This window comes from Nocardioides zeae, from assembly GCF_010686755.1.
GTDB classification, from domain to species: domain Bacteria; phylum Actinomycetota; class Actinomycetes; order Propionibacteriales; family Nocardioidaceae; genus Nocardioides; species Nocardioides zeae.
This window is the reverse complement of the sequence record NZ_JAAGXA010000003.1, coordinates 56,890-112,799: the sequence shown is the minus strand read 5'-3', so window position 1 is coordinate 112,799 and position 55,910 is coordinate 56,890. Positions and strand designations below refer to the sequence as shown.

Below are 55,910 nucleotides of genomic sequence, written 5' to 3'. Positions count from 1 at the left end.
TTCACGTCGGGCGGGCAGGGCGCGGCGGCGTGGATGACGGCCTGGAGCGAGGAGAGGTCGGCGGCCGCGCGCACCTCGTCGGGGAGCTGCAGCATCCGCACGAACATCGTCGGCACCATCTGGGTGTGGGTCACGCGGCGCGCCTCGATGAGGCGCAGGGCCTCGGCCGCGTCGAACTTCGGCATGACGACCACGGAGCCGCCGAAGCGCTGCACCGTCATCGAGGTGCGCAGCGGGGCCGCGTGATAGAGCGGGGCGGGGGAGAGGTAGACCGTGTCGGCGTCGAAGCCCCACGTGGCCTGGAGGAACGGAGCCGTCCCGGGCGCGGTGCCCAGCGGCGCGTCCGGCAGGTTCGCGGCGACGCCCTTGGGGCGGCCGGTGGTGCCGGAGGAGTAGAGCAGGTCGACGCCCTCGCGCTCGGGGCCGGTCGGCTCCGCGGGCTGGGCGGGCAGGAGCGGGCGGAGGTCCTCGAAGACGTCCTCGAGCCCGGCGGCGGGCCCGTCGACGGTGAAGCCCGCGACGGGGCGGCCCACCTCCGCGAGCGCCTTGGCGGCCACGGCGGCGTGGCTCGTGGCGGTGAACAGGGCGCGGGCACCGGAGTCGGCCAGGATGTAGGCGATCTCGCTCGCGGTCAGGCGTTCGGCGATCGCGGTGTAGCGCAGACCCGAGCGCTGGGCCGCCCAGGCGACCTCGAGCAGCCCGACGACGTTGGGCAGCAGGAGGGCCACGACGTCGCCGTCGGCGATCCCCCGCTCGCGCAGCAGGTTGGCGATGCGGATCGAGTCGTCGACCAGCTCGGCGTAGGTCACCTGCGTGTCGCCCAGCTCGTAGGCCACCTTGTCCGGCGTGCGCTCCGCATGTGCGTCGGGGAAGTCCACTGCCACTCCTTCTAAACGAACGCTCGCTCAGTTACCCGGGTAATGTAAGCCGGGCCACAGGAGGCGTCAACACGCGTCCCTGCGGAGGTGGGCGTCAGCGCGCCATCGCCAGGGCGAGGTCGGCGTACGTCGCCGCCATCTCCTCCGGCGAGACCGGGCCGTCGGGCCGGTACCAGGTGACGATCGACCGGCTCATGTTGATGATGGCGCGCGCGGCCTCGCGCGGGTGCGGCGTGCCGAAGGTGCCGTCGGCGACACCACGGTCGACGACCGCCCGGAACAGCGTCTCCTGCTGGTCGCGCAGCCCGATGATCGCGGTGAGCCCCTCCTCGTCGAGGCTGCGGATCTCCGAGGCGCCGATCAGGGCCTCCCGCTGGCGGCGGATGTGGAAGAGCACCCAGGTGCGGACGAGGGCGCGCAGCTGGTCGTCGGCGTCCCCGCCGGCGGCGAGCACGGCCGACCGGGTCTCCTCGATGACCTCGCTGAGGATCTCGACCATGATCGCCTGGAGGATCTGCTGCTTCGACTTGAAGTGGTAGTAGATCGACGCGACCGTCACGTCTGCGGCGGCGGCGATGTCCCGGGTCGAGGCCCCGTGGTAGCCGACCTTGCCGAAGAGCTCGACCGCGCCCTCGATGATGACCGCGCGCCCGCCCCGGCGTCCCGACGTCGCCATGTGTGCTCCTGCCTCGTGCCGGCCGCGGTGGCCGATGTGGTCGCTGATCCTGCCTGATGTCCGCCCCGGAGTGGGTGTCGAGGAGGGCGCGGCGAGCGGCAACCTAACGATCGCTCGGTGAGCGTATCTGCACAACTGCTAGCAACGGCGGGCTTTGCGCTACCTATTTATAGCGAGCGTTCGGTATTGCAATCGGCGTCGCCGAACCGTACGGTGACGCCGGTCACGCTCGACGGGAGCGGCCGACTCCAGGAGAAGAACCATGAAGAAGTTCGCAGTCGCAGCGCTCGCCGTGGCCTCGGTGGCCAGCCTCGCCGCGTGTGGCAACGACAGCTCGTCCGAGCGCGAGGACGGTGTGGTGCGCATCGGCCTCGTCGGTCCCGAGACGGGCGCGGCGCCGCAGTTCTACACCGACCTCGTGCGCCCGGTGGAGCTCGCCGTGGCCGACCTCGCCGACGAGTACGGCCTCGAGGTCGAGATCGTCACGGTCGACGACAAGGGCACCCCCGACGGCGCCTCCGCGGCCGTCCAGCAGCTGCTCAACACCGAGGACGTGGACGCGATCTTCGGTCCGCCGCAGTCGGGCAACGCCCTCCAGGTGGCCGACGTGATCCAGCGCAGCGGCCGCCCGTGGCTGAGCGCCGCGCTGGCCCCGGAGATCATGGACGAGTCGCTCGACCCCAACTGGCTGTTCCGCACCAACTACAACGCCAGCGACCTCTCCTCCGTCGTGGCGCAGTACCTCTTCTCGGGTGACAGCACCGTGGGCATCGTGCACTCGGCCGACGCCTACGGGCAGAGCGGCGCCGAGTCCATCGAGGCCGAGGCCGAGGAGCTGGGCGCCGAGATCGCGGCCGTCGAGGCGATCCAGCCCGGCACGACCGACTTCAGCGCCGGCATCTCCCGCCTCGCGGCCGCCGGTGTCGACACCGTCTTCCTCGCCATCACGGCCGGCGCCGACACGGCGACCGTCACCAAGGCGATCGCCCAGGAGGGCCTCGCCGCCGACCGGGTCGTCACCAACGCGACGATCCTCGCGGACTTCGCGACGCTGGCCGACCCCGAGCAGTGGGAGAACCTGGTCTTCATCGACCCGCGCGACCTGACCGGCGACACCGTGGCGGGCATCGCGGCGGACTACGAGGCGGAGTACGGCGAGGCGCCGATCATCCCGACCAACGTCTACAGCTGGATGGCGGCCGTCGACACCTACCTCCAGGCCGTGGCCGAGGTGGGCGACGCCCGCGACTTCGACGGCGTCCGCGAGGCGATGGAGGGCCTCGAGCAGGTCTCCGTGCGCGACGACGTCTACGAGAAGCCGTTCGGTGCGGGTGACCACGAGATCTACGAGCCCGAGGACCCCTCGCAGTGGATCGTCTTCGGCTTCGACGGCGAGGGCGCGCTGGAGGCCCGGGGCGACCTGGCCTCCTGCATCGCCGACGGCTGCTGAGCGCCGTACCCGAGAACCCGAGAGCAGGGAGAGAGGTCGCCGATGGACGCCGTGGTGTCCGGGATCGTGCTGGCGGGGCTGTACGCCCTGGTCGGCCAGGGGCTGGTGCTGACGTTCGTCACCACCCGCACCCTCAACTTCGCCTCCGGTGAGCTCCTCGCCGTCGGCGGCTTCCTCGCCCTGGGGGTGGGCAGCTGGTCGTGGCTGCCCACCCCGGGGAAGCTCGCCGTCGTCGTGCTCGTCGGCGGCGCGCTGGGCGCGGTGGTGCACCGCTGGCTGGTGCTGCCCTTCGCGCGCGGCGAGCACGACTCGCGCTGGCTGCTCAGCACCGTGGGCATCTCCTACGTGCTGCTCAACCTCTTCACCAACGGTGAGGGCGCGAACCCGCAGCGGGTCGAGCTGACCCGCAACCCCGGCACCGTCGAGGTGCTGGGCGTGGGGGTCAACAAGCAGTCGCTGGTGATCGCGGTCATCGCGGTCGTCGTGACGCTCGCGCTCGTCGCGGCCTCCCGCTGGACCTCGGGCGGCGTCATCATGCGCGCCGTCGCGGAGGACCCGCGCACGGTCGCGCTCATGGGCATCTCGCCGCGGCTCGTGGGCGCGGTGGCGTACGCCGCGGCCACCGCCCTCGCCGCGCTCGCGGGCGTGCTGTGGGCCTCCGAGGTCGGCGCCACGCCGGGCCTCGGCGTGCACGTGCTCGTCTCCGCCTTCGCCGTGGCGGTCATCGGTGGCCTCACCTCCTTCTGGGGACCGCTCGTCGGCGCCGTCGTCTTCGGGGTCGTCGTGCAGGTCAGCGCCTACGAGCTGGGCGCGCTCTGGGGCCAGGTCGCCGGTCTGGCGCTGGTGATCGTGGTGCTGGTCCTCCGCCCGGAGGGCCTGGTCGGTCGACGCATGGAGGCGAAGCTGTGAGCCCGAACCCCGCCCCCTCGCTCCTCGACCGCCTCCGCCGCGGCGAGGCCGCGCGCGACCTGGGCTTCCTCGTGGTGCTGCTGGCGGCCGCGGCCTGGATCGCGGTGCCCGCCCTCAGCGGCGACGGGACGACCCTCGCGGGCACGCAGACGGCCGCCGTCGTGGTGGCGGTCGCCGTCGCCGCGGCCGGCCTGAACCTCCTGTCGGGCCACGCCCGGCTCATCTCGCTGGGGCAGGGCGCCTTCTTCGCGATCGGCGCCTACGTGAGCGCCTACCTCTCGGTCGACTCCGCCCTCCACCCGCTGGTCGCGATCGTGGTGGCGCTCGTCGTCACGGCGGCGTTCGGCGGCCTGCTGGCGCTCTGCACGATGCGGCTCCGTGGCCCGGCGTTCGCCATGGTCACGCTGGTCGTCGCGATCCTCACCGAGCGCGTGCTCGCCGAGTGGGCGCCGCTCGGCCGCCTGTCGGGCTACCCCAACACCCTCGACCACGGCAGCGGCCTCATGCCGCCGATCGAGATCTTCGGCACCAGCCTCGAGCCGCCCCTCTTCGCCGGCACCGAGGCGACCGTCGTCGTCGCGATCCTCGTCGTCGCCGTCGTGGCCCTCGTCGGCTACCGCAACGTCGCCCGCTCGCCCTGGGGGCGCTCGCTCCACGCGATCGGCACGAGCGAGCACCTGGCGGCGCACCTCGGCGTCAACGTCTTCGGGCGCAAGGTCGCGGTGATGGCGCTGGCCTCGACGTACGGGGCCCTCGGCGGGGTGTTCTACGCCCAGGTCTTCGCGCACCTGCAGCCGGAGAGCTTCACCATGCTGCTCTCCATCACGATGATCCTCGCGGTCATCCTCGGTGGTGCGGGCACGGTCGCGGGGCCGCTCGTCGGCGCCGTCATCATCGTGCTGCTGCAGCGCACCGACGTGCTGACGCCGCTGGTGGACCTGCAGCGCCAGGTGAGCGACACCTGGTACCTCTCCACCCCCGGCCTCATCGGCGTGCTCCTCGTGCTCACCCTCGCGTTCCTGCCCCAGGGCATCGTGGGCGGGCTCGGCGAGCTGGCGCACCGGCTCCCGGGGCGCGCCGCCCCCGCGGCCGCCCCCGCGGCCGCCCCGCAGGCGGCCGCCGCGTCGGCCACCGCGTCGTCCCCCGCGCCCGACGGCGACGACGTGCTCCTGGCGGTGCGCGGCGTGTCGAAGAGCTTCGGCGGCATCAAGGCGGTGCAGGCGGCCGAGCTCGTCGTGCGGCGCGGCACCATCCACGCGGTCATCGGCCCCAACGGCGCGGGCAAGACCACGGTGGCCAACCTGGTCACGGGCGTCTACGGGATCGACAGCGGCGAGATCACGTTCGACGGTCGCCGCATCGACGGGCGGCGCACCCACGCGATCGTGCGTGCCGGGGTCGCGCGGACGTTCCAGACGCCGCTCCTCTTCACCCACGCGAGCGCGACCGAGAACGTGCTGGCCGGGTTCCCCGACACGGGGCGCCTGCCGCTGGTGCGGGCGTGGCTCAAGGACCCGGGCCAGTACCGCCGCACCCGCGAGTTGCAGGACCGCGCGGCCGCGCTGCTCGAGCTCGTCGGTCTCGGCGGGGACGGCCACGTCGAGGCCGGCAGCCTGCCCTACGGCAAGCAGCGGGCGCTCGAGATCGCCCGGGCGCTCGCCAGCGACCCGCGGCTGCTCATCCTCGACGAGCCAGCCGCGGGCCTCAACACGGCGGAGACCGCGGAGCTGGGCCGACTGATGCTCACGCTGCGCGCCCAGGGCCTGGCGATGGTCGTGGTCGAGCACCACATGGACCTCGTGACCCAGGTGTCCGACGAGGTGACCTGCATGGAGAGCGGCGCCGTGCTGGCGCACGGCACGGCGGCCGAGGTGCTCGCCGAGCCGGCGGTCGTCGAGGCCTACCTCGGCGTGGAGATGGAGGAGACGGCATGAGCCTCGTGCTGGAGAAGGTCGCGTCGGGCTACGGCCGGCTGGCCGTGCTGCACGGCGTCGACCTCGAGGTGCCCCGCGGGGAGATCGTGTCCGTCGTGGGCGCCAACGGCGCCGGCAAGTCGACGCTGGCGCAGACCATCAGCGGACTGCTGACGACGACGGCGGGCACGATCACGCTCGACGGCACGCCGGTGCACCGGCTGCGCCCGGAGCGGCGGGCCCGGCTCGGGCTCGTCCACGTGCCCGAGGGGCGTCGCCTCTTCGGCGGGCTCACCGTCGCGGAGAACGTGGGGATGGGACGGCACGCGGCCCGCGGTCGCCGTGGCGACCCGGACGTCGTCGAGCACCTGCTCGACGCCTTCCCGCGGCTGCGGGAGCGCTGGGGGCAGCGGGCGGGCCTCCTGTCGGGCGGCGAGCAGCAGATGGTCGCCCTGGCGCGCGCCGCCGCGTCGCGCCCGCGCTACCTGCTGCTCGACGAGCCGTCCCTCGGCCTCAGCCCCCGGCTGAGCTCGGAGGTGTTCCGCCTCGTCGCGATGATCGCGGAGGAGACCGGGGCCGGCGTGGTGCTCGTGGAGCAGCGGGTCGACGCCGCGCTCCGGCTCGCCACCACCGGTCACGTCATCGAGCACGGGCGGATCGTCGTGTCGGGCGACGCCGAGGAGCTGCGCACCTCGGAGATGATCCGCAAGGCGTACCTCGGCGTCTGAGCCGGGAGGGGTGCGGCCCTGGTTGACCACCGGGGTCGCACCCGTCATGCTATCTAAGCGAGCGTTCGGTAAGTTTCGGGACAAGGGAGCACCCATGACCACCACCAGCAGCCCCGCCACGGGCGTGGCCGAGCTCGACCTCGCGTCGCTCGACCGCTATCTCGGCGCCCACGTCGAGGGTGGCCTGCGGGGGCCGCTCACGGCGCGCCTCGTCGCCGGGGGGCGCTCCAACCCGACGTACGAGGTGGGGGACGGGGAGCGGCGCTGGATCCTGCGGCGACCGCCGTACGGCGAGGTCGTGGCCACCGCCGCGCACGACATGGGCCGCGAGGCGCGGGTGCTGCGGGCGCTCGCCGGCTCCTCCGTGCCGGTGCCGCGGGTGGTCGCACGGTGCGAGGACCCCGGCGTCATCGGGGCCGACTTCTACGTGATGGACAAGGTCGAGGGCCGCACCCTCCGGACCCCCGCGGACACCGCGACGCTGACCCCGGCGCAGCGCGCCGGGCTGACGGACGCGCTCGTCGCCCTGCTTGTCGAGCTGCACGCGGTGGACCCGGCGGCGGTGGGTCTCGCCGACTTCGGGCGACCGGACGGCTACCTGGCCCGCCAGCTCACGCGGTGGCAGCGGCAGTGGGAGAAGGTCCGCACCCGCGACCTGCCCGGATTCGCCGAGCTCGCCGCGCGGCTCGAGGCCTCGATGCCGACCGTCGGTCGGCCGGGGATCGTGCACGGCGACTACAAGATCGACAACCTCATGCTCGACGTCGACGACCCGACCCGGATCGTGGCGCTGCTCGACTGGGAGATGGCCACCGTGGGCGACACGCTGGCCGACGTCGGGATGCTGCTGAGCTTCTGGGACGAGGCGGGGGCGGTCCCCAACCCGATCACGGCGGGGGCGACCGCGCTGCCCGGGTTCCCCGACCGGGCGACCGTGCTGGGGATGTACGCCGAGCGCTGCGGCATCGAGGTCGCCGACATCGAGTGGTACGTCGTCTTCTCCGACTTCAAGCTCCTCGTGATCCTCGAGCAGATCCACGCCCGGCACCTGCAGGGCACCACGGTGGGCTCCGGCGTCGACGACCTCGGCCCGATGGTGCCGCTGCTCCTCGAGCGCGCCCGCGCCGGGGCGGCCGCCGCCAGCGACCCGCGGCTGCGGGCCTGACCGGCCCCGCGCCGTACCCCCGTTCCTTGATCCCGTTCCGCGCCACCGGAGGCACCATGACGTTCCAGCCCACCGACGACCCGTTCGACGTCGCCGGCCTCGACCTGACCCCGTCGCCGCGGGCCCGCGAGCTGCGGGCCTCGCTCGTGGAGTTCATGAACGAGCACGTGTTCCCGGCGGAGGCGGACTACCACGCCTACCGGGCGGCCCGCGGGCCCGCGGACCACACGCTGCCGCCCGTCGTCGAGGACCTCAAGGCCGAGGCGCGCCGGCGGGGACTGTGGAACCTGTTCCTGCCGTCCTTCGGGGGCATCAGCCAGCTCGACTACGCGGGCCTCGCCGAGATCACCGGCTGGAGCCTCGAGCTGGCCCCGGAGGCGATCAACGGGCAGGCGCCCGACACCGGCAACATGGAGCTGCTCCACCTCTTCGCGACCGAGGAGCAGCGCACCCGCTGGCTCGAGCCGCTGCTCGAGGGCACGGTGCGCTCCGCGTTCGCGATGACGGAGATCGCGGTGGCCTCGAGCGACGCGACCAACATCGAGACGCGCATCGAGCGCGACGGCGACGAGTACGTGGTCAACGGGCGCAAGTGGTGGACCTCGGGCGCGGCCGACCCGCGGTGCGAGCTGCTCGTCGTCATGGGCAAGACCGACCCGGAGGCCGCGAAGCACCGCCAGCAGTCGATGGTGCTCGTCCCGACCGACACCCCGGGCGTCGAGATCGTGCGCGACGTGCCGGTGTTCGGCCGCCACGACCAGCACGGTCACTGCGAGGTGTCGTTCACCGACGTGCGCGTCCCCGTCTCGGCGATCCTCGGGGAGGAGGGCGCGGGCTTCGCGCTGGCCCAGGCGCGCCTCGGCCCCGGTCGGATCCACCACTGCATGCGCGCCCTGGGTGCCGCCGAGCGCGCCCTCGACCTGCTGGTACGCCGCGCCACGAGCCGCGTCGCGTTCGGCAAGCCGCTCGCGGAGCAGGGCATGGTGCAGCGCGACATCGCCGAGTCGCGGATCGCCATCGACCAGGCCCGCCTGCTGTGCCAGCACGCCGCCGCGGTCATCGACGCCCACGGCAACAAGGCCGCGGCGTCGCTGGTCTCCATGGCCAAGGTCGCGGTGCCCCGCGTGGCGCTCGACGTCATCGACCGCGCCATCCAGGTGCACGGCGGCGCCGGCGTGAGCGACGACGTGCCGCTCACCGCCATGTACGGCTGGCACCGCGCCATGCGCATCTTCGACGGCCCCGACGAGGTGCACCTGCGCGGCATCGCCCGGGCCGAGCCGGGACGGACCCGCGTCCTGGACCCCACGGGCCACCGCGACCGGTGACCGTCCCCGGTGGACCGTCCCCGGTGACAGTAAGGTGCTCGGCATGACCAAGTGGGAGTACCAGGTGGCGCCGATTCCGCTCCACAACGAGGCGCTGATGCTGAACAACTTCGGCCAGGACGGGTGGGAGCTCGTCACCATCCAGACCAACGCGCAGGGCGGGCTCATCGCCTTCCTCAAGCGCCCCCAGGGCTGACCGCGATGACGCACCCCGAGGAGCGGCTCGCCGCCCTGGGTCTCGCGGTCCCCGAGGTCGCGAAGCCCGTGGCGGCCTACGTCCCGGCGGTCCGCAGCGGTGACCACGTCTTCACGTCCGGGCAGCTGCCCATGCGCGGCGGCGAGCTCATGGTCACCGGCAAGGTCGGCGGGGAGGTCGACCCCGAGGAGGCCCGGGCGTGCGCCCAGCAGTGCGCGCTCAACGCGCTGGCCGCGGTGAAGGCGGAGATCGGTGACCTCTCCCTGGTGAAGCGCATCGTCAAGGTCGTCGTCTTCGTGGCCTCGACCCCCGACTTCACGGGGCAGCCGCAGGTCGCCAACGGCGCCTCCGAGCTGTTCGGCCAGGTCTTCGGCGACGCCGGCGTCCACGCGCGGTCCGCCGTCGGGGTGCCGGTGCTGCCCCTCGACTCGCCCGTCGAGGTCGAGCTCGTCGTCGAGGTCTGAGGAGGGCTCGTGCGCATCCCGCTTCCCCCCGTCCCGCTGGACCCCGAGGTCGTGGCCCGCGCCCAGGAGTACGCCGCGGGCGAGCGCACCCCGGCCGAGCCGCGTGACGCGGCGACGGTCGTGCTCATGCGGGAGGGGAGGGGCGACGTACCGGGGCCGGAGGTCTACCTCCTGCGGCGGCAGACCTCGATGGCGTTCGCCGCGGGGATGGCCGTCTTCCCGGGCGGGGGCGTCGACCCGCGCGACTTCGACGCCGACCTGTCCCGTGACGCGTGGGCGGGTCCGTCGCCGGCCGACTGGGCCGCGCGGCTCGGGGTCGACGAGCACCTCGCGCTGGCCCTCGTGTGCGCGGCGGTGCGGGAGACGTTCGAGGAGTCCGGCGTGCTCCTGGCCGGCCCGTCCGCCGACGAGGTCGTCGCCGACACCACGGGTGACGACTGGGAGGCCGACCGCGTGGCGCTCGAGTCGCGGGAGCTGGCGTTCACGGCGTTCCTGGCCCGGCGCGGGCTCGTCGTGCGCACCGATCTGCTGGGCCTCTGGGACGCCTGGACGACGCCGGTCTTCGAGCCGCGCCGGTTCCGCACGTGGTTCTTCGTCGCCGCCCTGCCCGAGGGCCAGCGCACCCGCGACGTCTCGAGCGAGTCGTCCTCCGTGGTCTGGCTGCCCGCGGCCACGGCCGTCGCGCAGGCCGAGGCCGACGAGCTCGCGATGATGCCGCCGACCTACCTGACCTGCCTCGACGTGGCGGCGCAGGACGACCCTGCCGCGGCGCTCGCCGAGGCGGCGACCCGCGAGGCCGCCATGTTCACCCCCACCATCGAGCGGCTGGACGACGCCGGCGACCGGTGGACGATGTCGATGCCCGACCGCATGCGTCCCCTCGTCGCCGCGCGCCGCGGGTCGTCGTCGTGATGAGCGACTGGACGGGTGGGTCCTTCGGCGCTCGCGCCCGGTGCGTGCTCGCCCCCAACGCGGGTCCGATGACGCTCGACGGCACCAACACGTGGGTGCTGCGGGAGCCCGGGGGCAGCCGGTCGGTCGTCATCGACCCCGGTCCGACCGACCCCGGCCACCTCGACGCCATCGTCGAGGCCGCCGACGGGCGGATCGGCGCCATCCTGCTCACCCACCACCACCACGACCACTCCGAGGCGGCGAAGGCCTTCGCCGAGCGGGTCGGCTGCGGCGTGCGGGCGCTCGACCCGGCGTACCGGCTCGGTGCGGAGGGTCTCGGCGACGGGGACGTCGTCGAGGTCGACGGCCTGGAGCTGCACGTCGTCGGCACGCCCGGGCACACCGCCGACTCGCTGTCGTTCGTGCTGCCCGCGGAGCGGGCCGTGCTGACGGGCGACACGGTGCTCGGGCGCGGCACGACGGTGGTCGCGCACCCCGACGGCTCCCTGGGGGCCTACCTCGACTCGCTCGACCGGCTGCACGCGCTGGCGGAGCGCGAGGAGGCGCAGGTCGTGTGGCCGGGCCACGGGCCGGTCATCGACGACGCGCTGGCGGCGCTCGACCACTACATCGCCCACCGGCGCGACCGGCTGGCGCAGGTCGAGGCCGCGGTCACGGCGCTCGAGGCGGACCCGGCCGACACGCTGCCGCGACGCGTGGTCGAGACGGTCTACGCCGACGTCGACCCCGTGCTGTGGGGAGCCGCCGAGCTCAGCGTGCGGGCCCAGCTGGCGTACCTCGGCCGCTTGGGCTGAGGCCCCGGACGCGGGTCAGCGCGCGCGGCGGGAGAGCCGCTCGATGTCCATGATCACGACGGAGCGGGGCTCGAGGCGGAGCCAGCCGCGCGAGGTGAAGTCGGCGAGCGCCTTGTTCACGGTCTCGCGGGAGGCGCCGACGAGCTGGGCCAGCTCCTCCTGCGTGAGGTCGTGGTGGACGTGGACGCCGTCGTCGGCCGTGCGGCCGAAGCGGTCCGCCAGGTCGATGAGTGCCTTGGCCACGCGGCCCGGCACGTCGGAGAACACGAGGTCGGCGACGACGTCGTTGGCCTTGCGGAGGCGGGCGGCCAGCTGCGAGAGCAGGCCGCGGGCGACGACGGGCCGGCCCTCGATCCAGAGCTGCAGGTCCTCGTGGGAGAGCGACGCGAAGGTCGACTCGGTCACCGCGGTGACCGTGGCGGAGCGGGGGCCCGGGTCGAAGAGCGACAGCTCGCCGAACATCTGGCCGGGACCGAGGATCGCCAGGAGGTTCTCGCGGCCGTCGGCCGACGTGCGACCCAGCTTCACCTTGCCCTCGAGCACGACGTAGAGCTTGTCGCCGGAGTCGCCCTCGTGGAAGAGCACCTCGCCGCGGCGCAGCCGGGTCTCGGCCAGCGACGGCACCAGCGACTCGATCGAGTCGTCGTCGAGCGCGCTGAACAGCGGCGCCTGACGCAGAACGTCGATGTCCACAACAGCCTCCAGGTGGAACGTGTCTCGTCGCCACGGACGAGGGACCGTCGTGGCCTCCGTGCATCCTAGTCCGCTGTGACCTCCGCGTCGCGCACCGACCGGCTCGCCGGGCGGGTGTCGGTGGCGACCCGTACCCTGTGCGGGTGCCCGACGTCGCCCTGGTCCGTCGCGCCCGGAAGGTCAACCGGGTGCTCGCGGAGACCTACCCCGACGCGCGTTGCGAGCTCGACTTCGACGACGCGTTCCAGCTGCTCGTGGTCACCGTGCTGTCCGCGCAGACCACCGACAAGCGGGTCAACGCGGTGCGCCCCACCCTCGTCGCGGCCTACCCGGACGCGGCGGCGATGGCCGGCGCCGACCGCGCCCACCTCGAGCAGATCGTGGGTCCGCTGGGCTTCTTCCGCGCCAAGACCGACGCGCTGCTGCGGCTCTCCCAAGCGCTGGTCGAGAAGCACGACGGCCAGGTGCCGGCCCGGCTCGACGACCTCGTCCAGCTCCCCGGCGTGGGCCGCAAGACCGCCAACGTCGTGCTCGGCAACGCGTTCGGCATCCCCGGGATCACGGTCGACACGCACTTCGGCCGGCTCGCGCGCCGGCTGGGGTGGACCGAGCTGACCGACCCGGTGAAGGTCGAGCACGAGATCGGCGCGCTCTTCCCCAAGGCCGACTGGACGATGCTGTCCCACCACCTCATCTGGCACGGTCGCCGCCGCTGCCACGCCAAGCGGCCCGCCTGCGGCGCCTGCCCGGTGGCGCGCTGGTGCCCGTCCTTCGGCGACGAGGGACCGACCGACCCCGTCGAGGCGCTCAAGCTCGTGCGCACCGAGGGGCGGGCATGAGGACGGGCACGGAGCCGGGCCGGCGGCGTACGTCGCGGTTCGCCGCCGCCGCGCTCGCGCTCGTGGCCCTCGCGGGGTGCACGTCGGGCGGGGCGGACGAGGAGGGCGACCCGTACATGGTGGAGCCCCGGGCCCCGGGTGCGCCGGACATCGACTACGACAGCCCCGAGCTGCAGGACGCGCGGGCCGCGGCCGGCATCGAGGCCTGCGCGCCCGGTGACCGCACGACCGGCCCGGCGGTGCTGCCGGACCTGACGTTGCCCTGCCTGGGTGGCGGCGAGGCCGTCGACCTCAGCACGTTCGAGGGTCCGCTGCTCGTCAACGTGTGGGCCAGCTTCTGCACGCCGTGCCTCAAGGAGCTCCCCGCCCTGCAGCAGTTCCACGAGCAGTACGGCGACGAGGTCACCGTGCTCGGCGTCGACTACAACGAGACGAGTCCGGCGGAGGCCATCGCCCTGCTGCAGGAGACGGGGGCGACCTACCCGCAGCTGATCGACGTCGAGCTCGAGCTCGGCACGCGGGAGCCGTTCGTGCCGCTGCGGGCGATCCCCATGACCGTGGTCGTGGACGCCGAGGGCGAGGTCACCGTCCTGCCGCAGAGCTTCGACGACCTCGACGACCTGCTCGATGCCGTCGCAGGCCCGCTGGGGCTCGAGCGGTGACCGCCACGCGCGACGACCAGGTGCCCGACTGGCTGCGTCCGGTCACCGACGCGCTCACGGAGATCCGCGCCGAGCACCTCACGGCCTTCACGCCGCCGCCGGGCTCCGAACCCCGCGAGGGTGCGGTGCTCATGGTCTTCGCCGAGGGCGACCGCGGCCCCGAGCTGCTGCTCACCGAGCGCGCCCACGACATGCGCTCCCACCCCGGCCAGGTCTCCTTCCCCGGCGGCTCGCTGGACCCGGGGGAGACCCACGAGCAGGCCGCCCTCCGCGAGGCGTGGGAGGAGATCGGGCTCGATCCCGCCTCCGTGCACGTGGTGGGTCGCCTCCCCGAGCTCTGGCTGCCCCCCAGCAACTTCGCCGTGGTGCCCGTCGTCGCGTGGTGGGCCTCGCCCGGCTCCGTGTCGGTGCGCAGCCCGCGCGAGGTGCACGCCATCCACCGGGTGGCGATCGCGGACCTCGTGGACGCGCGCTGGCGCCGTACGATCCGGGGACCGTCGGGGTGGTCCTCCCCGGGCTTCCTCATCGGCCCCGACCACGACGTCGTGCTGTGGGGGTTCACCGGCGGGATCATCGCCCGGCTGCTCGACTTCATCGGCTGGAGCGAGCCCTGGGACGAGACGTTGACGGCGGAGCTCCCGTCCTACATGTTCTCCGGGGTGGAGCGGGCCACGGACCGCCGAGCGGAGCCGCGGGTGCCCCCGATGGCCGACATCGAGGAGACCGACGCGTGAACTGGCTCGACTGGCTGCTCCTGGTGCTGGTGGCGACGTACGCGTTGTCGGGGTACTGGCAGGGCTTCATCACCGGCGCCTTCGCGACCGTCGGCCTCCTGGCTGGCGGCGTCGCGGGCATCGTCATCGCCCCGCTGCTGCTGGGCAACGCGGACCCGGGGCTCGCGGTGTCCCTCGGAGCGCTCTTCGTCGTCATCCTGTGCGCGTCGATCGGGCAGGCGAGCTTCCAGTTCTTCGGCGCGATGGCGCGCGACCGCATCACGTGGCAGCCCGCGCGTGCCGTCGACGCGGTCGGTGGCGCGGCGCTGAGCGTCGTGGCCGTGCTGCTCGTGGCGTGGGCCCTCGGTGTCGCGGTGTCGGGCACCCGCATCGGCGGGGTCACGGAGGCGGTGCGCGGGTCGGCCGTGCTGAGCCGCGTCGACAGCGTGCTCCCGGGCCAGGCCGACCGCCTGCTGGGGGCGTTCAACAGCGTGGTGGGGTCGTCGTTCTTCCCGCAGTACCTCGAGCCGTTCGCCCCCGAGCGGATCGTCGAGGTCGACCCCGGAGACCCGACGACCCTCAACGAGGTCGGGGTCGTGCAGGCGCAGGCGCGGGTGCTGAAGATCCGCGGGGACAACTCCTGCGGCCGCGGCGTGGAGGGCACCGGGTTCCTGTACGGCGACGACCGCCTCATGACGAACGCGCACGTGGTCGCGGGCGTCGACGAGCCGCGGGTCGAGCTCAACGGCGAGTGGGTCGACGCGACGGTGGTGCTCTACGACCCGCAGACCGACGTCGCGGTGCTGGCGCTGGACGACGCCGGCCTCGAGCCGCTGGCGTTCGCCGAGGGCGCGGAGGGGGAGAGCGTGGCGATCCTGGGGTACCCGCAGGACGGTCCCTACGACCAGCAGCCGGCGCGCATCCGTGACGCCCAGCAGCTGCGCTCGCCCGACATCTACGGCAACGACACGGTCGTGCGCGACGTCTACTCCCTGCGCGGCCTCGTGCGCCCCGGCAACTCGGGTGGCCCGATCGTCAACGCGTCGGGCGAGGTCGTCGGCGTCATCTTCGCGGCGTCGGTGACCGACGCCGACACGGGCTACGCGCTCACCACCGGCCAGGTGGCCGACGCCGCTGCCGCCGGCATCGCCAGCGGCGCCGCGGTCCGCAGGGGCGCCGGCGCGCGCTTATGCGGCGCCTAGTTGTCACGTACGCCGCGGTGTGGGGTCGAGCTGGGTCGTGCGACGCGGCGTACGTGACAACTCGACGCACCACCCATGACGTCGTCGAGCGGGGGAGCGTCAGGCCTTGCCCTTCAGGGCGCCCGGGATCTCCTTGGCCGTGCGGATGGTGCGCTCGGGCGCCCGCACCTGCTTGACCTTCTTGATGCCGAGCAGCACGAACAGCGCCGTGATCGCCAGGTAGGCGCCCGTCACGATGAGGTAGGCCCAGTGCAGCGCCAGGCCGTCGCCGTTCCAGTGGATGAGGTAGACGAACGCCAGCGACAGCAGGATCACGGCGAGCATCGCGACGAACCCGGCGACGACGAAGAAGGCGATCCCGACGCCGCCGAACTTCACCGAGACCTTGAGCTCGGACTTCGCGAGCTCGATCTCCTTCTTGACCAGGGTCGAGATGTCGCGGCTCGCGTCGGCGACGAGCTGGCCGATGGTGGGCTCGTCGTCCTTGGCCGGCTGGGTCGTCATGGGCATCCCTCTGCAGGTGGCTCTCGGTTGGTCTCTCGAGCGGCGGAGCACCGCTGCGGCGACCCTACAACCCGGGCGTGACCCGGCACCTGCGTGCCGGGCCACACCGTGGTCAGTCGCCGCTGCTCGACGAGAGACCCTTCGAGATGAGGTCCATCACCGACGAGTCGGCGAGCGTGGTGACGTCCCCGACCTCGCGCTTCTCGGCGACGTCGCGCAGCAGGCGGCGCATGATCTTGCCGGAGCGCGTCTTCGGCAGCTCGGGCACGACCATCACCTGGCGCGGCTTCGCGATCGGGCCGATCTCCTTCGCGACGTGCGTGCGGAGCTCCTGCACGATGTCGGCGCCGCCGTCGCCCGCCTCCTCGCGGAGGATGACGAACGCGCAGACCGCCTGGCCGGTGGTGTCGTCGGCCGCGCCGACGACGGCCGCCTCGGCGACCTTCGGGTGCGACACGAGCGCCGACTCGATCTCGGTGGTGGACAGCCGGTGGCCGGAGACGTTCATGACGTCGTCGACGCGGCCCAGCAGCCAGATCGCCCCGTCCTCGTCGAGCTTCGCCCCGTCGCCCGCGAAGTAGTAGCCGAGGTCGCCGAAGTGGGACCAGTAGGTGTCCTTGTAGCGCTCGTCGTCGCCCCAGATGGTGCGGAGCATGCCGGGCCACGGGGACGTGACGACCAGCAGGCCGCCCTCGCCGTTGCCGACGGGCTTGCCGTCGTTGTCGACGACGGCGACCTCGATGCCGGGCACCGCGGCCATGGCGGAGCCGGGCTTCGCCTCGGTGACGCCGGGCATCGGCGAGATCATGTGGCCGCCGGTCTCGGTCTGCCACCAGGTGTCGACGATGGGCGCGGAGCCCGCGCCGATGTTCTCGCGGTACCAGACGTAGGCCTCGGGGTTGATCGACTCGCCCACCGAGCCGAGGAGGCGGAGGCTGGAGAGGTCGTACTCCTCCGGGATCTCCTTGCCCCACTTCATGAAGGTGCGGATGGCGGTGGGCGCCGTGTAGAGGATCGTCGCCTTGGTCTGCTGCACGATCTCCCACCAGCGGCCCTTGTGGGGCGAGTCCGGCGTGCCCTCGTAGAGCACCTGCGTGGCCGCGTTCGCCGTCGGGCCGTAGACGATGTAGGTGTGCCCGGTGACCCAGCCGATGTCGGCGGTGCACCAGTAGACGTCGGTCTCCGGCTTGTGGTCGAACGTGCCCCAGAACGTGTACGCGGCCTGCGTCAGGTAGCCGCCCGACGTGTGGAGGATGCCCTTCGGCTTGCCCGTCGTGCCGGAGGTGTACATGACGTAGAGCGGGTGCTCGGCGTCGAACAGCTCGGGGGTGTGCTCGGTGGAGGCGCCGGCGACGACGTCGTCCCACCAGACGTCGCGACCCTCGGCCCACGACCCCTCGGGCAGGTCCTGCCCGGTGCGCTTGACGACGAGCACCTTCTCGACCGGCGAGGCGTCGCCGAGCTTGGCCAGGGCCTCGTCGACCGCGGGCTTGAGCGCGGAGGGGGTGCCGCGGCGGTAGCCGCCGTCGGACGTGATGACGGCCGTGGCGCCGAAGCCGTCGATGCGGCTGGCGAGGGCGTCGGAGGAGAAGCCGCCGAACACCACGGTGTGGGGCGCGCCGAGGCGGGCGCACGCCAGCATGGCGACGACGGCCTCGGGGATCATCGGCATGTAGATCGCGACGGCGTCGCCCGCCTGCACGCCGAGGTCGGTGAGCGCGTTCGCCGCCTGCGACACGAGGTCCTTCAGCTCGCCGTACGTGATGTCCCGCGTGTCGCCCGGCTCGCCCACGAAGTGGAACGCGACGCGGTCGCCGAGGCCGTTCTCGACGTGCCGGTCGACGCAGTTGTACGCGACGTTCAGCTTGCCGCCCGTGAACCACTTCGCGAAGGGCGGGTTCGACCAGTCCAGCACCTCGGTGAAGGGCTCGCCCCAGCTGAGGCGCTCGGCCTGCTTCGCCCAGAAGGCGAGCCGGTCGGCTGCAGCCTCGTCGTACGTCGCCTGCGTGACGTTGGCGGCGGCCGCCAGCTCGGCGGGCGGGGCGAAGCGCCGCTCCTCCTTGAGCAGGTTGGACAGGTTCTCGCTCACGTCTTCTCTCCTCGATCGTTCGGTGGCCCGGGGGGCCGGGCAGCTCGTCAGGTCGTACGTCGCGGTCTCCTCGCCAGCCTAGGCCGGGCGCCGGTCCGGACGAGACCTGCGTCACCCTCGTCCGGACCAGCGTCGTACGTCGTGGGTTGCGCCCGCGTTGCGGTGCGGGCGCAACCCACGGGACCCGTGCGGGACCGCGCCGGGGTCAGTGCTGCGCCGCTCCCTCGGCACCCGCGCCCGTGAGGGCGCGGACCTCGAGCTCGGTGTAGAGCTGCTCGGCCGCGGTCTCCCGCAGCGTCAGGGTGCCGATGATGCCGAGCAGGAAGCCGACCGGGATCGACACGACGCCCGGGTTGTTGAGCGGGAAGATCGCGAAGTCGGCGTTGGGGAGCAGCGACGTCTCCTCGCCCGAGGTGACCGGGGAGAGGAGCACCAGGCCGACGGAGGCGATGAGGCCGCCGTAGATGCTCCAGGTGGCGCCCCGCGTGTTGAACCGCTTCCAGAACATGTTGAAGAGGATCGACGGGAGGTTGGCCGAGGCCGCCACCGCGAAGGCGAGCGCCACGAGGAACGCGATGTTGAGCCGCTGCGCCGGGATGGCCAGGGCGATGGCGATCGCGCCGATGACGATGGCCGAGATCTTCGCGACGCGCACCTCCTGCTTCTCGGTGACCTCCTGGTCGCGCTTGAAGACGCCCTTGTAGAGGTCGTGCGCCATGGAGGAGGACGACGCGAGCGTGAGGCCGGCGACGACCGCGAGGATGGTTGCGAACGCGACGGCGGCGATGAGGGCCAGCAGCACGGCACCGCCGACCGAGCCCTCGCCTCCGCCGACCTCCTGGGCCAGCAGCGGGGAGGCCAGGTTGCCGGTCTTGCCCGCCTCGGAGGTGTCGATGAGGGCGGCAGCGCCGAAGCCGAGCACCAGGGTCATCAGGTAGAAGGCGCCGATGAGGCCGATCGCCCACAGCACCGACTTCCGCGCGTCCTGCGCGGTCGGCACCGTGTAGAAGCGGATGAGGATGTGGGGCAGGCCCGCGGTGCCGAGCACGAGCGCGATGCCGAGCGACAGGAAGTCGAGGCGGTCCAGGAACGTGGTGCCGTACTGCAGGCCGGGCTGCAGGAACGCGTCGCCCTGGCCGGAGCGGTCGGCGGCCTCGCCGAGGAGCGCCGACAGGTTGAAGTCGAACTTGAGCAGCACCAGGAAGACGATGAGCGCCGAGCCGGCCATGAGCAGCACGGCCTTGATGATCTGCACGTAGGTCGTGCCCTTCATGCCGCCGACCGTGACGTAGAAGATCATCAGGGCGCCGACGCCGACGATGACGATGTTCTTGACGGCCTCGCTGTCGACGCCGAGGAGCAGGGCGACGAGCGTGCCGGCGCCGACCATCTGCGCGAGCAGGTAGAAGATCGACACGATGACGGTCGACGTGGCCGCGGCCGTGCGCACGGGTCGTTGCCGCATGCGGAAGGCCAGCTGGTCGGCCATCGTGTAGCGGCCGGCGTTGCGCAGCATCTCGGCCACGAGCAGCAGCGCGACGAGCCAGGCGACGAGGAAGCCGATCGAGTAGAGGAACCCGTCGTAGCCGTAGAGCGCGATCGCCCCGGAGATGCCGAGGAACGAGGCGGCCGACATGTAGTCGCCGCCGATCGCGAGACCGTTCTGGAAGCCCGAGAAGGACCGGCCGCCGGAGTAGAAGTCCGCGGCGGTCTTGGTCTGCCGGCTCGCCCAGAGCGTCACGCCGATGGTGATGGCGACGACGAAGAGGAAGAGCGAGGTGGTGAGGAACTGCTGGTTCATCGGCGGGTCCCCTCGTGGAAGCGCTGCTCGAGGTCCCGCGCGAGCGGGTCGAGGTGGGTGCGGGAGTGGCGCGCGTAGAGGAACGCGATGCCGAAGGTGGTGACGAACTGGAGGAGCCCGAAGAGGAGCAGCAGGTTGATGTTGCCGACGACCTTCGTGTTCATGAAGTCGCCGCCCCAGTTGGAGAGCACGACGTAGCTGAGGTACCAGACCAGGAACGCCGCGGTCCACGGCAGCACGAACGAGCGGTAGCGGCGACGCAGCTCGGCGAACTGCTCGGTGTCGTGCAGCTCGCGGTAGATCGGCTCCGACTGCGAGCGGTAGTTCCGCTCGGACGCATCAGACATGGGCCCTCCTTCGGGTGTGAGCGCCGTCACGCTACGAGTGGCGGCGGTCACGCCGGAACGCTGCGGGCCGGGCCCGTCGCCGGGCGGACGGGCCGCGTCGGCGAACGGTCGTCCGTCGGCGACGAACGGTCGGCGTACGGCGCGTGGCCCGGCCCGCGGGGCGGCCTGCGGGCGGTGCGCGGGCGGTGCGCGGTCGGTGTGCGGGTCGGTGCCACGCGCCGGGTGGGCCGCGGTGACAGGATGGGGCCATGCGGGTCCACCACGCCGTCGCCGGCGTCCTCCGCCCCCGGTTCGCCGCCCGAGCGATCTGCCACGTGCTGGTCGTGGAGCACGAGGCGGGACTGGTGCTCGTGGACGCGGGCTTCGGCACCGCTGACCTCGCCGACCCCCGTCGGCTGGGCCCGATGGGTCGCGCCCTGCGCCCCGACCGCGACCCGAGCACGACGGCCCTCGCGGCCGTGCTGGCGCTCGGCTTCTCGGCGGAGGCGGTGACCCACGTCGTGCTCACCCACCTCGACTTCGACCACGCGGGCGGGCTCTCCGACTTCCCGCACGCGGTCGTGCACACGACGGCGGAGGAGTGGGCGGCGGCCACGGTCGCGACCCACGCCCCGGAGCGCCTGCGCTACAAGCCGGTGCAGTGGGCGACCACGAGCGACGTCCGCCGCTACGCCGGCGCGGGGGAGCCGTGGCGCCACGACCTGACCGGCCACGAGGTGCTGCCGGGGATCACCCTCGTGCCGATGGTCGGGCACACCCGCGGGCACGCGATCGTCGCGGTCGAGGGCGACGACGGGCTCGTCGTGCACGCGGGGGACGCCGCCTTCGACGCGAGCGCGTACGGCGCGCGTCACGCCACCACCGGCAAGCCGCTGCGCCGCGTGCCGCCGATGCGTGCCTTCGAGGTGGCCGCGTCGCGGCAGCCCTGGCGGATCCGTGGCAACCACGCCGCCCTGCGGCGCCTCCAGGAGGCCGAGGGCGTGACGGTGGTCAACGCCCACGACCCCCGGGTCTTCCCGGGCGAGGCCTAGGCCCCTCAGGCCACCGGCAGCTGCACCGCGAAGATCGCGCCGCCCTCCGGGTGGCGGCGGTACGTCGCGGTGCCGCCCTGCGCCTCGGCGAGGATCCGCACGACGTACAGCCCGAGGCCGGTGCCGGTCGCCACCGAGCTCGCCGGTCGGGAGAACTCGCGGAACAGGTGCGGCTCGAAGTCCTCGGGCACGCCCGGGCCGCGGTCGACGACCTCGATGCGGACGGTGCGCCCGCCCGTGCCGGGCCGCACGGCGACCTGGACCGGAGCCGCGCCGTACCGGGTCGCGTTGCTGAGGAGGTTCCCGAGCATCTGCTCGAGGCGCAGCGGGTCGGCCCAGGCGGCGGGGACCTCGGTGAGGTCGAGCCCGATCCCGTCGTGCCCCTCGAACAGGTCGGCGAGGAGGGCGGGCACGTCCACGCGGTGCAGGTCGACGTGCAGGGTGCCCCGGTGCACCTGGGTCGAGGTGAACAGGTCGGCGGTGACGCGGTCGAGCTGGGCGACCTGGCGCTTCACGGAGCGGTACAGCTGCTCCTGGTCGGCCTCGCTCAGCGTGGCGAGGCCCCAGGAGACGGCCTCGACCGCTCCGTCGATGACGGCGATCGGGCCGCGGAGCTCGTGTGCCGCGGTCGCGATCGCGCGGCGGAGCAGGCCGACGTCCTCGGCGGTCGAGTCGAGGTAGACGAAGATGGTCGTGCCGGCGCGGCGCAGCGTGGCGCGCACGGTGCCGGCGTCGACGAGGGCCTCGAAGACGGCGTCGTTCTCGTGGCGGTGGGTGGCGACGTGGTGGGCCAGCCCGGGGGCGGTGAGGCTCAGCAGCGAGCCCACGTCGGGCGAGCCGCCGAGCAGCCGCCGCGCGACCGGGTTGGCGAAGCGGATCCGGGGCGAGGCCTCCTCGGTCACCTCGAGCACCCCGACCGGGGCGTGCTCGAGGGCGGCCGCGGCGCCGGTCGACCGGTCCGCGCCCCCGGTGCGGTCGATGGGCGAGGGGCCGGAGCGCACGGGCCGCGACGTACCCTCCCCGGCCGGTCCCTGGGTGACGGCGACCGGCTGGCTCGGACGGCGGGTGAGGCCGCTGACCTCCTCGACGTAGGTGAGGATCGCGTGGAGCGAGGTCCCCTTCTGCACGTAGCCGTCGGCGCCCGCTGCGACGGCGCGCGACGCCATCTGCGTGGCGCCGAAGGCGGACATCGCGATGATCTTCGCGCGGGGCAGCGACCGCCGCAGCGTCGGCAGGGCCTCGAGGCCGTCCATCACGGGCATCGCGATGTCGAGCAGCACGATGTCGGGCACGGTGCGGCGGGCGACCTCGATGCCGGTGCGGCCGTCGGCGGCCTCGCCGACGACCTCGAACCCGCCCCGGGCGAGCACCAGGCGCAGCAGGTTCCGCAGGTCGGCGGTGTCGTCGACGACGACGACACGGCGGCCGGTGGTCGGACGGGCGGGGCCGGCGGGCTGGGACGGCGCGGCGGGGTCGGCGGCCGTGGGGGTTCCGCCGGGCAGGGGGCAGGGGTCGGTCGTGAGCATGGGTGGGGTCCGATCGTCCGAGGAGTGGCGCAACTCTCCCGTACGGAGAGGCTCGGCGCAGGCGGTTGCGGCGATCTGGCGCCTTCCGCTGGTGTGATCGCCGAAATTTCCTAGAGTTGAGGGGAATCGACTCAAGTCTTGGGTCGTTGCAAGGGAGTGACGGTCACACTGGCCGTCGCACAGGGACCACCGCGGAGCTCTGCTCCGTCATCGAGGACACACGCAGACCAGGAGCCGCCCCATGAGTCAGTTCGGTGCCGACAGGTTCACGACCCGCGCCCGCGAGGCGATCGAGGTCGCCCAGGTCGCCGCCACCACCGCCGGCCACACCTCGACCGAGCCCGTCCACCTGCTCGTCGCCCTCCTCGGGGGCGGACCGGGCGGGGCTCGCGGCGAGCAGGAGGGCATCGTGCGGAGCGTCGTCACCGCGTCCGGTGTCGACCCCGCGACGCTGCTCGGCGCCGCGGAGGCCGCGGTCGCCGCGCTCCCGCGGGCGTCGGGCGCGACGGTCCAGCAGCCCGGTGCCTCGCCCGCGCTCACCCGCGTGCTCGCCAAGGGCATCGACCTCGCGGCCGCGATGAAGGACGACTACGTCGCCTCCGAGCACCTGCTCGTCGCGCTCGCCTCGGTCGAGAGCAGCGCGCAGAAGGTGCTCACCGACGCGGGGCTCACCATGCAGGGCCTGTCCGAGCAGCTCGTCACGATCCGCGGGTCGCGTCGCGTCACCAGCCAGGACGCGGAGTCGACGTACGAGGCCCTCGAGAAGTACTCCGTCGACCTCACCGCCGCCGCCGAGGAGGGCCGGCTCGACCCCGTGATCGGCCGCGACGCCGAGATCCGCCGCGTCATCCAGGTACTGAGCCGGCGCACCAAGAACAACCCCGTGCTCATCGGCGAGCCCGGCGTCGGCAAGACCGCCGTCGTCGAGGGCCTCGCCCAGCGCGTGGTCGACGGCGACGTGCCCGACTCCCTCAAGGGCCGTCGGGTGCTCAGCCTCGACCTCGCGGCGATGGTGGCCGGCGCGAAGTACCGCGGCGAGTTCGAGGAGCGGCTCAAGGCCGTGCTCGAGGAGATCAAGGACGCCGGCGGCCAGGTCATCACGTTCATCGACGAGCTGCACACGGTCGTCGGTGCGGGGGCCGGCGGCGAGGGCGCCATGGACGCCGGCAACATGCTCAAGCCGATGCTGGCCCGCGGCGAGCTGCACATGGTGGGCGCGACGACGCTCGACGAGTACCGCGAGCACGTCGAGAAGGACCCCGCCCTGGAGCGCCGCTTCCAGCAGGTGTTCGTCGGCGAGCCCAGCGTCCCCGACACGATCCAGATCCTCCGCGGCATCCAGGAGAAGTACGAGGCCCACCACGGCGTCCGCATCACCGACGCCGCGCTCGTGGCCGCGGCGACGCTGAGCCACCGCTACATCACCGGCCGGCAGCTGCCCGACAAGGCGATCGACCTCATCGACGAGGCCGCCTCCCGGCTGCGGATGGAGCACGAGTCCTCCCCGGAGGAGGTCGACCAGCTCCGTCGCCAGGTCGACCGGTTGAAGATGGAGCAGTTCGCGCTCGAGAAGGAGCACGACGACGCCTCCGTCGAGCGGCTCGCCGCGCTCCGCTCCGACCTCGCCGACCGCGAGGAGGAGCTGCGCGCGCTCGAGGCCCGCTGGGAGCGGGAGCGGGCGTCCCTCGAGGGCGAGGGGGAGCTGCGGCGCCAGCTCGACCAGCTGCGCGTCGAGGCCGAGCGGCTGCAGCGCGAGGGCGACCTCGGCCAGGCGAGCGAGATCCTCTACGGCCGCATCCCCGCGCTGGAGAAGCAGCTCGAGGAGGAGGCCGCGACCCTCAGCATGGAGAAGGACCAGGAGCCGCTCGTCGGCGACGAGGTCGGTCCCGCGCAGATCGCGGACGTCGTCGAGGCGTGGACGGGCATCCCGACGGGTCGTCTCCTCGAGGGCGAGGGCTCGAAGCTGCTCCGCATGGAGGAGGTCATCGGCGAGCGGCTCATCGGGCAGCACGAGGCGGTGACGGCGGTGAGCGACGCCGTACGCCGCTCGCGGGCCGGCATCGCCGACCCCGACCGCCCCACGGGCTCGTTCCTCTTCCTCGGCCCGACGGGCACCGGCAAGACCGAGCTCGCGAAGGCGCTGGCCGACTTCCTGTTCGACGACGAGCGGGCGATCGTGCGGATCGACATGAGCGAGTACGCCGAGAAGCACTCGGTCGCGCGGCTCGTCGGTGCGCCGCCCGGCTACGTCGGGTACGACGAGGGGGGTCAGCTCACCGAGGCGGTGCGCCGTCGGCCCTACTCCGTCGTGCTGCTCGACGAGGTGGAGAAGGCCCACCCCGAGGTCTTCGACATCCTGCTGCAGGTGCTCGACGACGGGCGCCTGACGGACGGGCAGGGCCGCACGGTCGACTTCCGCAACACCCTGCTCATCCTCACGTCGAACCTCGGCGCGACCTTCCTCATCGACCCGCTCCTGGGTCCCGAGCAGAAGCGTGAGCTCGTGCTCGCAGAAGTGCGGTCGCGGTTCAAGCCGGAGTTCCTCAACCGGCTCGACGAGGTCGTGCTGTTCGACGCGCTCACGAAGGAGGCGCTGCGCCGCATCGTCGACATCCAGCTGCACCTGCTGGAGGAGCGCCTCGCCGCGCGCCGGATCTCGGTCGAGGTGACCGACGCGGCGAAGGAGTGGTTGGCGGACACAGGCTTCGACCCGGCCTACGGCGCCCGGCCGCTGCGGCGGCTCATCCAGTCGTCGATCGGCGACCCGCTCGCGCGGATGCTCATCGGCGGCGAGGTGGGCGACGGCGGCACCGTGCGCGTCGACCACGTGGAGGGCGGCGACGCCCCGGTGCTGACCGTCGTCTGACCGGGGCCCGCCCAACCCCCGTCCCGGTCGTGGGGGGGGGGGGGGGGGGGGGGGGGGGGGGGGGCCCCCCCCCCCCCCCCCCGGGGGGGGGGGGGCGTGGCGGCGCGGCCGCCCCCCCCCCCCCCCCCCCCACGACCCGAGGGCGTTGGCCGCGCATGGTGGAATGACGGGGTGACCTCAGGAGCATCCGAGCGCCGCCCGCCCCAGGTGACCTTCGCCGGCTGGCTGGTGGTCGGTGGGTCCGTCTTCGTGCTGCTCGGGGCCTTCGAGGCGATGTCGACGCTGCGCACGCTCGAGACCCGCGCCATGATCGAGCAGTTCCTCGACGAGCCGCCCGGCAGCTCGCTGGGCATCGGCGTCGAGCGCGCCCGGGAGCTGCGGCGCGTCGCCATCTTCGTGCTCGCCGTCTGCGCGACCGTCGCGGCCATCCTCGGCATCTTCGCCCTGCGACGCGACAAGGGCGCCCGCATCGGCCTGACCGTCGTGGCGCCCCCGCTGTTCCTCGCGGGCTCCGTCGCCGGGGGCTTCGCCTCGGCAGTCGTCACCGTCTCCATCGTCATGCTGTGGCTCGAGCCGGCGCGCAGCTGGTTCGCCCGCCGCCCGCTCCCCGAGCGCTTCCGGCTGCCCCGCGACACGGGCGCGCGCTCCGACCGTCCCGATCCCTTCGGCCCCCCGGACCGCTCGAGCAGCCCGGACCGCTCGAGCAGCCCGGACCGCTCGGACGGCCTGGACCGGTCCGACCGGCCCTCCGCCGCCGTCGGCGGCGGCGACCCGTCGCCGTACGGCGCGCCCCCGGCCCCCGACGGCCCCGTCCAGCAGCCCTGGGGTCGGTCGCCGTACCCGACCTACCCGCCGGCACAGCCCGAGCAGTCGCCGGCGGCCGCGCCCGGTTCGCCCTACGCGCCGGGTTCGCCCTACGCGCAGCCCGCGGCGTACCACGGGTTCGGCGAGTCCCACGGCGGTCCGACGCAGGGCCGGGGACCGTGGTCGGAAGCGCCGACGCGCCGCCCCGGCGCGGTGCTGGCGGCAGCCCTCGCGACGTGGATCGGGTCGGGTCTGCTGGGCCTCCTCATGCTCGTTCAGGTTGCGATCCTGGTCGCCTCTCCCGACGCGATCATGGACGAGCTCCGGCGCACGCAGCCCGAGGCGTTCGAGCAGGGACTCACGGAGTCGACGCTCATCGGCCTGACGGTCGTCACGGCGGGGTTCATCCTGCTGTGGTGCCTCATCGCCTGCGTGCTCGCCGCGCTCACGGTGCGCGGCCGCGGCTGGGCGCGGGTGATGCTGCTGATCTCCGCGGGCGTCGCGGGCGGCCTCTGCCTGCTCGGCACGCTGCTGGCGCCGCCCCTGGTCGTCGGCGTGCCGGCCACCGCGATCACCGTCGTCGCCCTCCTCCGTCGCGAGGTGGCCGCCTGGTTCGCGGCCCAGGACCGGGCGCGCCGCGCATGAGCGGCTACGGGGGGCCGTCGCCGTCCGACCCGGCCTGGAGCTGGCAGGCGCCGCCGGGAGCGACGGGCAACCCGTACGGGCTCCCCGACCCGCGTGCACCGCGCCCCGGGTCGGTGGTCGCGGCCGGCGTCATCACGATGGTCTGCTCGACCGGCGTCGCCCTCTTCGCCGGTGCGGTGGCGGCCTTCGGTGCGCTCGTCTCCATCAGCGGCTTCACCGCCGACGACGACACGGGCGGTCTCGGCGACGCGTTCGGGGTGGCGTTCGGATTCGCCGCCGCGGTCGCCGCAGCGTTCGCCGCGTGGGCCGTGGCGGCCTTCGTGTTGGGGATCCTCGTCATCCGCGGGTCGCGCGTCGCGCGCTGGATGCTCACGGCCAGCTCCGTCCTCGTCACGCTCCTCATGCTGGGCACGGCCCTGGTGGTCGCCGACGTCGAGTCGCTGGTCGTGACCGTCCCCGGCATCGTCCTGCCCCTGCTCGTCGTCGCGCTCCTCTTCATGCCGGGCACGACGCCGTGGTTCGCACAGGGCCGTGGCCCCGCGCAGCTGATCTCGGCCGCGCCCGGCTACGGCACCCACGGCGCCACGGGCTCGCCCTACGCGCCCGGGAACGTCTACGGCCCGCCGGCGGCGGGGTACGGCGCGGGTGGGTCGTCGCCGTACGGGCAGCCGGGTCCGCAGGGCGGGCCCGACCTGGGCAAGCCCCCGCCGGGATCGTGGCCGGAGGCGGGGTCGGAGGCGGGGTCGGGGCCGGAGGCGCCGCGCTGAGCGGTCGGCGGTTGCCGGGCGGCTGACCGCGTCGCCGGACGTCATGCGTCGCGGCGGTCGGGGGCAGCGGTTCGCATGACGTCCGGGAGGGGGCGGGGGCCTCCGGGCGGCCGGAGGCCCTGAAATGTGCACCTGGTGCTGCTCCGACCGACGCGGACCCGCACCAGGTGCACAGTTCCGAGGGGGCTCAGTCCGCCGCGCCGAGGTGGACCAGGCGCGTCCCGTCGGCGGCCCACAGGTCGAGCGTCGTCGGCGATCCGGACCAGTGCACGGCCGCCACGAGCTCCTCGACCAGCTCGCCGCTGCGGTCGCACGCCCCACCGCGCCCGATCCCGGGCTCGAAGGCGAACGTGCCGTCGTCCGCCGCCTCGTAGCTGCCGACGAGACCGTCGCACCCGGCGGGACTGCTGACCCGACCGTCCGCGATGACGATCTCGAGCCGCGTGCCGTCGCCGAGTGCGGTCACGAAGGTCCCCTCGGGGAGGTGGACGCGGCGGAGCTCCGCCAGCGTCGTACCGTCCCCCGCGCGCAGCACCAGCTCGTCTCCATCTCGGACCTCGGCGGAGCGGGTGTCGACCAGGGTCTGCCCGAACCGGGTGCCGCACCCGACGAGCGTGGTGACCACCCGCCCGAAGCGGAGTGCGCCGTCGTCGCCGCGGACAACCTCGCCGCCCACGGAGTTGCACACGTCGACGCCGCGAAGGGCGTCAGCAGCGATCGTGATGCGGGCGTCGCCCGCGTGCGGCAGCTCCTCGCCCACGACGCGCTCGACGACCCAGGTGCCGTCGACCGCGGCGCTGGCCCCCGCGGCGGCGTCCGTACGGCGCAGCTCCACCACCGTCGCCCCGGCGGCGTCACGCAGGTGGAGGATGCCGTCGACCAGCACGGCGCTGCGGACGGCCAGCAGGTCAGGACCGGGGAGGGGCTCGCCGTCGCGGGTCATGCAGACGGTCCGCGCGCTGAGCACCTGCTCGAACCGCAGTGCACCGTCGGGGCCCCACACCATGTCGGCGGTGGAGTAGGAACAGGTCAGCGTGCTGGAGGCGCGCTCGTCCTCGAAGACCATCCGTCCGGTGCCCTCGCGCGGGTCGTCGTCAGGCACGGTGACGTACGTCCACTCGCCGGTCACGGTCGCCATCGTCGCGGGGGTCCCTCCGGAAGTCTCGGCGGGCGCGCCGGCGGTCGCTGCTCCAGCCTCACGGTCGTCACCGCCGGCCGCACCGCCCCACCAGAGGACCCCGAGCAGCACGAGCAGCACGAGCACCGCCGCGACGCCCACGGCGACCAGTCCCCGCACCAGGCGCCGCCGATCCACCGCCGTGTCCATCGACCACCCTCCGCACACGCGAGCCGGCGAGCCCCGTCGAGCGCGCTCGGCGTCAGACGCGCCGTACCCCTGCGGAGGTTCCCGACGCGAGCGACCGACCTACGCCCGCAGCTCCGCTCCGCGCAGGCGTCGCAGTCCCTCGACGATGACGTCCTCGTCCTTGCAGAACGCCCACCGCACGAGGTGCCGACCGGCGTCCCCGGCGTAGAACCCCTGCAGCGGGATGGCGACCACGCCGGCGCGCTCGGGGAGCGCGGCGCAGAAGGCGGCGCCGTCGCTCCAGCCGAGGTCCGCGATGTCGGTGACGGTGAAGTAGGTGCCCTCGGAGGCCCGCGGCGCGAGCCCGGCCTCGGCGAGGCCGTCGAGCAGCACGTCCCGGCGCCGCTGCAGGTCGGTCGCGAGGGCGAGCGGGAAGTCGCCCTCGTGGTCGAGCGCGTGCGCGGCGGCGGGTTGCAGCGGGGAGCCGGAGGTGAAGGTCGTCCACTGCTTGACCGCGAGCACGGCGTCGACGAGGTGGGCGGGGCCGGTGGCCCAGCCGACCTTCCAGCCGGTGAGGGACCAGGACTTGCCGAGGCTCGAGAGCGTGAGCGTGCGCTCGGCCATCCCCGGGAAGGTGGCGATCGGTCGGTGCCGGCGTCCGTCGAAGACGAGGTGCTCGTAGACCTCGTCGGTCACGACGACCACGTCGTGCCGCACCGCCAGCTCCGCGACGACCGCCAGCTCCGCGTCGGTGAGCACGGTGCCGGTCGGGTTGTGCGGGGTGTTGAGCAGGAGGAGACGGGTGCCGTCGTGCACGGCCGCCCGCAACGCGTCGACGTCGAGCCGGAAGGACGGTGCCGGGAGCGTCACGGGCCGCACCACGGCGCCGGCCATCTGCAGCATCGCGGGGTAGGAGTCGTAGAACGGCTCGAGCAGCACCACCTCGTCACCGGGATCGACGAGCCCGAGCACCGCGCTGGCGATGCCCTCCGTCGCTCCCGTGGTGACGACCACCTGGGTCTCGGGGTCGAGGTCGATGCCGTGGTGGCGGGCCTGGTGCCGGGCGACGGCCTCGCGCAGCTCGGGGACGCCGCGCCCCGGTGCGTACTGGTTCCGGCCCTCCAGCAACGCCGTCCGCGCCCGCTCGAGCACGGAGGCGGGACCGTCGGTGTCGGGGAAGCCCTGGCCGAGGTTCACCGCGCCGGTCCGCACGGCGAGCGCGGACATGGCGGAGAAGACCGTGGGCGGGATGCCGTGGAGGCGTCGAGCGGTCAGCGGATCGGCTCCGGCGGCTCGTCACCCCGGTCGGGCCGTGGCTCCGCGCTGTCGGGATCGAGACCGGAGAGGTCGTCGGGTGCCTGCTCCGCGGGGTCCGACGGATCCGGAGCGGGCTCGGGAGCAGCGGGGCCGCGCGGGCGCCGTACCTTCTTGTTGAGGTCCCAGAGGAAGTCCGGGTCGTCGTCGGGCCCCATCGGCCGCGCCGGGCCGGGCCGTGCGGGGGAGCCGCCCCCGCCGGGACGACGCTTCTCCAGGGCACGCACGAGCAGGTAGACGCCGATCGCGATGACGGCGAGCACGAGCGCGAACTTCAACACCCCTTCACTGTAGCCAGCCCCCGGGCACGGCCCGGGCCGACCGCGACGCGCACGGCGGCCGCCGCCCTCGTTACCCTGGGCCCGTGAAGCAGTTCGTCATCTACACGCTCATGCGGCTCGCGCTCTTCGTCGTGGTGTACGCCGTCGTGCTCGGCGTGTGGACGCTCGTCGTCGGCTCCGGCCCGCTCATCCAGCTGCCGCCGCTCATCATCGCGATGCTGATCTCCGGCATCGTCGCCTTCGTGCTGCTCGACGAGCAGCGCGAGGCGTTCGCGGAGCGCGTCGACGCCCGCGCCAAGCGGGTCTCGAGCAGCTACGAGAAGTCGCGCAGCCGCGAGGACGAGGACGAGGTCTGAGCCTCGTGCCCGAGCTGGTCAGCCACCACGACCCGGCTCACCGGCGTTGGCTGGCCGAGGCGGTCCGCCGGGTCGAGGCCGACGCCAACCGCTCCGCCGACACCCACCTCCACCAGTTCCCCCTGCCGCCCGCCTGGGACGTCGACCTCTACCTGAAGGACGAGTCGGTCCACCCCACCGGCTCGCTCAAGCACCGCCTGGCCCGCTCGCTGTTCCTCTACGCCCTGGTCAACGGCTGGGTGCGTGAGGGCACGACCGTCATCGAGGCGTCGTCGGGCTCGACGGCGGTCTCCGAGGCCTACTTCGCGCGCCTCCTCGGACTGCCCTTCGTCGCCGTGATGCCGCGGTCGACGTCGCCGGAGAAGGTGGCGCTCATCGAGTTCCACGGCGGCCGCTGCCACTTCGTGGACGAGCCGGGGGCCGTGTACGACGAGGCCCGACGCCTCGCCACCGACCTCGACGCCTCGACGGCCGCGGGCGGGCACTACATGGACCAGTTCACCTACGCCGAGCGGGCCACCGACTGGCGCGGCAACAACAACATCGCCGACTCGATCTTCTCCCAGCTCGAGCTGGAGCGGCACCCGGTGCCCGCGTGGGTCGTCGTCGGCGCCGGCACGGGCGGCACCTCGGCCACCATCGGCCGCTACGTGCGCTACCGCCGCCACGACACCCAGGTGCTCGTCGCCGACCCCGAGGGGTCCGCCTTCGCGGGCGGGTACGCCGCGGGCGACGCCTCCCACACCGTCACGGCGCGCTCCCGGATCGAGGGCATCGGGCGCCCGCGGGTCGAGCCGTCGTTCGTGCCGGGCGTGGTCGACGCGATGCTGACCGTGCCCGACGCGGCCTCCGTGGCCGCGGCGCGCTGGTGCACGCGGGTCACGGGTCGCGCCGCGGGCGGCTCGACGGGCACGGCGCTGTGGGGTGCGGTGACGGTGCTCGCCCAGATGCGCGCCGAGGGCCGGGCGGGCTCGGTCGTCACGCTGCTGTGCGACGGCGGGGAGCGCTACGCCGCGACCTACTACGACGACGACTGGCTGGCCGCGCAGGGGCTCGACATCGCGCCGTACACGGCCGCGCTGGAGGAGTTCGTCGCGACGGGGGACTGGCGGCCCCCGACCGGCTGACGTCCGCCGCCGCTGTCGTCGTGTAACGCGGTGTCCGGGCTACTGTGCGAGCCGTCGACCGCCGTCATGGACGCACCAACCCCTCCATGGAAGCCCGGACACCGCGTTACACGGGCGGACGGCGCAGCCCCCCGCCGGTAGCCAGGAGCCCGCTCGGCGCGTCAGCGCCGCTTGCGCTGCTCGAGGTGCCCGCGGATCCGGGTCTCGGACTGGCCCAGCACCTTGGCCAGCAGCTGCACCCGGAAGACGTAGGCCAGCACGCCGCCGACCACGAGCAGGCAGAAGATCGCGAACCACATGGCGACCAGGGTGCCTCGCAGGAGGCGTCCGAAACCAGCCCCGCGTCAGGAGCCGACGAGGAAGCCCGCGAACAGGCCCACGCCGGCGAGCAGCTCCGCGACGCCGGTGCGCGCGAGCACCGGGATGAGCTCGGGCCCGCGGGCGCCGCGCATGACGATGCCTGCCGCGCCGGCGGCCGGGGGCACGAAGACGAGGGAGAGCAGCACCCACGGCGTCGTCAGCAGGGCGATGGCGACGAAGTCGGCACCGGCACCGGCGACGAGCAGCACGTAGAACCAGCGCGTGCGCTGCTCGCCGAGCCGCACGGCGAGCGTGCGCTTGCCCGCGACGGTGTCGGTGGGCACGTCGCGCAGGTTGTTGGCGACGAGGATCGCGCAGGCCAGGGCGCCGATGCCCGCGCCGGCGTAGAGGCTCGGCAGCAGGGTGTCGCCCTCGAACGCGCCGACCTGCACGAACGTCGTGCCGACGGTCGCGACGAGGCCGAAGAAGACGAACACCATGACCTCGCCGAGGCCGAGGTAGCCGTAGGGGTGCGAGCCGCCCGTGTAGAACCAGGCCGCCACCACGCAGACCGCCCCGGCGGCGACGAGCCACCACGCGGTCGTGGCGGCGAGCACGAGGCCCGCCACGCCGGCCACGCCGAACGCGGCGAAGGCCGCGCCCTTCACCGCACCGGGCGACGCCAGGCCGGAGCCGACGAGGCGCAGCGGTCCGACGCGGTCGTCGTCGGTGCCGCGGATCCCGTCGGAGTAGTCGTTCGCGTAGTTCACGCCCACCTGCAGCGCCAGCGCGACGACCGCGGCGAGCAGCGCCTTGCCGACGTGGAGCGCGTCGCCGTACGCCGCGACACCGGTGCCGGCGAGCACCGGCGCGATGGCCGCGGGCAGGGTGCGGGGGCGGGCTCCGGCGACCCAGTGGGCCGCGGTGGCGCGGGTCGGCGGGGGGACGGCGGTGGACATGGTCGCTGATCCTCCCACCGGGTCCGGTGGGTAACCTGCACCGGTGCCCTCCTCCGCCCTCCGCCCGGTGCGCGGCAGCGCCGAGGAGGTCGTCCGGGCCCTGGCCGCCTGGCTGGCCGCCGACCCCGAGCCCGACCCCCTGGTCGTCGAGACGTCCGGGTCGACGGGCCGCCCCAAGCGCGTGCGGCTCTCGCGCCGGGCCGTGCTCGCCTCGGGGACCGCGACGGCGGAGGTGCTCGGTGCGCGCGGCCAGTGGCTGCTGGCGCTGCCCGCGACGTACGTCGCCGGGGTGCAGGTGATCGCGCGGTCCCTGACGGCCGGCCGCCGCCCCGTGCTGCTCGACGACCACGCCGACCTCGCGACGGCCGCGGCGGCGATGACGCCCGGGGTGCCGCACCTCGTGTCCCTCGTCCCCACCCAGCTGCTGCGGCTGCTCGACGACCCGGCGGCGACCGCCGCGCTCCGCGGCTTCCACACGGTGCTCCTCGGGGGCGGCCCCATCGACCCGGCCCTCCGCGAGCGGGCCGAGGGCGCCGGGGTGCGCGTCGTCGCGACGTACGGCTCGGCCGAGACGGCCGGCGGGTGCGTGTACGACGGGTGGCCGCTCCCCGGCGTACGCCTGCGGACCGACACGGCGACCGGGCGGCTGGAGGTCGCGGGGCCGACGTTGTTCGACGGCTACGACGGTGACCCGGAGCTGACGGCCGACGTGCTCCGCGACGGGTGGTTCCGCACGTCGGACGCGGCGCGCATCGACGCCGACGGTCGGCTCACCCTGCTCGGGCGCCTCGACGACATGGTGGTGTCGGGGGGCGTCAACGTGCCCACCCCGGCGGTCGCCCGACGCCTGCGTGCCCACCCCGACGTCGCCGAGGCGGAGGTGCTGGGCGTGCCCGACGAGGAGTGGGGCCAGGCAGTGGTCGCCTTCGTGGCGCCGCGGCCGGGGGCCGCCCTGGACCCGGCTGCGCTGCGGGCGTGGGTCGTCGCCGAGCACCCGCGCACGTGGGCGCCGCGCCGCGTGGTCGTGCTCGACGCGATCCCCCTGCTGCCCAACGGGAAGACCGACCGGGTGCGCCTGCGCAAGGGGGCGGCCCGATGAGGCTGCACGTCGTGGCCCTGCCGCTGCACACACGCTTCCGTGGACTGACGGTGCGCGAGGTCGCGCTGGTCGAGACGGCGTCGGAGGACGCGGCCGGGTGGGGGGAGTGGTCGCCCTTCACGGAGTACGACGCCCCCACCTCCGCCCCCTGGCTCGCCTGCGCGCTCGAGGCGGCCGCCGGTGACTGGCCGGAGCCCGTGCGCGACGCCGTGCCCGTCAACGTCACGGTCCCCGCCTGCGACCCGGCGACCGCGCACCGCATCGTCACCGCCGGCGGCTGCCGCACGGCGAAGGTGAAGGTGGCGGAGCGCGGCCAGGCGCTCGCCGACGACCTCGCGCGGGTCGAGGCCGTGCGCACCGCGCTCGACGCGGAGGGCCCGGGCGGCCTCGTGCGCATCGACGTCAACGGCGGCTGGTCGGTCGACGAGGCCGTGCACGCGATCCCGCTGCTCGACCGGGCGGCCGGGGGACTCGAGTACGTCGAGCAGCCGTGCGCGACGGTCGAGGAGCTCGCCGCGGTACGGCGCCGCGTCGACGTGCCGATCGCCGCCGACGAGTCGATCCGGCGGGCCGCCGACCCCTACCGGGTGCGGGACCTCGAGGCCGCCGACATCGCCGTGCTCAAGGTGCAGCCCCTCGGCGGGGTCGCCGCCTGCCTGCGCATCGCCGAGGACATCGGCCTGCCCGTCGTGGTGTCGTCCGCGCTGGAGTCGTCGGTCGGGATCGCCGCCGGGGTCGCGCTCGCCGCCGCGCTGCCGGAGCTGCCCCACGCGTGCGGGCTCGCCACGGTGCAGCTGTTCGAGGCCGACGTGGTGACCGACCCGCTGGTGCCGGTCGACGGCCTGCTGCCGGTGCGGCCCGTCGTGCCCGATCCGGAGCTGCTCGCTCGGCACGCGGCGCCCGCCGACCGGTTCGCGTGGTGGGCGGAGCGGCTCGCGGCGACCCAGGGTGTCCGGGGACCGGAGGCGCGCGCATGACGGAACCCACCGCCGTACGCCTCGCCCGCGGTGTCGTCGCCGCCCTCCTGCGGGCCGGCGTCACCGAGGTCGTGCTCGCCCCCGGGTCGCGCAACGCGCCGCTCGCCTTCGCCGTCTGGGACGCCGCCCGTGCCGGGCGGCTGCGGCTCCACACCCGCGTCGACGAGCGCACCGCCGGCTTCCTGGCGCTCGGTCTCACGCGCGTGGGCGCGCGAGCCGCGGTGGTGTGCACGTCGGGCACCGCCGTCGCCAACCTGCACCCCGCGGTGCTGGAGGCGTCCCACAGCGCCGTCCCCCTCGTCGTCGTCAGCGCCGACCGCCCCGCCTCGCTGCGGGGGACCGGTGCGTCGCAGACGACCGACCAGGTGCGGATGTTCGGCGACGCGGCGGCCTTCGTCGACCTCGCCGAGGAGGCGGAGCTCCCGGCACTCGACGCGCTGCTGGCGCCCGGTGCGGGCAGCCCGGGGCCGCTCCAGCTCAACGTGCAGCTGTCCGGTGCGCTCGTGCCGGTCGAGCCGTGGCCGCCCGCTGACATCCCGCTGGCCAGCGTGCCCGACGGCCCGCGGATCGCGGGCTCCCGGGCGGCGGACGTCTACCGCGCGCGGCTCGCCGAGGGGTCCGCCCCCGTGCTGCCCGCCGGGCCGCGCACCGTCGTGGTCGCGGGCGACGACGCCGGCCCCCCGGCGCGGATGCTCGCCGAGGCCGCCGGGTGGCCCTTGCTGGCGGAGCCGAGCTCGGGGGCGCGCACGGGGCCGAACGCGCTGCGCTGCTACCGCCTGCTGCTCGACACCGACCTCGGTGCCCAGGTGGAGCGGGTCGTCGTGGTGGGCCATCCGACGCTGTCCCGTCCGATCACCCGGCTCGTCGAGCGCGGGGACGTCGAGGTCGTCTCCGTGCGGCACGCCGGCCGGTGGGCGCGGCGGCCGTTCCCGGTGACGGCGGAGCACGACGCGGTGGCGGCGCCGGATGCCCCGTCTCCTGCCGATGCGGCCTGGTTGGCCGCCTGGCAGGAGGCCGACCGGGCTGCGGCCCGACGCGTCGACGCGCTCGTGGCGGCGGAGGGCGAGCCGACGCCGTACGAGGTCGCCGCCGCCGTCGCCCGCGCCCTCCCCGCCGGCGGGCTCCTCGTCGTGGGGGCCTCCAGCCCGATCCGCGACCTCGACCTCATGGGCGTCGTCCCGCCGGCCGGCCAGCGGCGGCTCGTGCTCGCCAACCGCGGCCTCGCGGGGATCGACGGCACCGTCTCCACGGCCATCGGCGCCGCGCTCGGGCGCCCCCACTCGTCGCGGGCGCTGGCGCTCGTCGGCGACGTGACGTTCCTCCACGACCACGGCGGCCTCGTGCTCGGACCCCGCGAGGAGCAGCCCGACCTCACGATCGTCATCGTCAACGACGATGGCGGCTCGATCTTCGCGATGCTCGAGCAGGGCGATCCTGCCCACGCCGACGCCTTCGACACCCTCTTCGGCACGCCGCACGGCGTCGACCTCGCCAGCCTCTGCGCCGCGACACGCACGCCGCACTGGCGCGTCGAGTCGGTGGCCGAGCTCGAGCACGCGCTCGCCTCCCCGGCGGGCGGGGTGGAGGTCGTCGAGGTGCGCGTACGCCGCGACAACCGCCGCGCCCTCGACACCGCGCTGCGCGGGCTGGGGGCCTGAGGCTCGCCGGCGTCAGGCCGGGTGGTTCGCCGCCTCGGGCGGCCAGGCGACGGTGAACCGCTCGAAGACGATCTCCTGCTCCTCGGACCAAGCGGCGCCGCGGGCGGCGCTGACCCGCGTCCAGTAGCGGCGGTGCTCGCGCTGCCAGCTCTCCAGGCTGAGGTCGTCCTCGCCCTCGTCGGCGGCGAACGCGGCGTCGGCGCTCGTGAACGGACCCACCCGCAGCTCGGTCGTGCGCAGCACCGCACGAGGCCGGCCCGCGCCGTCGCAGGCGATCCAGTGCGAGCCGATGCGGGGAAGCCCGTCGCCGCGGGCGACGAAGTCGGCGACCAGCTCGGCCGTGGCGCGCTTGCGGCCCGCGAGCACCAGCCCGAGCAGCTCGTCGGCCAGGCGCGCGGAGTCGCCGAAGTGCTCGACCGTGTGGTCGGGACAGGCGGCGACCGCCTCGGGGTACGCCGCCGCGTACGCCGCCCACATCACCGCCGCCGCCTCCCGGTCGGGGGCGGCGGCCGGGGTGCGGAGATCGTCAGGAGTGCTCACGAGGTGATGCTCGCAGGCGGTTCGTCCAGGGCGGGATGGGGGAGGGCATGCTGCGCCGATCGACCCGAGGTCGGCGCCGAGTTGTCACGTACGCAGCGACGCGTCCTCACCCGCACCACGGCGTACGTGACAACTCGAGGCCCGCGCCGCGGCGTACGTGACAACTCGGCGCCGCCGCCGCGCCGTACGACCAAGCTCGACGCGCCGAACTGGCGCCGTGTGGAGCCGGGTAGTTCACTGGAGCGGTCGCGGGGAGCGCCTCCGCGACGTGCACCCCAGGAGAGAAACCTTGCCGCAGACCGTCGACGCCCTGGTCACCACCGCCGCGGGCCGGCCCTTCGAGCGCTCCACCATCCAGCGCCGGGACCCCGGACCGCACGACGTCGTCATCGACATCCACTACGCCGGCATCTGCCACTCCGACATCCACACCGCCCGCGAGGAGTGGGGCACGGCGTCGTTCCCGCTCACCCCCGGTCACGAGATCGCCGGCGTCGTCGCCGCGGTCGGTGACGCGGTCACCACCCACGCGGTCGGCGACCGCGTCGGCGTCGGCTGCTTCGTCGACTCGTGCCGCGAGTGCGAGAACTGCAAGGCGGGGGAGGAGCAGTACTGCCTGCGCGGGGAGGTCGGCACCTACAACTCGAAGGGGTACGACGGGGAGCAGACCCAGGGCGGGTACTCGCGCTCGATCGTCGTCGACGAGGACTACGTGCTGCGCATCCCCGAGGGCGTCGGCCTCGACGTCGCCGCCCCGCTGCTGTGCGCGGGCATCACGCTCTATTCGCCCCTGCACCACTGGGGCGCCGGTCCCGGCAAGCGCGTCGCGATCGTCGGCATGGGCGGCCTCGGCCACATGGGCGTGAAGATCGCGTCCGCGCTCGGCGCCGAGGTCACCGTGCTCAGCCAGACCCTCAGCAAGGAGGAGGACGGCCGCCGCCTCGGCGCCGACCACTTCTACGCGACGTCCGACAAGGACACCTTCAAGAAGCTCCGCGGTCACTTCGACCTCATCGTCAACACGGTCTCGGCGAACCTGCCGCTCGACCGCTACCTGTCGATGCTCCGCCTCGACGGCGCGATGGTGAACGTGGGCCTGCCCGAGGAGCCCGACAGCTTCCGCGCGTTCTCGCTGGCCGGCATGCGCCGGACGCTCGCCGGGTCGAAGATCGGCGGCATCCGCGAGACCCAGGAGATGCTCGACTTCTGCGCCGAGCACGGCTTGGGCGCGGAGATCGAGACGATCACCGTGGACGAGGTCAACGAGGCCTGGGAGCGCGTCATCGCCTCCGACGTGCGCTACCGCTTCGTCATCGACATCGCCTCGTTCGACACGTGAGCGCGAGCGCGTAGCCAGGGGCTCCGGCCGCCCGCGGGTTTGTCCCCCGCGCGGCCGGGGCACCCGGGTCCGGGTGAGCGAACCGCAGCTGCCACCGTTCTTCCGTCCGCTGCGCGAGCGCCTGCCCGACGTCGACATCGTCGTGCTGCCGCCGCCGGCGCCCCGGCCCGAGCCCGTGCCGCTCCCGGCGCCGCCGGACGAGGTCGCGCGGCGTACCGCGGACTGGGCGCGCGAGCTGTGGGACGGCTTCGGCGCGCCGGAGCCGACCACCACGACGGTGCGCTGGGCTCCCGGCGGGACCCGCGGCGCCGTGGCCCTCGAGGTGCTGCTGGTCGTGACCCCCGTCGACGCGACCGCCGCGCTGACCGTGCTCGCCGCCGCCGACGACAGCCTCCGCGCTCCCGGCCCGCTCGCCTGGCACGTGCTCGCCCCGCCGACGGGGCTGGCCCGCGTGCAGGCGAGCGCCGTCGCCGCCGGGGTGCGGTACGCCGCGGACCTCGTCCACGTGCCCGCCCGCGACCGGCTCTTCCTGCGGCTCACGGTCGGCGACCACGAGGTGGGCCCCGACGCGGTCGCGACCCTCACCGCAGCCGCCGACGCCCGCGAGGGGGTGGACGGGGCATGACCACCGAGTGGGACGACATCTGGACGCCCGCCACCTGGTGGGGCGAGCTGGACACCACCATGCAGGGCGTGCGGACCCGGCTCGGCAACCTCGGCGTCAGCGCGTTCGGCGAGTCGGTGCGCCCGGCAGCGACGACGTTCGTGGAGGCGTGGCGGGGGTACGCCGACGAGAGCGTCGAGATCTGCGCCGGCGTCGCCGAGGCATTGACGACCATGGCGGTCGACGTCGACCGCACCGACGCCGAGATCGCCCAGGCGTTCGAGGGCCTGGACGGCTCCGTCGGGGAGGCGCGATGACGACGATCCGCGTCGACCAGCCGGTCCCCGCGGCGACCGCGGACCTCGACGAGCTGACCGGCGATCCCGGCCAGGCCGACGCCTTCGGACGCGACCTCTCCTCCATCGCCGCCCAGGGGTTCGAGGTGGTCGCGGAGCGCGCGCTGACCGCGCCGGTGGTGGCGTGGTTCGGGGAGTCGCGGACGGCGTACGACGAGAAGGCCGCCCAGATCGCGAACCAGCACCGCACGCTCACGGACAACCTGCAGGCCGTGGCCCGCACCTGCTTCGCCTACGCCGACACCCTCGCTGACCTGCGGTGGGAGCGCGACGGCCTGGTGAGCACCCACCAGCACCTGGTCGCGACCCGGCAGACGCTGCTCAACGACATCGCCGGGGCGGCGGACGAGACCGACCCTCTCGTCATCAGGACCCTCCAGGACCGGGCGACCGAGCTCAACGGCGCCATCGCCACCTTCCAGACCGACTACGCCGACTGGCAGCAGCGCGTGACCGCCAACGAGAACCTCATGCGCGACGCCTTCGGGCGGCTCGACGAGGTGGGCGAGGTGACCGCTCCCGCCACCGTCGACCCGATTGCGGCCGGGGCGATGGACCTGCCGGGCGCCCCGGGCAGTGGAGCGACGCCCGAGCAGGTCCGCGACTGGTGGAACGGCCTCGACGCGGCGCAGCAGGAGGCGCTGATCGCGTCGTACCCCGACGTCATCGGCTCGACCGACGGCATCCCGGCGGACGGACGCGACCAGGCCAACCGGGTGTCCCTCGACGCCGACCTCGCCGACCTCGAGGCGCAGGACGCGATCGGTGCGCTCAGCGAGGACGAGCGCCGGCACCTCGAGAACGCGCAGGCGACGCGCACGGCGCTGGAGAACGCCGACTCCTACGTCGACCCGACCACCGACGAGGTGCCGGGGGGCCAGCTGTGGCTCTACGACCCGACCGCCCACGGCGGCGACGGTGCCGTGGCGATCGGGGTCGGCGACCTCGACACCGCCGACCACATCGCCGCGCGCGTGCCGGGCATCACGACCGACCAGGGGGACGCGCCCACCCTCATGCAGGAGGCGATCAACACCTACCAGTCGACGGTCTACAACGGCGTCGACGGCACGGTCGCGTCGATGTTCTGGCTGGGGTACGACGCGCCCGACGCCTTCTACGACCCCGCGACCGCCAGCCAGGGGCGGGCCGAGGAGGGCGGCGAGGCGTTCGCCGACGACATCGCAGGCCTGCGGGCGAGCCGGGACCCCGACCTCGACCCCGCCCACCTGACGGCGATCGGGCACTCCTACGGGTCCACGACGACCGCCATCGCGGCCTCGGACCACGGCCTGGACGCCGACGACGTCGTCCTGCTGGGCAGCCCGGGTGCGGGTGTGCAGAACCCGACCGCCGAGTCGCTCGGCATCGACGGCGACGTCTACGTCGGGCGCAACAGCCGCGACCTCGTGGGCTTCCTCGGTGGCGAGGGCGGCTACCACGGCGTCGGTGCGCGGCTCGGGTTCGACCCGTCCTCCGACGACTTCGACGCCATCCGCTTCGAGGCCGAGGACCCGAGCCGGGGCTGGCACCGCGACGTCGAGCAGCACGGTCTCTACTTCGCCAACGACAGCGAGTCGCTCTACAACATCGGCCGGGTGGTGGCCGGCGACGGCGACGCGGTCAACCAGGCGGAGCAGTCCTACGACCCCTGGTGGCGCGCACCCGTCGACCCCGAGGCCGACCGCGACCCGACGAGCGACGTGCCCGGCCGCTCCGACACCGTGGCGGACGACTGACCGGCGCCTGCCTAGGGTGGGCGCATGGCTCAGGTGTGGATGGACTACGACCGCTCCGAGGTGGAGGAGGTCGTCGGGCCGTTGCCCGACGGGCTGACCTACGCGCGGTACGACGGCGAGCACGAGCCGGACGGCATCGACGAGGTCGAGTTCTACGTGCCGCCGTACTTCGGCCCCGCCGACCCGGCCCTCGTCACCCGCATGCCCGCGCTGAAGGTCGTGCAGGCGCCGAGCGCCGGCGTCGACCAGCTGCTCCCACACGTCCCCGCCGACGTCGCCCTGTGCCGCGCGGCGGGGGTCCACGACCCCGGTACGGCGGAGCTCGCCCTCGGCCTCCTCCTCGCGGCCCAACGCGACTTCCCGCGTTGGTTCGCGCAGCAGCAGCGCCAGGAGTGGGACCAGTTCAACGGCGGTCCCTCCGTCGCCGACCGGCGGGTGCTCATCATCGGCTACGGCTCGATCGGCCAGGCGATCCACCGCCGGCTCGACGGCTTCGAGTGCGACGTCGTGCCGGTGGCGACGACCGCCCGCACCGGCCCGTACGGCGCGGTCCACGGCGTCGACGAGCTGCCGTCCCTGCTGCCCGACGCCGACGTGGTCATCATCGTGACGCCCCTGACGCCGTCCACGGAGGGCCTGGTCGACGCGGTGTTCCTGGCCGCGCTGCCGGATGGAGCGCTGCTGGTCAACGTGGGCCGCGGCAAGGTCGTCGACACGGACGCCCTCCTGGCGGAGGTCACGGCCGGCCGGCTGCGTGCTGCGCTCGACGTCGTCGACCCCGAGCCGCTGCCCGCCGACCACCCGCTCTGGACCGCGCCCGGCACGATCATCACGCCGCACGTCGCGGGCGGCACGACGGCCATGCGCCCCCGGCTGTTCCGGATCATCGAGGAGAACCTGCGGCGGTACGTCGCCGGCGAGCCCCCGGTGCACGCGGTCGAGCGCTAGCAGCGTCGAGCTTGGTCGTACGGCGCGGGTCGGGGGCGCCGAGTTGTCATGTACGCCGCGGCGTGGGCGTCGAGTTGTCATGTACGCCGTGGCGCGGGTGAGGTCGCGTCGCTGCGTACGTGACAACTCGACGCTGGCCTCGGGTCGGTCGTCCACATGCCCTGCGGGGCATCGACCTCAGCGTCGACCGAACCGCTCGCGCAGCCGCGCCCACAGCCCGCGACGCGGCATCGCCGCGCGCGTCCAGGTCTCGCCCGGGGCCGTCCGCGACGCGTCGAACCCGCGCGGCAGGTCGAGCACCTCGCGCAGCGACGGGTCGTGCTCGGCCATCCGTCCCAGCAGGCCGAGCGCGATCCCGTCGTCGCCAGCCGCCTCGCCGGCGTGCAGGCCCCCGCACAGGAGCTGCCAGCTGTCGTCGTGGTCGTGCACGACGTCGAGGACGGGCGCCTCCCCGGTCTGCACCCGCTGGCAGAGGTAGGCGCTGGTCCCGTAGGCCACCCCGGACACGACCTCGTGCACGTGCTCGGTCCACGGGCGGCGTGCCAGGGAAGCGATGTCCGGCACCGGCCCCGCGACCACCGCCGACGACCCCTGGTCGCCGAACGTCTCGTACTCCCACGGCCACCGGTGGTCGCGCCCCGTCACCACGAGCTGCACGGCTGTGAGCTCCTCGCCAGCGACTCCCATCGCGATGCCGAGGTGGTCGTCGTGCTGCTCGGCGGGGAACGGGAGCACGGCGACCTCGTAGGGACTCCCGATGTACCCCTCGATCACGACCGGCTCGTCGAACCGCTCGACGCCATCGACGACCCGGAACGCGAGGTCGTTGAGCATGAGCTTCGCCGACTCCTGGTCCGGCCCGAACAGCACGATCTCCGGATGCCCCAGCGCGTGCAGCCCGACGGTGTAGGTCCACCCGGGGCCGTCCTCGTCCTCGTGCACGTGGATGAGGAAGACCCCGTGCGACCGCACCTGCGCCCGGACGTGGTCGATGAAGTCGTCGCTCACGCCGACGAGCGTGTCACGCCGCCGGCGCGCCCCGCAGCCGTACGGCGCGCACCGCCATCCCCACCGCCACCACCGCCGCGCCCGCGACGACCGACGCGACCGGTAGCAGCGCCGCCAGCACCACGCACCCCACGGCGCCGAGCACGCCCACGACCGTCCCGCGCCCGCCGGTACGCCGCGCGAGCGCCACCGCCGCCACGTTGGCGACGAGGTAGTAGAGCAGCACGCCGAACGAGCTGAACCCGACCGCGGTGCGCAGGTCCACGCTGAGCACGAGCACGACCACGACGGCCCCGACGAGGAGCTGCGCGCGGTGGGGGACGTCGTACGTCGCGTGCAGCGCCGCCAGCGGGCGCGGCAGCTCGCCGTCGCGGGCCATCGCGAGGGTGGTGCGTCCGATGCCGCCGAGGAGCGCGAGCAGGGCACCGAGGGCAGCGGCGCCGGCGCCGACGACGACGATCGGCACCGCCCACGCCGGCCCCCGCAGGTCGACGAGCTCCCGCAGCGGCGCGACCGAACCGGCGAGCCGATCGGAGCCGAGGCCGTGCAGCAACGCCAGCGCCAGGAGCACGTAGAGCCCCAGCACCACCACGAACGCGATCGTGATGGCCCGCGGGATGGTGCGCTCGGGGTCCCGCACCTCCTCGCCGAGCGTCGCGACGCGGGCGTAGCCCGCGAACGCGAAGAACAGCAGCCCGGCGGCCTGAGCGACCCCGAGCGCGTCGGCTCCGCCGGCGGCCAGCTGCGACGACAGTGATCCGCCGCCGGAGGACGCGAGCCCGACGCCGACCGTCACGAGGAGACCGAGCAGCGCGACCGCGAGGATCACGCGGGCGACGTGCGCCGTGCGGGTGACTCCCCGGACCGTGACCAGCGTCAGGCCGAGGACCACGACGGCGGCGATCCCGCGGCGTACGGGCTCGGGGGCGTCGGCGGGCACGGCGTAGGCCGCGAACGCCGTCGCCATCGCCGCGCAGCTCGCGGTCTTGCCGACGACGAAGCACCAGCCGGCGGCGTACCCCCACCACGCCCCCAGCTCCCGCCGCCCGTAGACGTAGGTGCCGCCCGCGGCCGGGTGCACGGCCGCGAGCCGCGCCGACGACGAGGCGTTGCACCACGCGACGACGGCGACGACGGCGAGCGCCAGCAGCAGCCCGCCGCCCGAGCCGGCGGCGGCCGCGGCCGGGGCGAGCACCGTGAAGGCGCCGGCGCCGACCATGGCCGAGACGCCGACGACGGTGGCGTCGCCGAGCCCGAGCCGACGCTGCATGAGGGTGGTCACCGGGACACTGTGGAGAGGCCAGGTGAACGGACGGTGCCGCGGACTACCGTGGGGCCATGCGCCTCACGAAGTTCGGCCACGCCTGCGTGCGGATCGCCCACGACGACCACGTGCTCGTCCTCGACCCCGGGTCGTTCACCCAGCGCGAGGCCGTCGAGGGCGCCACGGCCGTGCTCATCACCCACGAGCACGCCGACCACGTCACCGTCGACCACCTGCGCGCGACCGACGCGCCCGTCTTCACCATCGCGGCGGTCGCGCGCGCCATCGCCGAGGTCGCGCCCGACGTGAGCGAGCGCGTGACCGTGGTGCGCCCCGGTGAGACCTTCGACGTCGGTGTGCCCGTGCGCGCCGTCGGCGAGAAGCACGCGGTGATCCACCCCGACTACGACCGCTTCGACAACTCGGGCTACCTGCTCGAGCTCGGCGACCAGCGCGTGTTCCACCCCGGCGACGCCCTGACCGGGCCCGACGAGCCCGTCGACCTGCTCCTGGCCCCGGTCTGCGCGCCGTGGCTGAAGATCGGCGAGGCCGTCGACTTCGCCCGCGCGGTCGGGGCGCCGCGCAGCCTCGCGATCCACGACCGGGTCTACTCCGACCTCGGCCTCGGCATGGCCGACCAGCACTTCCGGCGCCTCCTCGGCGACGACCAGGAGTGGGTGCGGCTCGCCGACGGCGCCGACCTCGACTGACGTGAGCGCCTGGCACCGGGCGGTCCCGCTCGACGGCCCCACCGGCATGGACCCGGCCGTCGTGGCCGCCATCGACGCCCGCCTCGCGGGTGTCGCCGCCGACCACGGGGTCGCGGTGCCGTGGGCGATCGAGAGCGGCAGCCGGGCGTGGGGCTTCCCGTCGCCCGACAGCGACTACGACTGCCGCTTCGTCTTCGTGCGGCCGCGGGCCGACTACCTCTCGCCCTGGCGCCCGCGCGACGTCATCGAGACGCCGCTCGACCCGGTGCTCGACGTCAACGGGTGGGACCTCGTCAAGGCCGTCCAGCTGGCCGTCCGCGGCAACGCCGTCGTCGGGGAGTGGCTGCGCAGCCCCATCGTGTACGGCGGCGACCCCGCCTTCGCCGCCGCGCTGACCGACGTGCTCCGCGTGAGCGGGGACCGGGCGGCCACCGCGCGGCACTACCTCCACGTCGGTCGCAACCAGTGGGACCCGACGCGCACCGCGGAGGGCCAGCCGGTGCGGTTGAAGAAGGTGCTCTACGCGACCCGCTCCGTGCTCGCGCTGCGCTGGCTCGAGCTCCACGACGGGGTGCCGCCGATGCGGCTCGACGAGCTGCTGGCCGAGACCGACCCACCGCTGGTCGTCCGCGAGGTCCTCGCCGACGTCGTCGCCCGCAAGGCCGTCACCCGGGAGGTCGGCACGGCGCCGGTGCCGGCCCCGCTCGCGGCGTACGTCGCCGGGATCGTCTCCCGCGCCCCCGACCCGGTGCTCCCCACCGTCCCCCGCGACGACGTACGGCGCGAGGCGGCCGCCCGCTTCGTCGCGATGGTCGAGCGGTGGCAACCCGCGGGGGCCTAGTCGAGCAGCGTCTCCAGCGTCCGCGGCAGGTCCCGCAGGGTGGCGAGCGTGGCGACCCGGCCGCCGGCGGCGCGGGCGAACGCCCGGGCCTGCTCGTCGTCCTCGGCCGGCGCGACGATGCGGAGGTCCTCGATGCCCCGCGCCGCAGCCGTGGGGTCGACGTCGTCGGTGACGCGGCAGTCGGAGAGCAGCAGGGTGACCCGGCGGGGCGCCGTCGAGCGGAGGTGCTGCGCCGCCGCGGCCCGCAGCGCCGCGTCGAGCGACGTGACGCCGTGACCGCGCAGGCCGATCACCCGGTCCACGACGCGGTCGGGCACCGGTGCGGCGCCCATCGGCTGCAGCACCTCGGCACGGCTGTCGAACGCGACGACGGCGATCTCGCTCCCCGCGTGGGTGGCGTGCAGGGCGCACGCCGCCGCGGCGAGCGCCGCGGTCGCCAGCTGGCGTCCCTCCATCGAGCCCGACCGGTCCAGCAGGAGGCAGACGGCCGCGCGGGGGCGCTCCCACGCCAGGCCTCGCAGGTCGGCGAGGTCGGGCACCCGCCGTACGGCGCGGGCGTCGAGCACGGCGTCCAGCGACGCGTCGACGTCGAGGTCGCCCGCCCGGTCGGCGGGTACGGCGCGCAGGCGGGCGACGCCGGCACCACCGCGCATCCCGGTGCGGGCGCGCTCGAGCACCAGCCGCGGCGCCAGCGAACGCACCCGGCGACGGAGGGACACGTCGGTCGCGCGGGCCATCAGCATCAGCAGGGGCAGCGTGTCGTCGGGGTCCTCGGCAGCAGCCTGCTCGAGGGCCTCCAGGTCGATCTCGCCGACCTCCGGGGAGAGCTCGGTGAAGCGGGGGTGCTGCTCGAGCTGGCTCCGCGGCACGGTCGGCTGTCGCCCCGACCGGCGGGGTGGGCCGTCAGGTGGAGCTGTGCCGGCGGACGCGGCCGGGCTGGGGGTGCCCGCCCCGGTGGGGGGCGGGCTCAGCGTTCCCCCGGCGACCGGTCCTCCTCGCCGGAGCCGCCGTCGCCGTCGTCGCTCGAGGGCGGAGCGCCGAAGACGTCGCGGTAGAGCTCCTCGATGATCTCCTCGGCCCGTCGGCCCGCACCGTCGTCGATGCGCACGCGGCCGCTGAGCGCGACCAGGGCGGCGTCGAGCCCGACGTGCCAGTCGTCGACGGCCCGGCCGCGCGCTGCCGCGAGGTGGTGGGCGAGCCCACCCAGGTCGATGGCGCCGCGCACCGACGACCCCACGCGGAGGTCCGCGTGGGACCGGGTGCGGCGCACGAGGTCGACCACCCGGTCCGCCCAGGCCCGGGGCAGCGCCGGTGCCGTGGCGCGGGTCAGCACGATCTGCGCCTCGGCCTCGGCGGACTGGTAGTCCATGGCGATCCGGCAGGTCCGGTCGTAGACGGCGCCGGAGACCCGGGCGGTCCCCACCGCGTCGTACGGGTTCATCGCCGCGACGACCGCGAAGCCGGGCTCCGCGGTGACCGTCCCGAGGCGGGGCACGACGATCTCGCGCTCCGACATGACGGCGAGGAGCGTGTTGAGGGTCTCCTCGGGCACCCGGTTGAGCTCTTCGACGTAGAAGAGCCCGCCCGTGCGCATCGCGACGAGCAGCGGCCCGTCGACGAAGATCTCGGCGCAGTAGCCCTTCTCGAGCACCTGGGCGGGGTCGAACTGGCCGACGACCCGCGCCGGCGTGAGCTCGGCGTTGCCCTCGACGAGCACGAAGGTGGTGCTGCGGGCCGTCGCGACGGCCCGCAGGAGGGTGCTCTTGCCCGTGCCGGGCGGGCCCTCGAGCACGACGTCGGCGCCGGCGGCGAGGGCGGCCTCGAGCAGCTCGGTCTCCCGCTCGCGGCCGACGACGGCCGCCGCGACCTGCGCGGCGACCGTCGGGGCGGCGGAGGAGGTGAGCGGCAGGCTCACGAGTGGTCGTGCACGAGCACGCCGCGCACGTTCTTGCCGTTGAGGAGGTCGTCGTAGCCCTCGTTGACCTGCTCCAGCGTGTACGTCTTGGTGATCAGCTCGTCGAGCTTGAGGTCGCCGGACTGGTAGAGGCCCAGGATCCGCGGGATGTCGACCGTCGGGTTGCAGTCGCCGAACAGGCTGCCGAGCACCTGCTTGCGGAACAGCGTCAGCACCGAGCCCGACAGCTGGATGGTGGCCTCCTCCAGCTTGTTGAGGCCGGTCAGCACGACCTTGCCGCCCTTGCCGACCGCGTTGAAGCCGCCCTCGACGATCTCGGACGTCATCAGGCCGGGGGTCAGGATCGCGGAGTCCGCCATCTGGCCGCGCGTGAGGTTCGTGATGGTCTCCATCGCCTCCTCGGCGCTCGCGAACGCGTGGGTCGCGCCGAGCTCCATCGCCTTCTCCCGCTTGTTGGGGAGCGGGTCGATCGCGATGACGTTCTTGGCGCCGGCGAGCGCGGCACCCTGCACGGCGTTGATGCCGATGCCGCCGATGCCCGCGACCACCACCGTCTGGCCGGCCTTGACGTCGGCCGTGTTGACCGCCGCCCCCCACCCGGTGGGCACGCCGCAGCCGACGAGCACGGCCTTGTCGAGCGGCAGGTCGTCGTCGACCTTCACGCACGAGTTCTGGTGGATGACGCCGTACTGGCTGAAGGTGCCGAGCATGCACATCGCGCCGTACTGGCCGCGGGGTCCGGTGATCGGGAACCGGTCGCCCGGGAGGTAGCCCTCGAGGATCGTGGCCCCCATGTCGCAGATCGACTGCTGGCCGTTGGCGCAGTAGCGACACGTGCCGCAGTTGGGGATGAACGAGCAGACGACGTGGTCGCCGGGCTTGACGCGCGTGACGCCGGGGCCGACCTCCTCGATGATGCCGGCGCCCTCGTGGCCGAGCACCATGGGCAGGCGCGCCTCGAGGTCGCCGTGCGCGATGTGGACGTCGGAGTGGCACAGCCCGCCGTAGAGGTAGCGGATGAGCACCTCGCCCTCGCGGGGACCGTCGAGGTCGAGCTCCTCGATCTCGATGGGCTTGCCTGCTTCGATGACGACCGCTGCCTTGGTCTTCATGGTGCTCCTCTGCTCGTAGTGACGCGGACCACACTGGCAGCGCAGGTCGGAGCGGAGTGTTCAGGAACTGGACAGCCCTCCCGGCCCCCCGGTCCGGACCCGCGAGGTGTTCAGAGACTGGACACCTCGGGGCCGTGGGCGTTCCTAGCGTGACGTGCGTCTCGTCATCCCACGAAGGAGTCCGGTCATGACCATCAGCTCGCCCCGCGTCAAGGAGTTCCTCAACAACCCGGTCCGCATGCTCGTCGACGGCGCGTGGGTCCCCGCCGCGTCGGGGCGGACCTTCGACACCCACGACCCCGCCACGGGCGAGGTGCTCGCCTCGGTGCCGCTGGGGGACGTCGAGGACGTCGACCGCGCCGTCGCCGCCGCGCGCCGCGCCTTCGACGACGGTGCGTGGGTGCGGATGCGCCCGAACGCCCGCGAGCGCATCATCTGGAGGATCGCCGACCTCATCGAGGAGCACGCGGCCGACCTCGCCGAGCTGGAGTCCCTCGACAACGGCAAGTCGGCGACCATCGCGCAGGTCGCGGACGTGCGCTTCGCCGCCGAGTGCTTCCGCTACTACGCGGGCTGGCCGACCAAGCTCACGGGCACGACCAACGCGCCGTCGATGCTGCTGGCCGACCCCGGGCAGGAGTTCCACGCCTACACCCGGCGCGAGCCGGTCGGCGTCTGCGGCCAGATCATCCCGTGGAACTTCCCGATCCTCATGGCGGCGTGGAAGCTCGGGCCGGCGCTCGCGACGGGCAACACCGTCGTGCTCAAGCCGGCGGAGCAGACGCCGCTGACGGCACTCTACCTCGGTCAGCTGCTCCTCGAGGCGGGTGTGCCCGCGGGTGTCGTCAACATCGTCACCGGGGCGGGGGAGACGGGTGCGGCGATCTCGGCGCACGACGACGTCGACAAGGTGGCCTTCACGGGCTCGACCGAGGTCGGGAAGAAGATCGTCGAGGCGGCGCAGGGCAACCTCAAGAAGGTCTCGCTCGAGCTGGGCGGCAAGTCGCCCAACATCGTCTTCGCTGACGCCGACATCCCCGCGGCCGTGGCCGGCACGATCATGGGCTTCACCTTCAACTCGGGCCAGGCCTGCGAGTCCGGCACGCGCGTCTTCGTCCACGAGGACGTGTACGACGCGTTCACGGCCGCGCTCGCCGATGCGGTGGGCCAGCTGCAGGTGGGCCCGGGCAGCGACCCCGCGTCCGTCATCACGCCGCTCGTGTCGCAGGAGCAGCTCGACCGCGTGGCGGGCTACCTCGCGGCGGGCAAGGCGGACGGCGCCCGGGTGCTCGTGGGTGGCGAGCGCGTCGGCGACTCGGGCTACTACGTGCAGGCGACGGTGTTCGTCGACGCCACCCCCGACATGTCCATCGTGCGGGAGGAGATCTTCGGGCCCGTCGCGGTGGCGATCCGCTTCAGCGACGAGGACGAGGTCGTGGCGGCGGCCAACGACAGCATCTACGGCCTGGCCGCCGGCCTCTGGACGTCGGACCTGAGCCGTGCGCACCGCGTCGCGGGGCGCCTGAAGGCCGGTCAGGTGTGGGTCAACACCTTCCACGCCTTCGACGCCGGCCTGCCGTTCGGCGGCTACAAGCAGTCCGGCTGGGGCCGTGAGCTCGGCGCGGAGGCGCTCGACCTCTACACCCAGGTGAAGGCCGTCAACATCGCGCTCTGAGGAACGGCCCGACGGCGGGTCACGTCCCCGGGGTCCGCCCCGTGGACGTGACCCGCATCGCACGGTCTCGGCTGGGACAATGACCAGTCGGTAGTTAGCCTGGCCTAACCCCGTGTTCCGTCTGGAGGAAGAACTGTGCGTCCCATCCGTGTTGCCGTCGTCGGTGCCGGTCCCGCTGGCATCTACGCCGCGGACATCCTGACGAAGGAGTACGAGGCAGCGTCCGTCGACGTCTTCGACCGGCTGCCCGCACCCTACGGTCTGGTCCGCTACGGCGTGGCGCCCGACCACCCGCGGATCAAGGAGATCATCAAGGCGCTGCGCCGCGTGCTCTCGAAGGACGAGATCCGGTTCTTCGGCAACGTCGACTTCGGCACCGACGTGAAGCTGGAGGACCTGCGTCAGTTCTACGACGCGGTCGTCTTCGCCACGGGCGCGATCTTCGACCGCGACCTCGACATCCCGGGCATCGACCTCGAGGGCAGCTTCGGCGCGGCCGACTTCGTCTCGTGGTTCGACGGCCACCCCGACTACCCGCGCGACTGGCCGCTGACGGCTGAGTCGGTCGCGGTCATCGGCGCCGGGAACGTGGCGCTCGACGTCGCGCGCATGCTGGCCAAGCCGGCCGACGAGCAGCTGACGACCGAGATCGCGGACAACGTCTACCAGGGCCTCAAGGCCAACAAGGCGACCGAGGTCCACGTCTTCGCCCGCCGCGGCCCGGCGCAGATCAAGTTCTCGCCGATGGAGCTGCGCGAGCTGTCGCACTCGCCGAGCATCGACGTCGTCGTCGACGAGGAGGACTTCCAGATCGACGACGCCGGCCAGGCCGCGATCCAGAAGACCAAGAGCGTGCGGCTCGTCGTCGACACCCTGCTGAAGTACGCCGAGGCCGAGCCCACCGGCGCTCCCCACCGCATCCACATCCACATGTGCCACAACCCCGTCGAGGTCCTCGGCGAGGACGGCAAGGTCGTGGCGATCCGCACCGAGCGCACCGAGCTCGACGGCACGGGCAACGCGGTCGGCACCGGCGAGTTCGTCGACACCCCCGTGCAGGCCGTCTACCGGGCCGTGGGCTACCGCAGCTCGGCCCTGCCCGAGGTGCCCTTCGACGACACCGACCACGTGATCCCCAACGCCGGCGGTCGCGTGCTCGACCTCGACGGCCAGCACGTGCCGGGCACCTACTGCACCGGCTGGGTCAAGCGCGGTCCCGTGGGCCTCATCGGCCACACCAAGTCCGACGCCGCGGAGACGATCAGCAACCTGATCGCCGACCTCGAGACCACGCCCGCGCCGGAGCAGGCCGCCCCCGAGGCCGTCGAGCGCCACCTCACCGAGCGTGGCGTCGACTTCACGACGTGGGACGACTGGATCCGCCTCGACGCCCACGAGGTCTCCCTCGGCGAGGCCGACGGTCGCGAGCGCATCAAGGTCGTGCCCCGCGAGGACATGCTGCGCCACTCGCGCGCCTGACCCGCCTCGTCGGAGCCACTCGTGGCCCCAGCGCCCCGGAAGACGTGGCGCTGGGGCCACGACCGCGTTCAGGGGGTGGGAGGGCTCAGGCGTCGAGCGCGTGCCGCACGGGCTCGAGCTTCGCCTGGCTCTCGGCGAGCTCGTCCGCGGGGTCGGACCCGGCCACGATGCCGCAGCCGGCGAAGAGGCGCACGCGGCCGCGTCCCGTCGCGGGGTCGGGCGCCACGACCTGCGCCGAGCGCAGGGCGATGCCCCACTCGCCGTCGCCGCTGGCGTCCATCCAGCCGACGGGCCCGGCGTAGCGGCCGCGGGTCATGCCCTCGAGCTCCGCGATGAGGGCCGTCGCAGCGGGCGTGGGCGTGCCGCCGACGGCGGCGGACGGGTGCAGCGACGCGGCGAGGCCGAGCGACGTCGTCGTGGCCTCGTCGGGGACGACGCCGTTCACGTCCGTGGCCAGGTGCATGACGTTGGGCAGGTGGAGCACGAACGGCGACTCGGGCACGTTCATCGACGAGCAGTGCGGCTCCAGGGCGTCGGCGACCGAGCGCACGGCGTACTCGTGCTCCTCCAGGTCCTTCGACGACCGCGCCAGCTCGCCGGCGAGGCCGGCGTCGCGGACGTCGTCACCGGTGCGGCGGATGGTGCCGGCGAGCACGCGGGACGTGACGAGGCCGCGCTCGCGCCGCACGAGCATCTCCGGCGTCGCACCGAACAGGCCGTCCACGTGGAAGGTCCAGCAGGAGGAGTACGCCGCGGCGAGACGCCGCAGCGGCCACCGGACGTCCACCGGCTCGTCGGTCTCGGCGACCACGTCGCGGGCCAGCACCACCTTCTCCAGCTCGCCGGCGTCGATCCGCGCGACGGCGTCGGCCACCGCGGCCTGCCAGGCGTCGTCGGCCAGCCCGCCGCCCGTGAAGCGCAGTCCCGTCGGCGCCGCGGGGGGCTCGGCGAGCCGCAGCGCGGGGGAGCCGATGGTGTCGTGGCCGATCGTGGTGAGCCACCGTCGTCCGCCGCGCTGGCCGACGACGACCCGCGGCACGACGAGGGTGGAGGTGCCGGGGGCGTCCGCGAACGCGAACGACCCGAAGGCGACCAGCCCGGTGCCGGGCAGCCCGACGTCGTCGCGCACGACGGCCCGGGACGTCAGCGACGCCCACCAGGCCTCGGCGTCGGCGAAGCGGTCGGCGCCGCTCGTGGTGACCTCCGCGGCCACGCCCCACCCGACGATGCCGTCCCCGGCCCGCACCCACGCGAGGGGCGCGTCGGCGGGGAGCAGGTCGACGAGGTCGCCCGGCGTGCCGTCGAGGGGCACCGTGCGGGCGACGAGGGAAACCGTGCCGGCGGTCGTGGTGCCGGGCTCGGAGGCGCTGCTGGTCATCGTCTCCACATTACTGGCCGGCAACCGGCGCCCCGAACCTGCGGACGTTGCTACCGTCACACCTCGTGCCCGCTCCTGACCGCCGCCCCGTCGCCCGTCTCACCGCCGCCGCCACGCTCCGCGCGGTGCTCGGCGGGATCGTGGCCCTGCTCCTCCTCGTCGGACTGGCCGCCGCGCTGCCCGCGGTCGTGGACGAGGACGACCCCGCGGACGGCGCCGGCGCGGAGGGCGGTGCGGCCGTCGACCCGAGCACGCCGCTCGAGCTCCCCGTCGTCGCCGGCGACTGGGTGTCGCTGACGCGCAGCGTCGATCCCTCGACCCTGCCGCCGGAGCAGCAGCAGACGGTGGCGGAGATCGACGCGGCGTGGGCCTACGCCGACGACCAGCTGGCGTCGGCGGCCGGCGTCGCCACCGACGCCGACCGCTACGTCGTCCCCGACACGCAGACGCTCGTCGCGGTCCAGGCCTACCGCGGTCCCGACGGCCCGCTCGTCCCCGCCACGCTGGCGGACCCGGCGTCCGGCGAGGCCCGGCTGCTGCTGCAGAGCTTCGATGACGTCGACTGCGTGCTCGACGTCATCGCCGGCGAGGTCTCCCCGACGCCGCAGGTGCAGGAGATGCAGTGCCGGCGCACCTCCGCGGACCTCACCATCCGCGTCTTCGTGCTCTCCGGGGCCAGCGGCCAGCAGGTCGCCGACCTCACCGACGAGCTCTGGGCCGGGCTGGACGGTCCCGCCGCCTGAGGCGCGCGGGTCGCCGTCGCCGTCAGGACCAGTAGACGACGACCCCGTCGCCGACGCGCACCTGGTCGAACAGGGCCGCGATGCCGTCCCGGTCGCGCACGTTCACGCACCCGTGCGAGGCCCCGTTGTAGCCGTTCGCCGCGAAGTCCGGCGAGTAGTGCACCGCCTGGCCGCCCGAGAAGAACATCGCGAACGGCATCGACGTGTCGTAGATCGACGACACGTGGTCGCGGCTCTTGCGCTCCACCCGGAAGGCGCCCTCGCGGGTCTCCATGCCCTCGCGGCCGAACCGCACGTCGAAGGTCTGCAGCACCTGGCCGTCGACCACCCAGCGCAGCGTCCGCGTGGACTTGTCGACGCAGAGCACCCGCCCCGTCCGGCACCGCGCGTCGAGCGCGCCGGGCTCCGGCACGATGTTGTGCATCTCCTCGTACGTCGGCGGCCCGGTCATCGCGTGCACCTTCTCCAGCGTGCGCTCGTCCACCTCGCCTGTGACGGGGAAGCCCCGCTTGGCCTGGAAGCCCTCGACGGCGGCGACGGTCGCCGCGTCGTACGCGCCGCTCACCGACGGCAGCCAGTCGATCTGCACCAGCCGCGCCTGCAGGTCGCGCACCTCGTCGCCGCTGTCGCCCGCGGCGTACAGGGCGGGGCCGGGCACCAGCTCGGGCTCCGGCTCGGGCTCCGGCTCCGGTGTCGGGGCGGGGGCCGGCTCCGGCGTCGGGGTGGTGGCCGGGCTGCTGGTCGTCGGTGCGGGGGTCGGCGCGGTCGCCGCCCGGTGCTCGGCCTCCGCGCGGTAGGTCACGCCGGCGTACCCGACCGCCACCGCCAGCCCGCTCGTCACGCACAACGCCAGCAGGGTGACCAGCACGCCTCGCAGGATCCTCATACCGCTACTCCTCGTCCGCCACGGCCCCGATGGCCGTCCGAGGAGATGACGCCGTGGCCGCCCGGCGGGTTGCATGCCGTGGCCACGTAGG

At 74.0% G+C, this 55,910-nt stretch carries 54 protein-coding genes (1 of these 54 running past the window's edge); 33 read left to right on the top strand and 21 right to left on the bottom strand.

Going from position 1 to position 55,910, the window contains the following annotated elements; translation table 11 throughout:
- Both G3T38_RS05570 and G3T38_RS05565 read right to left on the bottom strand, forming a co-directional pair.
- Positions 1–878: the 5' portion of an AMP-binding protein gene (locus G3T38_RS05570; protein WP_163771111.1), read on the bottom strand. Its footprint begins 652 nt before the window's first position; only the first 878 of its 1,530 coding nucleotides appear in the window; the start codon lies at positions 876–878; its stop codon lies off the left edge, out of view.
- A gap of 94 nt (positions 879–972) precedes the next feature.
- Positions 973–1,554, bottom strand: coding sequence for a TetR-type transcription factor C-terminal domain-containing protein (locus tag G3T38_RS05565; protein WP_163771110.1), 582 nt, complete (start codon positions 1,552–1,554; stop codon positions 973–975).
- A gap of 262 nt (positions 1,555–1,816) precedes the next feature.
- Between G3T38_RS05565 and G3T38_RS05560 the strand changes: the two genes are divergently transcribed.
- From G3T38_RS05560 to G3T38_RS05520, 10 genes are all read left to right on the top strand, one after another.
- Positions 1,817–3,004, top strand: coding sequence for an ABC transporter substrate-binding protein (locus G3T38_RS05560; protein WP_163771109.1), 1,188 nt, complete (start codon positions 1,817–1,819; stop codon positions 3,002–3,004).
- 42 nt (positions 3,005–3,046) lie between these two features.
- Complete coding sequence (locus G3T38_RS05555; RefSeq protein ID WP_163771108.1) at positions 3,047–3,913, top strand: branched-chain amino acid ABC transporter permease; 867 nt, start codon at positions 3,047–3,049, stop codon at positions 3,911–3,913.
- Positions 3,910–5,847: an ABC transporter permease subunit gene (locus G3T38_RS05550; protein ID WP_163771107.1), complete on the top strand. Its 1,938-nt coding sequence runs from the start codon at positions 3,910–3,912 to the stop codon at positions 5,845–5,847. The genes G3T38_RS05555 and G3T38_RS05550 overlap by 4 nt, the downstream gene beginning before the upstream one ends.
- Positions 5,844–6,554 carry an ABC transporter ATP-binding protein gene (locus G3T38_RS05545; RefSeq protein ID WP_163771106.1) on the top strand — a complete coding sequence of 237 codons (711 nt, stop codon included), beginning with the start codon at positions 5,844–5,846 and terminating at the stop codon, positions 6,552–6,554. Before G3T38_RS05550 ends, G3T38_RS05545 begins: the two co-directional genes overlap by 4 nt.
- A 94-nt stretch (positions 6,555–6,648) precedes the next feature.
- Positions 6,649–7,719: a phosphotransferase family protein gene (locus G3T38_RS05540; protein ID WP_163771105.1), complete on the top strand. Its 1,071-nt coding sequence runs from the start codon at positions 6,649–6,651 to the stop codon at positions 7,717–7,719.
- Between the two features lie 56 nt (positions 7,720–7,775).
- Positions 7,776–9,047 carry an acyl-CoA dehydrogenase family protein gene (locus G3T38_RS05535; protein WP_163771104.1) on the top strand — a complete coding sequence of 424 codons (1,272 nt, stop codon included), beginning with the start codon at positions 7,776–7,778 and terminating at the stop codon, positions 9,045–9,047.
- 43 nt (positions 9,048–9,090) lie between these two features.
- On the top strand, positions 9,091–9,243 hold the full coding sequence (locus tag G3T38_RS20855) for a Sp36 family protein (protein WP_174267672.1): 153 nt from the start codon (positions 9,091–9,093) through the stop codon (positions 9,241–9,243).
- A 5-nt stretch (positions 9,244–9,248) separates the two neighbouring features.
- On the top strand, positions 9,249–9,707 hold the full coding sequence (locus G3T38_RS05530) for a RidA family protein (protein ID WP_163771103.1): 459 nt from the start codon (positions 9,249–9,251) through the stop codon (positions 9,705–9,707).
- A gap of 9 nt (positions 9,708–9,716) precedes the next feature.
- A complete protein-coding gene (locus tag G3T38_RS05525; RefSeq protein ID WP_163771102.1) occupies positions 9,717–10,619 on the top strand; it encodes an NUDIX hydrolase in 903 nt (300 codons plus the stop codon).
- Positions 10,619–11,416: an MBL fold metallo-hydrolase gene (locus tag G3T38_RS05520; protein ID WP_163771101.1), complete on the top strand. Its 798-nt coding sequence runs from the start codon at positions 10,619–10,621 to the stop codon at positions 11,414–11,416. The genes G3T38_RS05525 and G3T38_RS05520 overlap by 1 nt, the downstream gene beginning before the upstream one ends.
- Positions 11,417–11,431: 15 nt before the next feature.
- Here the strand turns inward: G3T38_RS05520 and G3T38_RS05515 are convergent, their stop codons facing one another.
- Positions 11,432–12,109, bottom strand: a complete 678-nt coding sequence (locus G3T38_RS05515; RefSeq protein WP_163771100.1) for a cyclic nucleotide-binding domain-containing protein — start codon at positions 12,107–12,109, stop codon at positions 11,432–11,434.
- A 143-nt stretch (positions 12,110–12,252) separates the two neighbouring features.
- Between G3T38_RS05515 and nth the strand changes: the two genes are divergently transcribed.
- The 4 genes from nth to G3T38_RS05495 are packed head-to-tail and all read left to right on the top strand — an operon-like array spanning position 12,253 to position 15,525.
- The gene (gene nth / locus G3T38_RS05510) at positions 12,253–12,948 is read left to right on the top strand and encodes an endonuclease III (RefSeq protein WP_338037486.1); all 696 of its coding nucleotides are present in this window, start codon (positions 12,253–12,255) and stop codon (positions 12,946–12,948) included.
- Positions 12,945–13,610 carry a TlpA family protein disulfide reductase gene (locus G3T38_RS05505; protein WP_163771098.1) on the top strand — a complete coding sequence of 222 codons (666 nt, stop codon included), beginning with the start codon at positions 12,945–12,947 and terminating at the stop codon, positions 13,608–13,610. The genes nth and G3T38_RS05505 overlap by 4 nt, the downstream gene beginning before the upstream one ends.
- Complete coding sequence (locus tag G3T38_RS05500; RefSeq protein WP_338037485.1) at positions 13,607–14,344, top strand: NUDIX hydrolase; 738 nt, start codon at positions 13,607–13,609, stop codon at positions 14,342–14,344. The genes G3T38_RS05505 and G3T38_RS05500 overlap by 4 nt, the downstream gene beginning before the upstream one ends.
- Positions 14,341–15,525, top strand: coding sequence for a MarP family serine protease (locus tag G3T38_RS05495; protein WP_163771097.1), 1,185 nt, complete (start codon positions 14,341–14,343; stop codon positions 15,523–15,525). Before G3T38_RS05500 ends, G3T38_RS05495 begins: the two co-directional genes overlap by 4 nt.
- A gap of 99 nt (positions 15,526–15,624) precedes the next feature.
- Here the strand turns inward: G3T38_RS05495 and G3T38_RS05490 are convergent, their stop codons facing one another.
- The 4 genes from G3T38_RS05490 to G3T38_RS05475 all read right to left on the bottom strand — a co-directional run bounded on the left by G3T38_RS05490 (position 15,625) and on the right by G3T38_RS05475 (position 20,266).
- A complete protein-coding gene (locus tag G3T38_RS05490; RefSeq protein WP_163771096.1) occupies positions 15,625–16,029 on the bottom strand; it encodes a phage holin family protein in 405 nt (134 codons plus the stop codon).
- Between the two features lie 112 nt (positions 16,030–16,141).
- On the bottom strand, positions 16,142–18,118 hold the full coding sequence (acs, locus tag G3T38_RS05485; protein WP_163771095.1) for an acetate--CoA ligase: 1,977 nt from the start codon (positions 18,116–18,118) through the stop codon (positions 16,142–16,144).
- Between the two features lie 205 nt (positions 18,119–18,323).
- Positions 18,324–19,919, bottom strand: a complete 1,596-nt coding sequence (locus G3T38_RS05480; protein ID WP_163771094.1) for a solute symporter family protein — start codon at positions 19,917–19,919, stop codon at positions 18,324–18,326.
- A complete protein-coding gene (locus G3T38_RS05475) occupies positions 19,916–20,266 on the bottom strand; it encodes a DUF485 domain-containing protein (protein WP_163771093.1) in 351 nt (116 codons plus the stop codon). Before G3T38_RS05475 ends, G3T38_RS05480 begins: the two co-directional genes overlap by 4 nt.
- A 248-nt stretch (positions 20,267–20,514) precedes the next feature.
- On the opposite strand from G3T38_RS05475, the gene G3T38_RS05470 reads away from it, so the two are divergent.
- Positions 20,515–21,297: an MBL fold metallo-hydrolase gene (locus G3T38_RS05470; RefSeq protein ID WP_163771092.1), complete on the top strand. Its 783-nt coding sequence runs from the start codon at positions 20,515–20,517 to the stop codon at positions 21,295–21,297.
- A gap of 5 nt (positions 21,298–21,302) precedes the next feature.
- Here G3T38_RS05470 and G3T38_RS05465 read toward each other — a convergent pair whose 3' ends face one another.
- Positions 21,303–22,823 (bottom strand): response regulator, encoded by a 1,521-nt coding sequence (locus G3T38_RS05465; protein WP_163771091.1) that lies wholly within the window; start codon positions 22,821–22,823, stop codon positions 21,303–21,305.
- Positions 22,824–23,064: 241 nt separating this feature from the next.
- On the opposite strand from G3T38_RS05465, the gene clpB reads away from it, so the two are divergent.
- From clpB to G3T38_RS05450, 3 genes are all read left to right on the top strand, one after another.
- Positions 23,065–25,689, top strand: coding sequence for an ATP-dependent chaperone ClpB (gene clpB, locus G3T38_RS05460; RefSeq protein ID WP_163771090.1), 2,625 nt, complete (start codon positions 23,065–23,067; stop codon positions 25,687–25,689).
- Positions 25,690–25,860: 171 nt separating this feature from the next.
- Positions 25,861–27,138, top strand: coding sequence for a hypothetical protein (locus G3T38_RS05455; RefSeq protein ID WP_163771089.1), 1,278 nt, complete (start codon positions 25,861–25,863; stop codon positions 27,136–27,138).
- A complete protein-coding gene (locus G3T38_RS05450) occupies positions 27,135–27,905 on the top strand; it encodes a hypothetical protein (RefSeq protein ID WP_163771088.1) in 771 nt (256 codons plus the stop codon). Before G3T38_RS05455 ends, G3T38_RS05450 begins: the two co-directional genes overlap by 4 nt.
- A 187-nt stretch (positions 27,906–28,092) precedes the next feature.
- Here the strand turns inward: G3T38_RS05450 and G3T38_RS05445 are convergent, their stop codons facing one another.
- From G3T38_RS05445 to G3T38_RS20980, 3 genes are all read right to left on the bottom strand, one after another.
- Complete coding sequence (locus G3T38_RS05445) at positions 28,093–29,232, bottom strand: META domain-containing protein (protein WP_163771087.1); 1,140 nt, start codon at positions 29,230–29,232, stop codon at positions 28,093–28,095.
- A 99-nt stretch (positions 29,233–29,331) separates the two neighbouring features.
- Positions 29,332–30,438 carry an aminotransferase class I/II-fold pyridoxal phosphate-dependent enzyme gene (locus G3T38_RS05440; RefSeq protein ID WP_241728538.1) on the bottom strand — a complete coding sequence of 369 codons (1,107 nt, stop codon included), beginning with the start codon at positions 30,436–30,438 and terminating at the stop codon, positions 29,332–29,334.
- Between the two features lie 44 nt (positions 30,439–30,482).
- Positions 30,483–30,806 carry a hypothetical protein gene (locus G3T38_RS20980; RefSeq protein WP_194247562.1) on the bottom strand — a complete coding sequence of 108 codons (324 nt, stop codon included), beginning with the start codon at positions 30,804–30,806 and terminating at the stop codon, positions 30,483–30,485.
- An 83-nt stretch (positions 30,807–30,889) separates the two neighbouring features.
- Here G3T38_RS20980 and G3T38_RS05430 point away from each other — a divergent pair, with 83 nt between their 5' ends.
- Both G3T38_RS05430 and cds1 read left to right on the top strand, forming a co-directional pair.
- Positions 30,890–31,162 carry a DUF4229 domain-containing protein gene (locus G3T38_RS05430; RefSeq protein ID WP_163771086.1) on the top strand — a complete coding sequence of 91 codons (273 nt, stop codon included), beginning with the start codon at positions 30,890–30,892 and terminating at the stop codon, positions 31,160–31,162.
- Between the two features lie 5 nt (positions 31,163–31,167).
- Complete coding sequence (gene cds1 / locus G3T38_RS05425; RefSeq protein ID WP_338037484.1) at positions 31,168–32,289, top strand: L-cysteine desulfhydrase Cds1; 1,122 nt, start codon at positions 31,168–31,170, stop codon at positions 32,287–32,289.
- 161 nt (positions 32,290–32,450) lie between these two features.
- Here cds1 and G3T38_RS05420 read toward each other — a convergent pair whose 3' ends face one another.
- Together G3T38_RS05420 and G3T38_RS05415 are read right to left on the bottom strand one after the other, a co-directional pair.
- Positions 32,451–32,588: a hypothetical protein gene (locus G3T38_RS05420; protein ID WP_163771085.1), complete on the bottom strand. Its 138-nt coding sequence runs from the start codon at positions 32,586–32,588 to the stop codon at positions 32,451–32,453.
- A gap of 45 nt (positions 32,589–32,633) precedes the next feature.
- On the bottom strand, positions 32,634–33,548 hold the full coding sequence (locus G3T38_RS05415; RefSeq protein ID WP_163771084.1) for a 1,4-dihydroxy-2-naphthoate polyprenyltransferase: 915 nt from the start codon (positions 33,546–33,548) through the stop codon (positions 32,634–32,636).
- Between the two features lie 43 nt (positions 33,549–33,591).
- On the opposite strand from G3T38_RS05415, the gene G3T38_RS05410 reads away from it, so the two are divergent.
- The 3 genes from G3T38_RS05410 to menD are packed head-to-tail and all read left to right on the top strand — an operon-like array spanning position 33,592 to position 37,282.
- On the top strand, positions 33,592–34,647 hold the full coding sequence (locus tag G3T38_RS05410) for an AMP-binding protein (RefSeq protein WP_338037483.1): 1,056 nt from the start codon (positions 33,592–33,594) through the stop codon (positions 34,645–34,647).
- Complete coding sequence (locus G3T38_RS05405) at positions 34,644–35,624, top strand: o-succinylbenzoate synthase (RefSeq protein WP_163771083.1); 981 nt, start codon at positions 34,644–34,646, stop codon at positions 35,622–35,624. The genes G3T38_RS05410 and G3T38_RS05405 overlap by 4 nt, the downstream gene beginning before the upstream one ends.
- Positions 35,621–37,282: a 2-succinyl-5-enolpyruvyl-6-hydroxy-3-cyclohexene-1-carboxylic-acid synthase gene (menD, locus tag G3T38_RS05400; protein WP_163771082.1), complete on the top strand. Its 1,662-nt coding sequence runs from the start codon at positions 35,621–35,623 to the stop codon at positions 37,280–37,282. Before G3T38_RS05405 ends, menD begins: the two co-directional genes overlap by 4 nt.
- A 12-nt stretch (positions 37,283–37,294) precedes the next feature.
- Here menD and G3T38_RS05395 read toward each other — a convergent pair whose 3' ends face one another.
- Complete coding sequence (locus tag G3T38_RS05395) at positions 37,295–37,822, bottom strand: ASCH domain-containing protein (protein ID WP_206675792.1); 528 nt, start codon at positions 37,820–37,822, stop codon at positions 37,295–37,297.
- 289 nt (positions 37,823–38,111) lie between these two features.
- Here G3T38_RS05395 and G3T38_RS05390 point away from each other — a divergent pair, with 289 nt between their 5' ends.
- From G3T38_RS05390 to G3T38_RS05370, 5 genes are all read left to right on the top strand, one after another.
- On the top strand, positions 38,112–39,161 hold the full coding sequence (locus G3T38_RS05390) for an NAD(P)-dependent alcohol dehydrogenase (RefSeq protein WP_163771081.1): 1,050 nt from the start codon (positions 38,112–38,114) through the stop codon (positions 39,159–39,161).
- Positions 39,162–39,234: 73 nt separating this feature from the next.
- Positions 39,235–39,786, top strand: a complete 552-nt coding sequence (locus G3T38_RS05385; protein WP_163771080.1) for a hypothetical protein — start codon at positions 39,235–39,237, stop codon at positions 39,784–39,786.
- The gene (locus G3T38_RS05380; protein ID WP_163771079.1) at positions 39,783–40,082 is read left to right on the top strand and encodes a hypothetical protein; all 300 of its coding nucleotides are present in this window, start codon (positions 39,783–39,785) and stop codon (positions 40,080–40,082) included. The genes G3T38_RS05385 and G3T38_RS05380 overlap by 4 nt, the downstream gene beginning before the upstream one ends.
- Entirely contained in the window at positions 40,079–41,860 is a 1,782-nt protein-coding gene (locus G3T38_RS05375; RefSeq protein ID WP_163771078.1) for an alpha/beta hydrolase, read from the top strand. Before G3T38_RS05380 ends, G3T38_RS05375 begins: the two co-directional genes overlap by 4 nt.
- Positions 41,861–41,884: 24 nt before the next feature.
- Positions 41,885–42,808: a 2-hydroxyacid dehydrogenase gene (locus tag G3T38_RS05370; RefSeq protein WP_206675791.1), complete on the top strand. Its 924-nt coding sequence runs from the start codon at positions 41,885–41,887 to the stop codon at positions 42,806–42,808.
- Between the two features lie 177 nt (positions 42,809–42,985).
- On the opposite strand, the gene G3T38_RS05365 is transcribed toward G3T38_RS05370, so the two are convergent.
- Together G3T38_RS05365 and G3T38_RS05360 are read right to left on the bottom strand one after the other, a co-directional pair.
- Positions 42,986–43,816, bottom strand: coding sequence for a DUF4262 domain-containing protein (locus tag G3T38_RS05365; protein WP_163771077.1), 831 nt, complete (start codon positions 43,814–43,816; stop codon positions 42,986–42,988).
- A gap of 13 nt (positions 43,817–43,829) precedes the next feature.
- Entirely contained in the window at positions 43,830–45,098 is a 1,269-nt protein-coding gene (locus tag G3T38_RS05360) for an APC family permease (protein WP_338037482.1), read from the bottom strand.
- Between the two features lie 56 nt (positions 45,099–45,154).
- Between G3T38_RS05360 and G3T38_RS05355 the strand changes: the two genes are divergently transcribed.
- Both G3T38_RS05355 and G3T38_RS05350 read left to right on the top strand, forming a co-directional pair.
- Complete coding sequence (locus G3T38_RS05355; RefSeq protein ID WP_163771076.1) at positions 45,155–45,790, top strand: MBL fold metallo-hydrolase; 636 nt, start codon at positions 45,155–45,157, stop codon at positions 45,788–45,790.
- 1 nt (position 45,791) lies between these two features.
- Positions 45,792–46,631 carry a nucleotidyltransferase domain-containing protein gene (locus G3T38_RS05350; RefSeq protein ID WP_338037481.1) on the top strand — a complete coding sequence of 280 codons (840 nt, stop codon included), beginning with the start codon at positions 45,792–45,794 and terminating at the stop codon, positions 46,629–46,631.
- Here the strand turns inward: G3T38_RS05350 and G3T38_RS21425 are convergent.
- The 3 genes from G3T38_RS21425 to G3T38_RS05335 all read right to left on the bottom strand — a co-directional run bounded on the left by G3T38_RS21425 (position 46,628) and on the right by G3T38_RS05335 (position 49,658).
- Positions 46,628–47,500 (bottom strand): VWA domain-containing protein, encoded by an 873-nt coding sequence (locus tag G3T38_RS21425; protein WP_206675790.1) that lies wholly within the window; start codon positions 47,498–47,500, stop codon positions 46,628–46,630. The two genes, G3T38_RS05350 and G3T38_RS21425, sit on opposite strands and share 4 nt — an antisense overlap.
- Positions 47,501–47,598: 98 nt before the next feature.
- Positions 47,599–48,546: an AAA family ATPase gene (locus G3T38_RS05340; protein ID WP_163771075.1), complete on the bottom strand. Its 948-nt coding sequence runs from the start codon at positions 48,544–48,546 to the stop codon at positions 47,599–47,601.
- Entirely contained in the window at positions 48,543–49,658 is a 1,116-nt protein-coding gene (locus G3T38_RS05335; protein WP_163771074.1) for an NDMA-dependent alcohol dehydrogenase, read from the bottom strand. The genes G3T38_RS05340 and G3T38_RS05335 overlap by 4 nt, the downstream gene beginning before the upstream one ends.
- A 187-nt stretch (positions 49,659–49,845) precedes the next feature.
- Here G3T38_RS05335 and G3T38_RS05330 point away from each other — a divergent pair, with 187 nt between their 5' ends.
- A complete protein-coding gene (locus G3T38_RS05330) occupies positions 49,846–51,333 on the top strand; it encodes an aldehyde dehydrogenase family protein (RefSeq protein ID WP_163771073.1) in 1,488 nt (495 codons plus the stop codon).
- A gap of 135 nt (positions 51,334–51,468) precedes the next feature.
- A complete protein-coding gene (locus tag G3T38_RS05325; protein WP_163771072.1) occupies positions 51,469–52,812 on the top strand; it encodes an FAD-dependent oxidoreductase in 1,344 nt (447 codons plus the stop codon).
- Positions 52,813–52,897: 85 nt separating this feature from the next.
- On the opposite strand, the gene G3T38_RS05320 is transcribed toward G3T38_RS05325, so the two are convergent.
- Positions 52,898–54,190 (bottom strand): isochorismate synthase, encoded by a 1,293-nt coding sequence (locus G3T38_RS05320; RefSeq protein ID WP_163771071.1) that lies wholly within the window; start codon positions 54,188–54,190, stop codon positions 52,898–52,900.
- 65 nt (positions 54,191–54,255) lie between these two features.
- Here G3T38_RS05320 and G3T38_RS05315 point away from each other — a divergent pair, with 65 nt between their 5' ends.
- Positions 54,256–54,933 carry a hypothetical protein gene (locus tag G3T38_RS05315; protein ID WP_163771070.1) on the top strand — a complete coding sequence of 226 codons (678 nt, stop codon included), beginning with the start codon at positions 54,256–54,258 and terminating at the stop codon, positions 54,931–54,933.
- Positions 54,934–54,955: 22 nt separating this feature from the next.
- Here the strand turns inward: G3T38_RS05315 and G3T38_RS05310 are convergent, their stop codons facing one another.
- Entirely contained in the window at positions 54,956–55,819 is an 864-nt protein-coding gene (locus tag G3T38_RS05310) for a L,D-transpeptidase family protein (RefSeq protein ID WP_163771069.1), read from the bottom strand.
- Between the last annotated feature and the right edge of the window lie 91 nt (positions 55,820–55,910).

Excerpts from the sequence above, each read along its gene's own strand:
- G3T38_RS05440 (WP_241728538.1), bottom strand. The coding sequence starts at position 30,438 with ATGTCCGCGCTCGCCGTGCGGACCGGCGCGGTGAACCTCGGCCAGGGC.
- G3T38_RS05335 (WP_163771074.1), bottom strand. The coding sequence starts at position 49,658 with ATGAAGACCAAGGCAGCGGTCGTCATCGAAGCAGGCAAGCCCATCGAG.
- G3T38_RS05540 (WP_163771105.1), top strand. The coding sequence starts at position 6,649 with ATGACCACCACCAGCAGCCCCGCCACGGGCGTGGCCGAGCTCGACCTC.
- G3T38_RS05370 (WP_206675791.1), top strand. The coding sequence starts at position 41,885 with ATGGCTCAGGTGTGGATGGACTACGACCGCTCCGAGGTGGAGGAGGTC.
- G3T38_RS05450 (WP_163771088.1), top strand. The coding sequence starts at position 27,135 with ATGAGCGGCTACGGGGGGCCGTCGCCGTCCGACCCGGCCTGGAGCTGG.
- G3T38_RS05380 (WP_163771079.1), top strand. The coding sequence starts at position 39,783 with ATGACCACCGAGTGGGACGACATCTGGACGCCCGCCACCTGGTGGGGC.
- G3T38_RS05490 (WP_163771096.1), bottom strand. The coding sequence starts at position 16,029 with ATGACGACCCAGCCGGCCAAGGACGACGAGCCCACCATCGGCCAGCTC.
- G3T38_RS05445 (WP_163771087.1), bottom strand. The coding sequence starts at position 29,232 with ATGGACACGGCGGTGGATCGGCGGCGCCTGGTGCGGGGACTGGTCGCC.
- G3T38_RS05505 (WP_163771098.1), top strand. The coding sequence starts at position 12,945 with ATGAGGACGGGCACGGAGCCGGGCCGGCGGCGTACGTCGCGGTTCGCC.
- G3T38_RS05355 (WP_163771076.1), top strand. The coding sequence starts at position 45,155 with ATGCGCCTCACGAAGTTCGGCCACGCCTGCGTGCGGATCGCCCACGAC.
- G3T38_RS05375 (WP_163771078.1), top strand. The coding sequence starts at position 40,079 with ATGACGACGATCCGCGTCGACCAGCCGGTCCCCGCGGCGACCGCGGAC.
- menD (WP_163771082.1), top strand. The coding sequence starts at position 35,621 with ATGACGGAACCCACCGCCGTACGCCTCGCCCGCGGTGTCGTCGCCGCC.
- G3T38_RS05555 (WP_163771108.1), top strand. The coding sequence starts at position 3,047 with ATGGACGCCGTGGTGTCCGGGATCGTGCTGGCGGGGCTGTACGCCCTG.
- G3T38_RS05465 (WP_163771091.1), bottom strand. The coding sequence starts at position 22,823 with ATGCTCACGACCGACCCCTGCCCCCTGCCCGGCGGAACCCCCACGGCC.
- G3T38_RS05415 (WP_163771084.1), bottom strand. The coding sequence starts at position 33,548 with ATGTCCACCGCCGTCCCCCCGCCGACCCGCGCCACCGCGGCCCACTGG.
- G3T38_RS20855 (WP_174267672.1), top strand. The coding sequence starts at position 9,091 with ATGACCAAGTGGGAGTACCAGGTGGCGCCGATTCCGCTCCACAACGAG.
- G3T38_RS05470 (WP_163771092.1), top strand. The coding sequence starts at position 20,515 with ATGCGGGTCCACCACGCCGTCGCCGGCGTCCTCCGCCCCCGGTTCGCC.
- G3T38_RS05535 (WP_163771104.1), top strand. The coding sequence starts at position 7,776 with ATGACGTTCCAGCCCACCGACGACCCGTTCGACGTCGCCGGCCTCGAC.
- G3T38_RS05545 (WP_163771106.1), top strand. The coding sequence starts at position 5,844 with ATGAGCCTCGTGCTGGAGAAGGTCGCGTCGGGCTACGGCCGGCTGGCC.
- G3T38_RS05565 (WP_163771110.1), bottom strand. The coding sequence starts at position 1,554 with ATGGCGACGTCGGGACGCCGGGGCGGGCGCGCGGTCATCATCGAGGGC.
- G3T38_RS05475 (WP_163771093.1), bottom strand. The coding sequence starts at position 20,266 with ATGTCTGATGCGTCCGAGCGGAACTACCGCTCGCAGTCGGAGCCGATC.
- G3T38_RS05330 (WP_163771073.1), top strand. The coding sequence starts at position 49,846 with ATGACCATCAGCTCGCCCCGCGTCAAGGAGTTCCTCAACAACCCGGTC.
- G3T38_RS05480 (WP_163771094.1), bottom strand. The coding sequence starts at position 19,919 with ATGAACCAGCAGTTCCTCACCACCTCGCTCTTCCTCTTCGTCGTCGCC.
- clpB (WP_163771090.1), top strand. The coding sequence starts at position 23,065 with ATGAGTCAGTTCGGTGCCGACAGGTTCACGACCCGCGCCCGCGAGGCG.
- G3T38_RS05310 (WP_163771069.1), bottom strand. The coding sequence starts at position 55,819 with ATGAGGATCCTGCGAGGCGTGCTGGTCACCCTGCTGGCGTTGTGCGTG.
- G3T38_RS05520 (WP_163771101.1), top strand. The coding sequence starts at position 10,619 with ATGAGCGACTGGACGGGTGGGTCCTTCGGCGCTCGCGCCCGGTGCGTG.
- G3T38_RS05560 (WP_163771109.1), top strand. The coding sequence starts at position 1,817 with ATGAAGAAGTTCGCAGTCGCAGCGCTCGCCGTGGCCTCGGTGGCCAGC.
- G3T38_RS05320 (WP_163771071.1), bottom strand. The coding sequence starts at position 54,190 with ATGACCAGCAGCGCCTCCGAGCCCGGCACCACGACCGCCGGCACGGTT.
- G3T38_RS05530 (WP_163771103.1), top strand. The coding sequence starts at position 9,249 with ATGACGCACCCCGAGGAGCGGCTCGCCGCCCTGGGTCTCGCGGTCCCC.
- G3T38_RS05405 (WP_163771083.1), top strand. The coding sequence starts at position 34,644 with ATGAGGCTGCACGTCGTGGCCCTGCCGCTGCACACACGCTTCCGTGGA.
- G3T38_RS05420 (WP_163771085.1), bottom strand. The coding sequence starts at position 32,588 with ATGTGGTTCGCGATCTTCTGCCTGCTCGTGGTCGGCGGCGTGCTGGCC.